Consider the following 57,671-nt stretch of genomic DNA (forward strand, 5'->3'; position numbering starts at 1 on the left):
TATGATAATTCATTGTTATATTGAGCAAATGAATTATTAACAAATGGATTAACATCTAAAATAATTCAATGACCTGTAAAAATGACTAGAAAGTATATTGATTACAATTTGAGCGATATAACTTTTAATAGAAATAAAAAAATGAATTACTGATCAAATAAAGATTTATTCTCAACACAATTTGTAAGTTATCAAGAAGATTCTAAACAAGAAGTTTTAAATTACAAGATAATGTATAAAGTTAAGAAAGATGTTTATTACACATATAATGTGTCAGTTTATAAAGAGAATACAAATTCAAAATATAAAATAAATTCATTTAACAGAATATAAAAAATGCGAGTTATTAATTCGCATTTTTATTTTTTATAAAAGGCTTCAATTTGGTATTTAACATTTATTTCTTCTTGATCACTACTTGGAAGTAATAGTTTAACAACGTATGTATTATTAACTATTCCATTTTTATAATTAATTTCATATGTTACGTGACTATCTTTTTTACTATCTCTGAAGTTTTCATAGCTAATCAATTTGGTTTTATAATGAATGTAATTTAAATCTTCTAAGTAAGATTGATTTTGTTTGTTATCAAAAATATCTGCTATAGTTTTTAAAATGTCATTTATTCCTGACATTATTCCAGTAATCAAATTACCAGTTTCATCGTTTCATAATGTCCCAATAGAATAAAGTATTGTTCCTGGTCTAAATTGATTATAGTCAATTACACCATTATCAAGTTCTACTCCAAGACCCATTATTCATTTAAGACCATCTTTATTTGTAAAAGTTCTTGTAGTTTTTAAACCAAACTTATTACCACCTGGTATTGTAATACTGATACCTGTATTATCTCTACTAGAAAGTGCTGTAGCTAATGCTAAGATGTAAGTATATTCCTTACCTTCTTCATTTTTAAAAATTAATTCTGGTGATATTTTGATTTCACCTAAAGTTTGAAGAGTGCTATTACTATTTACAATTTTAAATTCAGGATCTAAGAAAAGAGAAGTATCATTGAAAGCATCTGCAATGTTAACTATTTTCGGAGCAACACCTTTACCTAATAATGCAATTAAATAACTTGTCCCTTTTGCACCTAGTCTTAATAAATCGCTAAGTTTTAAAGTTTTTGTTAATTGAATATCTATTATTTGTTTTAATGAAATTTTTGGTAATTGAACAGGTAAACTATTTTCTAATCCGAAAATTTCCATTAATTTTCTTATGTCTGTATTAATTAAGTACCCTAAAAATTTATTTGTAAAAGGAGCTTCAGAATTTAACAAACTATCAATTATTGGTTTAACTTTAGTATTAACAGATGTTTGAATAGATGTTATTTGTTCTGCTAAAGGTTTATTTTTTATGAATGATCATTCTAACAAGTTTTTTAATGAGTCATCTATTTGTTTTATAAATGTTTCAAAGAAATGATCCATATCAATACCTGTTAAAATAGAACTAATTAAACCTGAAACTACTCCACCTATTTGTTCAGAACCCATCCCAATAGAATTTAAGAAATCCATTATTCCACCATCAGGATCAAAAGAAGCAGTATATCCTTTCACTAAACCATCTAGTGAAGAACTTAAAAATGTATTTAATGCTCCATTTTCTGTTTTACCATTTGAACCTCATTCACCAATTTTAAAATCTAATGTTTTACTTCCAAATTTAATTATTTTAGTATTGAAATCAAGTTTTTGATTTTTAACAGTTATATCATCATCAACTTGGAAAAGTATTTTAAAAGTTCTAAGTAGTTTAAAAGATTCTTTATCTTTTTCACCAGAAAATAAATCATAGATAAATTGCATTAAACCATCTACATTAGTTGAGTTAATAATTTCTTTGTCAATTTTTGAAGAGTTTACTTGATGAATTACTTCTAAGTTAGTTTTATCAGTAGAAAATATGTGATTATCATCCAGCATTTCATCAGAATGTAAATTGTATTCATCAGCTGTAAAATTTTGAATATATCAGTTTATTCCAAATAAGGCATTCATAAGTAGAGCTAAGCTTTGACTTGTAAAATTAATTTCAGGTTTCTCAGCATCCTTACTGTTCATTTTTTTAATTATTAATTTTCAAACACTAGAATTATGTGCATAATATTTTTCATTTATATTATCTTTATTTTCACTAATGACAAAAGGTTTTTCTATTTCAACGCTAAACAAGTTAGCAACAAAAGAAGTCAATTCATTTGAGAAATAAATTTTTAAGTCTAAATTAGTTTCAACACCTAATTTAATTAATTCATTGTAATTAGTAACTTTAACGTCTTTCATTATTTGTAAACTACTTGAAATTTTAGGCATAACTTTTTGAATTGAAGAAATATTATCAGCTTTTAATGAATCTAATAATAAAGGCAATGCAGTATTTCATAAAGTTGGATCGAAATTCACACCAATTAATTTATAAATCTCATTGTAAGCTTTTTGGATAGTGCTTATTAATTCACTAGCACCATTTCCAGTAGCTGGTCTATCGAACTCTTCTTTGCTATATACTTCATTTTTCATATATTCACTTGATTGTTTTGTATCTAAGAAAGTGTCAAATATTTTAGCCATAGATGTTGTATCTTTTGAATTACTTGTTAAATCCCCAACTTTTAACTTAGAAATATATTTATCAACTGATTGACCATTGTAATCTTCGGAATTGGCTAAAATAGCACCTTTAAAATAATTAGACGTTGAAGAAATTACTTCTGCTAATTTATTATCTATACTTTTTTGAATTGTATCTATATATTTACAAGATACTACCGCCATTGCTGGTGTTGTTGCTAATGAAGCTGCACCAATCAAAGAAATTAATTTTTTCATTCCTACCATAATAAAATAATTTTACACTTTTTGAAGCTTTTTTACACTAAACATAGATGATTAATATAAAATATATAATATGTGAAAACACTTATAGTTGGGGAAAAAGGTATGAAAATAACATGACTTTTATTTAAGCAAGGAATAAGAAGTATGTTCAAATTTAAGATTCAATTCATTGTGGTTGTACTGCTTTCTTTTTTTGCGTCTTTTTATTTGGCTTCAACAACAAGCTTAAATTCTAGAATGAATAAGTCATATGATGACATTGTAAGAAATTATGAAAAATTTGATTATTCATATTCTACTAAAGCTAGTGAATCAAATTTATCAACATCAAATAAAACATTATTACCAATCCTGGACTTGATGCCTACTTCAACAAATTATTTTGTTCAAGCTAATAAATCAATTCATGATTCTTTTAATGTTGTTTTAAATAACCACGGAATTAAAACAGAAGGTTATGAAGAAAATTTAATAACAAAAACATTTTTTGATCAAAACACTGGTAAACCAACACAAGCTATGCAAAATGTTTGAAACGGTATTCCATGATATAATTCTTGAAAATTTTTCTCTCTTCTAAAATCTGATCCTAATAAAGGTGAGTTTTTATACTACCCACAAAGTTTTAAAACAAACTTTGGTTCTAATTTAGAAAATTTTGGTGGTGGTGACTACTTTAATGCATACGCTTCAATGACCTATTTAATAGTTAAAGAAATTTCAGATACTCTTTATAATGAATTATTACTTGATGAACCTAATGAATCATTTGTTCAATCTTTAATTTATAAATATTGAAAAGCAAATGATTTAAAGGTAGAAAAAGATTTTAAAAAAATTGATGCTCCAATTGATCTTAATCAAACAAATAATTTTGATTGAATTTCAGAATATAAAAAACAAGTATCTAGTTTAGGAGAATTCCAACTTTATATTTATAATGCTCTAGAATCAATAGGTTATTTTATAACATATCAAATTAACCAATTTTTAAGTAATTCTTATGCAAGAACTGCTAAATCAATTAATTTTGATTGAAATATTGCTGGAAGCGATGAAGAAAAATCAAAACTTTATGTAACAAAATTTAATGAAATGGCAGAACAAACACAAGAAATGAAAATATTCATGGAATTACATACATCTTCTGGTACTAGCGAAATTACTGGTAAAGATGGTGAAACTGTTGAATCAATTTCAAATTATAATAATGAACTAACTTTTGAATATATTTTTGGAACAAACTTGGTTGATCAAACTTTAAATCCTAAGTTTACTGTTAAATATGGTAACGCAGAAAATACTTATCAAATAAAAGGTATGGATAATCAAATAATCGGGAGTAATTTAGACGCCAAAAAAGATGGGTTAAGAGGTTTAGCTAACCCCACAACAATTAAAAAAGATGAAGAATACAATGAATATTCTATTTCTACAATGAATTTACTAAATCCTTGAGAAAAAAATGATTTAAGTCAAAAATGAGAAAATCAAAATACAGGTAAAAAATATGACTATGAGTATGATGCATCAAAATACGCAACAATGTATGATTGATCAAATATTTATTCAAATAATATTTTTCATCAAAAAATGGCTGCTGAAATAAATGATTTGGACTTGTATTTAAGAGAAGAAGCATTTATGTATGACAGAAATACAAAAACTAATTTTAGATTTGTTGTAACAGACAATAATTACGATTATAACTTCAAAGTTACCGCTGGTTTACCGGTTATGCATTCAAGTGAAATTGTAATTTCACAGCAATATGCATTTAAAAATGGCTATTCTGTTGGAGACAAAATAAAAATAGGAAACTCAAACTTTATTATTTCTGGTTTTGGTAGTGATGCACTTACATACTATCCACTTGTTGATCCTGAAGTACCTTTAAGTGACGTTGCAAACTCAGTTATTGTTTATGCACCAAAATATGTAATTAACGAAATAATGAAGAATGGTAATGAAAAAGACGTAACATTTACAACTTATTATTTCATTAGAGATAATTTAAAAGATAAAGAAACAATTGGCAAAAGAATGTCTAATTTTGATTCATCTCTTTTATCAAATAAATCAAAATTATCTGAAAGTTTTATAGACTCAAAGAATGAAAATTTAAGTTTTGGAGATAAAAAATCAGCAAATGAAATTAAATTATTTGAAAAAACATATTTTAACTTAAATTGAACACTACAACCCAAAATGTTAGAAATTGTGACAATTATTTCAATTGTTACTTCTGTTCTTGTATTAATCATGTCATTTGTTTCAATTGTTTTTGGAATTAAAAAAACAATTGATCATAACTCAAGCCAAATTGGTTTCTTAAAAGCTAAAGGTGTAGATTCATACAGATTGTCATTATCATATATTGGTTATTCAATAATTTTATTATTTATAATAGTTCCGTTAGCATGATTGGCAGCAGGATTCTTTCAAGAAATAATTACGAAACTTTTTGCTACGTATTTTTCAACAACATTATATGAATTTGTGTTTGATTATAAAATTTTACTAATTCTATTAGTTGTTTTTGGAATTGGGTCATTAATATTGAGTTATTTCATTGCGTTCTTACTAGTTTCAAAAGATGTTATGCAAATTATCAATAAAGAAAGCCAACAAAGAAAAGTTAGAAATTGATTGCCAAGAAAATTAAATGTTATTAATATAATCGATTTCAAATTTAGATTCCCACTTAAAATATCATTAAGAGGTTCTAAACAAATAGCTATGATAAGTTTTACAGCTTTAATTACAACATTTGTTATAACTTTCTCAGTGCTTACTCCTTCTATGCTTAACGTGTATATAAGAGATGCTGGAAAATACTATCAATATAATAATCAATATGTGATGCAAGATCAGTTAACTGGATTACCAACAGCTAAAGCTTCATTAACAGCGTCAAGAGGTTTACCTACAACAGAAGAACTTTATCAAGAACCAAAAACTCTTTTAGGAACTTCAACAAGAGACCAAATATCTGATATTTACTTTGATAACAATAAGTATTACACAGATTCAAGTTGAGATAGTAGTATATTCCCTCCTATTTTATTAGGTGAAGGATGAACAAATGGACAATGAACAAAAGATGAGTTAAATTGAACTGAAAAATGAATATTTGATGAAAATTCTTCAACAAGAGATGACACATCAAAGTTACTAAAAATGGCAATGCCTGTAATTGGTCAATTAGGTAACTTAAACGGGATAACAATTTCAGCAGGAGAATTTGAAAAAATATCAAGTTATATCTGAAATGCTGAAATAAATCCAAATACAGGAAAATCATATTTTGACGGTCAACAAATAAACCCGAATACATTACAAAATATTTGAGAAATGAAGAAGAACTCTGCAAAAGGAAGTATTGAATTTATTCAAATGGCTTTACAAGTAGCTATGCAATCTCTAGCAAATTCAGAAGATAATGGCCTACCTACTATTGAAAGACCAACAGACACAACTTGAAAAGAAGATTTAATTTTATTAGCGCTAGCATTTTTACCAAATGTAGGACAACAATACTTAAAAGATTCACCTAATAGAGCTTCTCAATTTGGTATTTCTATTAATGCAGAAAATTATACTCCTGGAATTGAAACATTATCTACAGATGTATATACACAAATGAATAATAATTTTGTAAATGTAAATGGATTGAAAGATAACCAAACTGTTTATAATTTAGACTCAATTGATGATGATAAAGTGTTTATTAAAGATCAAGAAACAATTGATAAATTAAATGTATTATTTAATGACAAAGAAAATTATACAGGTGGAGATATTTATCTAAATGATGATTTCAAAATATATGATTCAAATACAAAAGTATTGAATATACCTGTTGTAACTAATCTAAAAAGTTATAAACAACAAAACTTAAATAAATCAGTTCCAATTCAAGGAATGAGTTACAAAACTCTTTCAATTGGAGGAAAAGAAGTTCCTAAAAATGCTTGAATATATGACAATAGAGAAATAACAAATAATAAAAACTTATTTAGTAGTGATTTAAATATGAAAAATGAAGAAGATTGAATTAATCCTTCAAAAATAGATCCAAATAAACTAACATATACTAAACAATTTAGATATGATGACAATGGAAATATAACATCACTAAATGACCAATCAAAATGATTTATTAATAGTATTGTTAATGATCAATATAATATTGATGGTCTTGATTTTGAAATAAGACCATACTATCACTACAATAACTTAAAATTATTTGTGCCTAGAAACTTAACTGATATAGATTCTCTTTTAAATGGAAAAAACGCTAACACAAGTAAAACATCAAAAAATAGTTCTAGTGATTGAAGATCTAATATTGATATATGACATGGTTCTGTGTTAAGTGTTGATGTTCCAGAAGAAGTAAAAAAAGCTTGAGGTTCTGAATATGCAAATCAAACTGAATGAGAATGAATTTCACCATTTAGTTTAAATTACAGTAGAAAAATTACTGATCCTAACAGAAAAGGTTGAATTCAAAATATTGATACTGATTTACAACAAATTTACACTTGAGCAAGTGACAAAATTGTCGCTAGTGGATCAAGTTCAGATGCAGTTGTTACTGTTTCAAACAAACTTCCATCATTTTTAAGTGATGTTAGAATGCAATCTGTTGATACTATTCAAACATACAACGGAAATATTGTTATTGCTGATCAAGATATTCTAAATTTATTAACAAATAAATCTACAGAGAAATACTTGCCAGTAGATTATGATTTTTATGGTGCTCCAATTAAACAAATACCAAATGGGCAAATCACAAGTGGTGATCATACAATAACAGTTAATTCAATGAGAAATCCAATAGAACAATTAAACATGATGAGAGAAAATAAAACTTTCTTCATGAAAGATGATTTAATGAATAAATATGAAATCACTGACCAAGAAGCGTATAGAAAAGTTCTACAGAATAGAGATTTCAACTCAAAATTCTCTTCATTTGATGAAGCTTATGGAATAACTGGTGGGGTTAAAGGGATTATGGTTGATTCTCCAGGTGTATTTGCTCTTCAAGGAAGCACAGATAGAATTGAAGAAACTTTAGGTATGACTTACAATAAAATTGATTTAGTAAGTACTCAATTGGGTATGATAATAAGCATTAGTGAATCTATCTTACTTGTTGCATTGTTCTTAATTACAGGAATTATAATAATTTCAGTGTTAATAATAACAATTATTTCTGATGTCTACATTATGAAATATCACCGATTCATGGTAACGATGAAAGCGTTAGGATATTCAAATAAAGAAACAATTATAAACACTATACTTATACCAGCTGTTATATCAACAATATTTGTATTGATTGGTTATCTTGTTGGTAAATGATTGTTAGGTTCAATGATGATTCAAGCTCAAAAATTCGGAATATTTATTCCATTGATAACTAATTGATGAGCAACACCATTAATCTTATTAGGTATTATAATTATGTTTGTACTAGCCTTTACTTTCTCTTTAAGAAAACCAATTAAAGATGAGTTAAAAACATTAACTTAATTAATAAAAAATTTTAAAACAGACTTTGTTCTGTTTTTTTTGTTGTTTAACTCTTGAAACCATAAAACAAAAACATATAAAAAAGTTTATAATTATATAGATATAAAGGAGCATCATGACTAAAGAACAAGCAAGCAAATTAATTAATGATTTACGATTAAAACTTAATGAATGAGCAAAAGAATATTATGTTTTAGATAACCCTAGTGTTGATGATGCTGAATATGACAAAACCATTCATCAACTTCTTGATCTTGAAAATCAATTCCCTGAATTAATAACATCTGATTCTATAACTCAAAAAGTTGGCGGAATTGTAAGTGATAAATTTGAAAAGCACACACATAAATATCCAATGTTAAGTCTTGGTGACATTTTTTCTTGAGATGAGTTCATTAACTTTAATAAACAAGTTGCAAAAGTTACAGGCACAGAAAACAATGAATATACTGCAGAACTAAAAATTGATGGATTATCAATATCTTTAATTTATAAAGATGGTGTATTACAAAAAGGTGTGACTCGTGGTGATGGTAAAGTCGGTGAGAATGTTACAACAAATGTAAAAACAATTAAATCAATACCATTATCAATACCTTCAAAAGATGAAATTGAAATTAGAGGAGAAGTTTTTTTAGGTAAAAAAGAATTTGCAAAAATTAATGAAGAAAGATTATTGAATGGAGACCAACTTTTTGCCAATCCAAGAAATGCAGCAGCTGGAACTTTAAGACAATTAGATTCTAAAATAGTTGCTGAAAGAAATCTTGATGCTTATCTTTACTATTATTTCAACGAAAATAACCCAATTAATACACAGTTTGATTCTATTAATCAAATAAAGAATTTAGGTTTAAAAATTAATAAGGAAACTAAAATTTGTAAGACATTAGAAGAAGTAAAATTATACATTGAATATTACACTGAAAAAAGAAACGAATTAGATTATGAAATAGATGGTATAGTATTTAAACTAAACGATAAAAAATTACAAGAAGAAGTTGGATACACAGCAAAAACACCAAAATGAGCAATTGCTTATAAATTTCCAGCTGAAGTTAAACAAACTAAATTATTAGACATATTTCCCACTGTTGGAAGAACTGGCAAAATTACATACAACGCTAAGCTAGAACCTGTGCAAATTGCTGGAACAACAGTTTCTGCAGCATCATTAAACAATGCTGAGTATATAATGGCAAAAGACCTTAGAATAAACTCAATTGTTAAAGTAAAAAAAGCAGGAGATATTATTCCTGAAGTTATTAGTGCTATTAAAGATGAAAAATTTGATTTATTACCAATTTGAGAAAAAGATGTTCAATGTCCTGCTTGTAATGAACTTTTAGAGAAAACTTCAACAGAGGTTGATCAATTTTGTGTTAACTTTAACTGTCCAGCACAAATATTAAGAAGTTTAGAACATTTTGCAAGTAGAGGTGCTGCAAATATAGTTGGTCTTGGTGGTCAAACAATTAAAAAATTATTTGAAGAAAAATTAATAACAAATATTGCAGATATTTTTAAAGTTGAAGAACATAAAGAAAATATAATTAATTTTGAAAAATTTGGAGAAAAAAGTTTTGAAAACTTAATTGCTTCAATTAAAGAATCTAAAAATAATTCATTTGAAAAAACTTTATTTGGTTTAGGTATTAGACACGTTGGTTCTAAGACTGCTCTAACTTTAGCTCAAATATATAAAAATATTGATAATCTAAAAAATGCAACGTATGAAGAATTAAGTTCAATAGACTCAGTTGGAGAAGTGTTGGCTATGTCAATTGTAGATTGATTTAAAATTGAGTCTAATTTACAATTAATTAATGAATTAAAATCATTTGATGTTAATTTTGAATATTTGGGTCAAGCTAAAAATACCGAATCAACAATTAGTGAAAAATCTTTTGTAATAACAGGTACACTATCTGAATCTAGAGATTATTTTAAAGATATAATTGAATTAAACAATGGTAAAGTTATAGGTTCTGTTTCAAAAAAAACTGATTATGTTTTAGCAGGGGAAAATGCTGGAAGTAAATTAACAAAAGCTGAAGAATTAAACGTTAAAGTTATTAATGAAGAAGAGTTCTTTGCAATTCTAAAAGGAGAATAAAATGAAAGATAAAAAGTATTATCAAGAGTTAGCTCAAGATTCAATGTTAAGATTTTCAGATGCGGAAATTGAAGAGATTGTAGCTAAACAAGAAGATTTAAAAAAAGAATTTGAAAAAGTATTAAAAATCGATACAAGAAATGTTAAACCACTATTTTATCCTTATGATGACATTCATTCATATTTAAGAGAAGATGAAGAAACAACAACTATAGATCAAACAATAATATTGTCAAATGCACCAACTTCAGAGGGTGATTTTGTCACAATCAAAAAGGTGGTTAAATAATGAATTACAAAAATTTATCAATTTTAGAATTACATAATAAAATTATTAATAAAGAAATAACTATTTTAGAATTAACTAATGCAGTAATATCTGAAGCTAATAAAGTTAAATCGTCTAATGCTATAAACAAAATGAATGAAGAAAATGCTATTGCTTTTTCTAAAGAAATGGAAAAAGTTTTAAACACAAATTCTTTATTGTATGGAATCCCTTATTTTGCAAAAGATAACTTTGCAACAAAAGGACTTGAAACAACTTCTTCATCTAATATTTTAAAAGGATATATTCCACCATTTAATGCAACTTCTATTTCAAAATTAGAAGATAAAGGAGCTGTTTTGATTGGTAAAGCTGCTCTTGATGAATTAGGAATGGGTGGGGTTGGACTTTATTCATGTAATGGAATAATAACAAATCCTGCAGATAGCAATAGAATTGTTGGTGGAAGTAGTAGTGGTAGTGCTTATTTAGTAGCAAAAGGTATCGTTCCATTTGCAACAGGTAGTGATACTGGGGATTCAATCAGAAAGCCGGCTTCTTTTAATAACATAGTTGGTTTTAAACCATCATATGGAGCAATTAGTAGATATGGTTTATTACCTTATTCTCCAAGTTTAGATACTGTTGGTTTCTTTACTAGAAATGTAGAAGATATGGCAATAGTTTGTGATGCTACTTTTGGTTATGATGTTAAAGATGCAACAAGTCATGAAAATAAATCTATAGATATGTTAAATAATATTTCTAATATTAATAAATCAGTTAAATTTGGATATATTAAAAAAGTTATTGATGATTTAAATGAAAAAGTAAAAAATTCATATTACCAGTTATTTGAAACTTTAAAATCAAAAGGGTATGAAGTAGTTGAGGTTCAGTTTAACCAAGAATTACTAGATTCATTATCAGCTATTTATAAAATGATTTCATTTAGTGAATCTGTTTCAACTAATGCAAACTTAGATGGTATTAAATTTGGACAAAGAGCAGCTGGTTCTGATTATGTTGAAATAATCACTAATTCAAGAACTGAAGGTTTTGGTAATGAAGTTAAACAAAGATTCCTTGTTGGAGCATTAAATTTAAACAAAGAAAATCAAACAATTTATTTAAACAAAGCTAAACAAGTAAGAAGATTAATTGTAGAAGAATTAAATAGAGTATTTAGTAAAACTGATATTTTAATTATTCCCCCAACTGATAATGTAGCTCCATTAATTGAGGAAAGAAAAATTAATGTAAGTCCTGAAAAAGAATACTTAAGTGATATATTAACTTTAGCAAACTTCAATGGTTCACCATCAATCACAATTCCTTTTGTAAAAGAAGGAAAACTTGGTATAGGAATTAATATAAATGCAAAACCAAAAGAAGATCTATTATGTTTACAAGCAGCTAAATTACTTGAAGATATAATTGGTATTAAAAACGAAATAGTGGAGGATTAAGATGAGAAATTTTGAAATAGTTATCGGTATTGAAAATCATGTTGAATTAAAAACTAAATCTAAGATGTTTTCATCTGCTCCAGTAAGTTATGGAGAAACTCCAAATACAAATGTTAATGAAACTGATATGGCTTACCCTGGAAGTTTACCTACAATTAACAAAAAGGGAATTGAATTAGCAATTAGAACTTGTAATGCTTTAAATATGGAAATAGATACTTTAGTTAAATTTGATCGTAAGAATTATTTTTACCCTGATTTAACAAAAGGATACCAAATCACACAACAATATAATCCAATTGGTAAAAACGGAAAGTTAAATATTAATGTTAATGGTCTAACAAAAGAAGTTGATATTGAAAGACTTCACATGGAAGAAGACACAGCAAAACAAATTCATAAAGATGACTTAACATATATTGACTATAATAGAGCTGGAACAGGTTTAGTTGAAATTGTTACAAGACCAGTTTTAAGAAGTGCTGATGAAGCTTGTGCTTATGTAGAGAAATTAAGAGAAGTTTTACTATTTTTAAAAGTAAGTGATGTAAAAATGAATGAAGGTAGTTTAAGAACTGATGTTAACATTTCTATTAGACCTTTTGGAACTCAAGAATTTTCTAATAAAGTAGAAGTTAAAAACCTAAATTCAATTTCAAATATTAAAAAAGCAATTGAATTCGAAGTTGAACGTCAAACAAAATTAATGTTAAATAATGAAATTATTATTCAAGAAACTCGTAGATTTGATGACACAACAAATTCAACAGTTTCAATGCGTAGCAAATCTGATGCTTTAGATTATAAATATTTTAGAGAACCAAATATTATGCCAATTCAATTAAAAAAAGAATGAGTTGAAGATTGTATTAAGAATTCACCTGAGTTAGCTGATATTAAAAGAATTAAATATGTTAATGATTATAAAATATCAATTAATGATGCAAACATCATTTTAACTAGTATTGAAATGACTGAATTTTTTGAAGAAACTATTAAATTTACAAACAACTATACAAAAGTTGCAAATATTTTAATTAGTGACATTCAAGCGCAATTAAATAATGAAAATACAACAATTGATAAATTAGCATTATTGCCATCTCATTTGGCTGAAATGATTAATTTAGTTGATCAATCAGTTATATCATCAAAACATACAAAAACAATTTTGCCAATCATTATGAAAGACTCATCAAAATCAGTTATAGAAATAGTTGAAGAGTTAAACATAAAAATGATTAGTGATGAAAATGAAATAGCTAATTTAGTTAATCCAATTATTGAAAGCAATTTAGAATTGCTTGAACAATATTCTGAAAGACCAGAAAGAGTTACAAAAACAATAATGGGTCAATTAATGAAAGTAACTGGTGGTAATGTAAATCCAGAAGCTGGTATGAATATCATTATTAAATTAGTTGAAAATAAAATAAAGTAAAAAAAATGAAGCGAGCGCTTCATTTTTCTTTTAAAATTATTTTCTAACGATTGGCCCAGTTAAAACTAAGAAACCTAAGATTATAACAACATAGAAACCTATGATTGATCCAACAGCAACTTTTACTCCGTCAGCATTTAATAATGTGATGTTACCAACAATTAATAAAATAACTGAAATAAGTGCAAGCCCAACTGAAGCTGAGTTAAATAATCTAGCAAAAGCATCAATTCCTAAGATTCCTAAGATTAATCTAATAACTACAGGAACTATTGCTATACATGCTAATGCTAAAGCTGCTGAAATCATACTGTTAACACTTTTGTGTAATTCTTCTAATCCAACAGCTCCATATTTAATAACTGATCCGCCTTGTTTAGCACCTAATCCAATCCCAAAGATTGTAATAATTACTAAAACAGCAAAAGCTACAGCTGCAATAACTGAAACTAAAGATCATAAATTCTTTTTAGCTCATTCTTTCATAAAACTTCCTCCTTGTTTAAAATTATAAAACTATTTAAGTAATTTTAATAAAAAAAGTAGTTAATTAATAACTACATCTATTTATTTTTTAAAGCCTTTTTATTTTTTTCTGCATTTGTAACATCAATTGTTTCATTAATATTGTCATCAAAAATAATTGAATCAAATAAATCATCAGCAGCTGTTGAATCAAATAAATCATCATCTTTATTTTTGTCATTAGATGTTTTATTATTTTTGTTATTGTCATTTTCAAGTTCTTCAAAGATTATAAGTTCTTCATTATTTTCTTTTTTATCTTTAGAACCACCTTGAATTTTTTCAGCCAGTTCATTAATTACTGTTGTTCTTGCAAAAACCACAACATCATCGTTTTCTTTTAATTCAGTGTAATCATCTGGTAATAATATTTTACCCTTACGTCTTATTTGAATAATATTAAAATCTTTTGAAGTTGAAAGCCCAGCTGCTAAAATTGTTTTATTAAAGATATTGTGATTTGCAACACTTAAAGTTGTTGATACAAAATCTTCATCAATAGATTGAACGTCAACATCTAAATCAATATTAAACATTGATCTAGCAGCAACTATATTTCCAGCTAAAGCATCAGGAAGAATAATTTGGTTTTCACTTAAACCTAAAGCCGTAAGTATTCTTTTGTGTTTTTCATCTCTGGCTCTTGCTATAACATTTTCACATTCTAAGTCAATTAAGTTTAAAACTGTCATTAGCCCTGCTTCAATATTAGTTCCAACCCCAACAATAACAACATCATAAGCCTTAATTCCATTTTTAGCTAATGCCATTTTATTGGTTGAATCTAAAACAATTACATCAACACCATATTCATATTCTGATAAATGCAAGTTAAGTTTATCCTCATCATAATCAAAAACTGTTACTTGCTGTTTTTTATCAACAAGTGTTTTAATTACTGATAAACTGAAGTTTGATACTCCAATAATTGCAATACTTTTTTTCTTTGCCATTTAATATACACCTTCTTTGATACTTTAATAATTATACATTTGTAATAATTAAATTGTATAATAATTACTATGAATGGGGGTAATCAAATGTCTACCAACACAAATAAGTCTAATAAATCTAAATGACTACACTTTAAAAAAAATAAAGAACAAAAAAATAAATTTGATCCCCATAAAGCTTTTTTAAAATTAAAAACTTGATGGCCATTGTCTAAAGTATCAGGAAGAATATTCTTAATTTATTTATTTATAGTTTTATTTGGTGGTTTCTTATTATGCATACCAGGAATTGTTGTCAATAATGATTTAAATGGCTATGATTTCAGATGAGATTATTTAACAGGTATTTTCACAGCATCAAGTGCTTTTAGTGATACTGGTATTAATATTATTGACCCATCACATGACTATACTTTTTGAGGACAATTAATTTTACTTATTCTAATTGAAATGGGTGGGATTGGTGTTTTAACTTTAAAAATTATTTTATTTATTTCTATTAATAAAAAAATATCACTTAGTGATACTGTTGTTGCTCAATCTGAGCGTGGAAATGATGTTAAATCTTCAACAATTGAATTAATCAAAGATGGATTTATATTTTTAACTTTTATTCAATTGATTGCAGCAGGAGTTTTATTCTTTTTATTTTTCTTTTCTGAACCAGCAACTCAATCATTAAATGGAACTGAATTAAATGTTGTATCACCATATCATAACTTTATAAAATCAATCTGATTTGCTATTTTTCACTCAACAAGTGCTATTAATAATGCTGGTTATGATTTACTTTCTACAAATTCATTGCAACCATATAATATTGAAGGGCATCAAGCTTATGCTATTCAAATAGTATTTTTACTTGAATGAGTTATTGGGGGATTAGGATATCCAACATTCCATGATATTAAGAGAAAAATGAGAGCGAGAAGAGTTGGACAAAAAGTAAAATTTAGTTTATTTACAAAATTAAATTTCTGAGTTTACTCAACACTATTTGTTGTTGGACCTTTATTAATTTTTCTTAGTGAATATTCAAATCAAACAAACTCATTAATTTTTAATTACTATACATATGATGTTGATCCGTTAACTCAAATGCCAATTAATGTAATTGTAACTGAAGCAAAACCAACCTTTGTTGTCGCTATGGATATAATATTTAATACAACAGCTTGTAGAAACGCAGGTTTCTCAACAGTACCAATAAATGATTTTAATGCATCATCTAAAACAATACTATCTTCATTAATGTTTATTGGTTCTGCCCCTTCTTCAACCGCAGGGGGTATTAGAACAACAACATTTGCTATCATTTTACTTTCAACATGAGCAATCATTAGAAATAAAAGTTATACAAGTGCTTTTAAAAAAGTAATTCCTGCAGAAACTGTAAGAAGAAGCTTTTCAGTATTCTTTATTTCAGTATTTATTTTAACTATTGTTATTATTTTAATTTATTTTGATTCAAATGGATTCTTAACACCAGGAATTGAAAATGGAGTTGCTGGAGAACTTGTGCAAAATCAAGGCGATGCAAGTATTGTTCAAATTTTAACTTTAATAACTAGTGCATATGGAACGGTAGGAATGAATCCATTTACACAACATCAGATGTATAATTTTGGTGTATTAACTAAATTGTTAATTATTTTATGTATGTTCTTAGGACAATTAGGAATATCAAATACATTATTAGCATTTATTAAACCATCAAGAAAAACAAACTTTAAATATTTAGAAGAAGACGTAACTATAGGGTAGGTGATATTATGATTATTTTAGACGGAAAAAAAGTAGCATCAAGAAGAAAAGAAGAGTTAACTGCTAAAATTTCAAAATATCACAATAAAGGGTTAAGAAAACCTAAATTAGTTGTTATTATGGTTGGTAATGATCCTGCTAGTGAAGTTTATGTTTCTCATAAAATTAAAGTAGCTAATGAAGTTGGGATTTATTCAGAGCTTTTAAGATTTGATAAAGATATTAAAAAAGAAGAGTTGTACAATAAAATAAATGAATTAAATAATGATCAAAATATAGATGGTATTTTACTTCAATTACCATTACCTATTGATTTTATTGAAGAAGATTATTTACAAGCAATCACTCCATCAAAAGATGTTGATGGGTTCCACTATATTAACCAAGGTAAAATGTTGCAAGGTTATGATACAGTTTATCCGTGTACACCTTTAGGAATAATTAACTTATTAGAAGAATACAATATAAGTGTTAAGAATAAAGACATAACTTTAATTGGAACAAGTAATATAGTTGGTAAACCTTTAGGCATGATGTTATTGAATAATCAAGCAACTATAACAATGTGTAATAAAAATACTAAAAATATTAAAAATCATACAATTAATGCAGATATTATTATTAGTGCTACAGGAAAACAATTTATTATTACTGAAGATATGATAAAAAAAGATGCAGTAATTATTGATGTTGGAATCATCAGAGATCCAGTTACAAATAAACTTGTTGGTGATGTTGATTTTGAAAAAGTTAAACTAAAATCTAGTTATATAACTCCTGTTCCAGGTGGTGTTGGTCCAATGACTGTTATTACATTAATGGAAAATACATTTGTGCTATATGAAAAACATATTAATAAATCAAAATAAAAACGCTTAATTGGCGTTTTTTTATACAAAAATTAAAAAATAATAAAAATTATTAAATTTTATTTACAACTTATTTTTTATATGATAAGATTTTTATTGTCCTTTGATGGATAACAAAATTAAATATATAACCAATAAATTTGTATTTGGCTTTTTAGCTCAGTTGGTAGAGCAACCGGCTGTTAACCGGTTTGTCACAGGTTCAAGTCCTGTAAAAGCCGCCATTACATTTGGCCTGTTGGTGAAGCGGTTAACACACACGGTTTTCATCCGTGGACACACGGGTTCGAACCCCGTACAGGCTACCATTTATTATTGGAGTGCTAGCTCAGTTGGGAGAGCTCCTGCCTTACAAGCAGGCGGTCAGCGGTTCGAGCCCGTTGCACTCCACCATTTTTTTATGCTGACTTAGCTCAGTTGGTAGAGCAACTGACTTGTAATCAGTAGGTCGGGGGTTCAAATCCTCTAGTCAGCACCATTATCAACATTTAAATGGCACCATTGGTGCTTTTATTTTTGATTAAATTATTATTTTATTTATTACATTGATTAATTAAAAAATAAATGATATTATTTTTATTGTCCAAAGTTAATGACTCGCTAGCTCAGTCGGTAGAGCAACTGGCTTTTAACCAGTGGGTCCGGAGTTCGAGCCTCCGGCGAGTCACCATCCTGCGGGATTGGCGGAATTGGCAGACGCACTAGACTTAGGATCTAGCGTCTTCGACGTAAGGGTTCGAGTCCCTTATCCCGCACCATAAGAAAACAAAACTAGTATACAAAAATTGCTAGTTTTTTTATTTGCAAATATCACTAAAACTTGTATAAAAAAATATTCTAAAAAAATGTAAAAAAAAGATTGCATTGGAAAACAAAATAGTGTATATTAATTATTGTGCCCTTAAAAAGGCAACAAATGATCTTTGAAAACTAAATAGAACAACAATTGTACAATCCTGTAACAATTTCAAATTGAGTACAGAATAATATACAAAAAAATATAATAGTCAGAATCAAAACAATAATTTAAAATGAGAGTTTGATCCTGGCTCAGGATAAACGCTGGCGGCATGCCTAATACATGCAAGTCGAACGGAGGTGCTTGCACCTCAGTGGCGAACGGGTGAGTAACACGTATCTAATCTACCTTCTAGCGGGGGATAACTTTTGGAAACGAAAGGTAATACCGCATGTGGATGTTATTATCGCATGAGAAAACATTCAAAGATCCGTTTGGATCACTAGAAGATGAGGATGCGGCGTATTAGCTAGTAGGCGGGGTAAAGGCCCACCTAGGCGATGATACGTAGCCGAACTGAGAGGTTGATCGGCCACATTGGGACTGAGATACGGCCCAGACTCCTACGGGAGGCAGCAGTAGGGAATTTTTCACAATGGACGAAAGTCTGATGAAGCAATGCCGCGTGAGTGATGACGGCCTTCGGGTTGTAAAGCTCTGTTGTAAGGGAAGAAAACATAGGAGAGGAAATGCTCTTATCTTGACGGTACCTTACCAGAAAGCCACGGCTAACTATGTGCCAGCAGCCGCGGTAATACATAGGTGGCAAGCGTTATCCGGATTTATTGGGCGTATAGGGTGCGTAGGCGGTTTCGCAAGTTTGAGGTTAAAGCCCGGAGCTCAACTCCGGTTCGCCTTGAAAACTGCGGGACTAGAATATCAGAGAGGTAAGCGGAATTCCATGTGTAGCGGTAAAATGCGTAGATATATGGAAGAACACCAGTGGCGAAAGCGGCTTACTGGCTGATTATTGACGCTGAGGCACGAAAGCGTGGGGAGCAAATAGGATTAGATACCCTAGTAGTCCACGCCGTAAACGTTGAGTACTAAGTATTGGGGATTACCTCAGTGCTGCAGCTAACGCATTAAGTACTCCGCCTGAGTAGTATGCTCGCAAGAGTGAAACTCAAAGGAATTGACGGGGACCCGCACAAGTGGTGGAGCATGTGGTTTAATTCGAAGCAACACGAAGAACCTTACCAGGGCTTGACATACAGTGCAAAGCTACAGAGATGTAGTGGAGGTTAACATTGATACAGGTGGTGCATGGTTGTCGTCAGTTCGTGCCGTGAGGTGTTGGGTTAAGTCCCGCAACGAACGCAACCCTTGTCGTTAGTTACTAACATTAAGTTGAGGACTCTAACGAGACTGCTAGTGTAAGCTAGAGGAAGGTGGGGATGACGTCAAATCATCATGCCCCTTATGTCCTGGGCTACACACGTGCTACAATGGCCGATACAAAGAGTCGCAATCTCGCGAGGGGGAGCTAATCTCAAAAAGTCGGTCTCAGTTCGGATTGAAGTCTGCAACTCGACTTCATGAAGCCGGAATCACTAGTAATCGCGAATCAGCTATGTCGCGGTGAATACGTTCTCGGGTCTTGTACACACCGCCCGTCAAACCACGAGAGTTGGTAATACCAGAAGTACGTTTCCTAACCGTAAGGAAGGCGCGTCCCAAGGTAGGACTAGCGATTGGGGTTAAGTCGTAACAAGGTATCCGTACGGGAACGTGCGGATGGATCACCTCCTTTCTATGGAGATAAAAACAAAACAGATTGACTATTATATGTTCTATTTAGTTTTCAGGGATTATTTAAATATAATCTCTGAAAGAGAATTGTTCTTTGAAAACTGAATATTAGATGAAAAGCATTGTAAAAGATTAAAATAAATCAACAATTTTTAACAAATAAAAATAATTTTACTGAATCAATTATCAATTGCTTTAAGATTTTTTCTAAAAAATAGTAAGGGCACATGGTGAATGCCTTGGAAAATGGAGCCGAAGAAGGACGTGATTACCTGCGAAAAGCATCGGGGAGCTGGAAGTGAGCTTTGATCCGGTGATATCCGAATGGGGAAACCCAATACGATTAATCTCGTATTATCCATAAGTGAATACATAGCTTATGAGAAGGGAACCTTGGGAACTGAAACATCTTAGTACCAAGAGGAAAAGAAAATAAATAATGATTCTGTTAGTAGCGGCGAGCGAAAGCGGAAGAGGCCAAACCAGTCTACGGGCTGGGGTTGTAGGACATCTTTTTAGAGTTACAAAATCAACATATAGTAGAAGTTACTGGGAAGTAACGGCATAGAGGGTGATACCCCCGTATACGAAATGTGTTGATCTCTTAGATGGATCCTGAGTACGGCGAAACACGTGAAATTTTGTCGGAATCCGCCGAGACCACTCGGCAAGCCTAAATACTCCCATTTTACCGATAGTGAACCAGTACCGTGAGGGAAAGGTGAAAAGTACCCCGAGAGGGGAGTGAAATAGTTCCTGAAACCATGTGCTTACAAGAAGATAGAGCCCGTTAATGGGTGATATCGTGCTTTTTGTAGAAAGAGCCGGCGAGTTAATGTATCGTGCGAGGTTAAGCAGAATATGCGGAGCCGTAGTGAAAGCGAGCCTTAATAGGGCGTTTAGTACGTTGCATTAGACACGAAACCGGGTGATCTAGCCATGAGCAGGTTGAAGTTTGGGTAAAACCAAATGGAGGACCGAACCGACGTTCGTTGAAATGACCGCGGATGACTTGTGGCTAGCGGTGAAATTCCAATCGAACCCGGAGATAGCTAGTTCTCCCCGAAATATATTTAAGTATAGCGTCGAGGTTTACCACAATGGAGGTAGAGCACTGAATCTATGATGGCCCCACCTAGGGGTACTGAATAGAATTAAACTCCGAATGCCATTGTCGGATACTCGGCAGTCAGAACATGGGTGATAAGGTCCATGCTCGAGAGGGAAACAGCCCAGATCGTCAGCTAAGGTCCCTAAATTTAGGTTAAGTGTGTAAGGATGTGGAATTGCACAGACAGCTAGGATGTTGGCTTAGAAGCAGCCACCATTTAAAGAGTGCGTAACAGCTCACTAGTCGAGTGATTCTGCGCCGAAAATGTACCGGGGCTAAACCTAATACCGAAGCTACGGATTGTATTTTTAAATACAGTGATAGGGGAGCGTTCTAATTGTGATGAAGTCAGACTGTGAGGACTGGTGGAACGATTAGAAGTGATTATGCCGGCATGAGTAACGATTGAATGTGAGAATCATTCATACCGTTTGACCAAGGTTTCCTGGGCAAGGTTCGTCCACCCAGGGTTAGTCAGGACCTAAGGCGAGGCCGAAAGGCGTAGTCGATGGACAACAGGTTGATATTCCTGTACCTGCTAGTTAGTGATGGAGTGACGGAGAAAGGTAGTGTATCCCAGGTGATGGATGTCCTGGGTTAAGCACAAAGGCGGCAACATAGGCAAATCCGTGTTGTATTAAACGCTGAAGTGTTATGAGGAGTGAACGGTTCGCCTAGTAACGAAGTACATGACCCTACGCTTCCAAGAAAAGCTTCTAACTTAATAACTAGTAGCCTGTACCTATAACGAACACACGTGGTCAAGGAGAAAATCCTAAGGTAAGCGAGATAACTGTAGCTAAGGAACTCTGCAAAATAACTCCGTAACTTCGGAAGAAGGAGTGCTCAACGCAAGTTGAGCCGCAGTGAAGAGGGAGGGGCAACTGTTTAGCAAAAACACAGCTCTCTGCTAAGTCGCAAGACGAAGTATAGGGGGTGACGCCTGCCCAGTGCCGGAAGGTTAAGAGGAGAAGTCAGCGCAAGCGAAGCTTCGAATTGAAGCCCCGGTGAACGGCGGCCGTAACTATAACGGTCCTAAGGTAGCGAAATTCCTTGTCAGGTAAGTTCTGACCCGCACGAAAGGCGTAATGATCCCTTCGCTGTCTCGGCTGCAGACTCGGTGAAATTTTAGTACCGGTGAAGATGCCGGTTACCCGCAACTAGACGGAAAGACCCCGTGGAGCTTTACTATAACTTGATATTGAAATTTGGTATAACGTGTAGAGGATAGGTGGGAGACTTTGAAGCTGGACCGCTAGGGCCAGTGGAGTCAACCTTGGAATACCACCCTCGTTATATTGGATTTCTAACTTCGACCCGTTATCCGGGTTAAGGACAGTGTCTGGTGGGTAGTTTGACTGGGGCGGTCGCCTCCTAAAATGTAACGGAGGCGCTCAAAGTTACACTCAGCATGGTTGGAAATCATGCATAGAGCGCAAAAGTATAAGTGTGATTGACTGTGAGACTTACAAGTCGAACAGGTACGAAAGTAGGATTTAGTGATCCGGCGGTCCCGTGTGGAAGGGCCGTCGCTCAACGGATAAAAGTTACCCCGGGGATAACAGGCTGATCTCCCCCAAGAGTTCACATCGACGGGGAGGTTTGGCACCTCGATGTCGGCTCATCGCATCCTGGAGCTGTAGTCGGTTCCAAGGGTTGGGCTGTTCGCCCATTAAAGCGGTACGCGAGCTGGGTTCAGAACGTCGTGAGACAGTTTGGTCCCTATCTGTTGTGGGCGTAGGAAAATTGAAGAGAGCTGTTCCTAGTACGAGAGGACCGGAATGGACACACCTCTGGTGCTCCTGTTGTCACGCCAGTGGCACAGCAGGGTAGCTATGTGTGGAACGGATAATCGCTGAAGGCATCTAAGCGAGAAGCCTCCTTTAAGATGAATTTTCCCATTTCTTTAGAATGTAAGATCCCTTATAGACTATGAGGTTGATAGGATGGATGTGTAAGTGTCGCGAGGCATTAAGCTAACCATTACTAATAGATCGAGAGAATTTTAGAAAAAAGAAGCAATTGAGTATGTAATCATCTAATATCCAGTTTTCAGAGAACAATTTAAAAAAAGATCTGGTGGTCATAGCGTAGAGGTCACACCTGTTCCCATACCGAACACAGAAGTTAAGCTCTACAGCGTCGACGATATTGCATTGTGAGAAAATAGAACGCTGCCAGTTTAAAAAAGAACCTGAAAAGGTTCTTTTTTATATTTAATTATTGATTTTATTGTTTTATAAGAGTAACATCTTTCCTAAATAGAAAAAAGGTGGAAAAATGGGAAAGGTTTATAAAACAAACAAAATAGGTATTTTATTTTTTACAATATTATCTTTTATATCGGCTTTGGGTTTAGTTTTCAGTGGTTATGTTATAAGTTTTATTGTAAACACTGCAGTTGATGTTATTAATGGAGAAGCTGAAAAAACAAGCAGATTATTTATTTTAATTATAATTTGTGCAATATCATTCTCAATATGTATAATTTTTGGTTATTTTCAAAAACAAGTCAAAAATAAAATAATTAAAGATTTTAATTTACTTTTAAGACAAAGAATTTCAAATAAAATAATTAATTTAGATTTAAACGATTTAAATAGCAAAAATAATGGAGATTTTATCAGTTGATATACAAATGATATAAATCAAATAGAAGCTAAAAATTTTGAAAACACATTTGATTTTATTGATACATTTTTAACAGCAATTTTGTCAATTATAGCAATTTTTATTTTAAATTGAATAGTTGGTTTAGCTACAATATTTGCATTGTTACTTTTAATGATAATTCCTAGTTTATTACAAAAATCAATGGTTAAAACTATTAATAAAGTTTCTACAAAACAAGAAGAATTCTCAGCTAAAGTTGAAAATACAATATCTGGATATAAAGAACTTCTTTATAACAATAAAACTGAACTTTTTAAAAAAATGATTGATGAAAAAAGTTTGGATTTAGAAAATTATAAGCAAAAAAATAAAACATTAGAAAATTTGCAAATGACAGGAATAAATTTTATAAGTATTTTTTGTCAAATTGGATTGTTGTTACTAACTGTTATTTTAGCAACTTATAAATTAGGAAGTATAGGTATGGTTTTTGCAGTCCCTCAATTAGCAGGTAACTTTTTAGTAAATGCAAGAACAGCATTAGGTTCATTATTTGGTACTTTAGGAAGTAGAGAATTATTTTCAAAGTTTGATTATGATCATAAAAATTTTAAAGATTTAAAATTGGAAAACTTCAAATCACTAATAGTTAAAGATTTAGAACTAAAAATAAATGATGTGACTTTATATAAAGGATTGAATATAGAAATCAATAAAGGTGATAAATATTTGATTCATGGTAGAAGTGGAGTTGGTAAAAGTACGCTTATAAAAATTCTTTTCGGAACTTTAAATGGCTATAGCGGTGAAATACTTTGAAATAATAAGATCAATTTTAACACTATAGAAAGTAATGCACTTTGAGATAAAATTTATTATGTTCAACAAGATACAACTATCTTTGATGCGTCTTTTAAAGAAAATATTACATTGTTTGATGATAAAATATCTGACAGTCAAATCCAAAAAGTTATAAGTCTTGTAAATCTAAATGAACTAGTTTTAAAAAATAATAATTCTTTAACGTTTAGTTGTAAAGAACTCTCAAAAGGTGAAATACAAAGAATTTCGGTTGCTAGAGCTTTATTATCAAATAAAAAAATTATTTTTTTAGATGAGCCAACAGCAAGCTTAGATAAACAAAATGCAGAGCTAATAGAAGAACTTATTTTAAAAAATCCCGATTTAACAGTTTTATTTATTTCTCATACGTCAAATATAAAAAATAAATTATTTAATGGGACAATTCATATAAAATAATTTATTTAAATTTTATTTAACATTCTTATTTAAATTATTTGATAAAATATCTTAAATACATAAGGAGTTAATATGAAAAAAATTATAGCATTTAGTGATTGTGATGGAACTTTATTATTTGATGACTACAAGTTTTCTGATTACACAATTAACACAGTAAAAAATATTTATGAGAACGGAAGTTATTTAATACCAGTTACAGCTAGAACTTTGAAAAATTTAAAAAACATAGCAAAACAATTAAAAATTGATGAGCTTGGGGGTATTATTGCTGGTAATAATGGAGCTCAAATTTTTGATTTTAAAACAGGAAAATATATACTAAATAAAACAGTAGACAAAAACATTATTAATGAAGTATTTGATTTATATTACACAGAAGCTGATGAAGAAAAAGAATGCAAAGTTAATTTTGCTTCTGAAGAAATTGTATATTCATTTGGTGAATCAGAAAACACCAAAAAATGAGCAGAAATTATGGAACAACAATTTAAAGTTATTTCAAAATCAAATGAAATTCTAGAAGATATTGTAAGTATTTCTATAATAACTAAAAAAGGAACAGATTTAGATACTTATTTACATCATTTTAATAAAATAAAATCAAAATATGGAAATGACTACAGAATTGATAATTACCATAACAGAGTAATAAGCATTGCTCCAAAAGATATTGATAAAGGATATGCTGTTGAAATAATTAATAAATATTTAAACAATACAGGTCAATATGAAACTTATGGTTTTGGAGATAGTTACAATGATTTTCCTTTAATAGCAGCAGTTGATTATGGGATAGCTATGAAAAATGCATTAGATGAATTAAAAGAAACAGCTTATGATATTACTGAATACCCAAATTATCAAGATGGTGTAGCAAGATACATTAATGACAAAATTTTTAAAAAATAAAAATTTAAACAGTATTTTAATCGTAGTAAAAAAGAAAAAGAATAGTGAATTTTAATGGCTGAAATTATAATACTTAGCTCTTTATTTTTTATCCCGTTTTTTAAATAGTGGGTAAATCATATATATTAGAAATACTTATTTTGTAAAAAATAGGTATTTTTATTTATAATAGAACTATAGAGAATTTAAGAGGAAAAAATATGTACGCTTTTGATTATGAAGATATTCAACTTATACCAAACATGTGTGTTGTAAATTCAAGGAGTGAATGTAACACTTCTGTAACACTAGGGAAACATACTTTTAAAATGCCTGTTGTTCCCGCAAATATGGCAACAGTTATAAATGAAGAATTGTCTATTATGTTAGCAGAAAAAAACTATTTTTATGTAATGCATAGATTTGATTTTGATGCTGTTTCATTTATAAAAAAAATGAAAGAAAAGAAATTAATATCATCAATTAGTGTTGGTGTTAAAGAACAAGATTTTAAAATGATTAATGAATTAACTGAATTAAACTTAATACCAGATTATATAACTATTGATATTGCTCATGGACATGCAAATAGTGTAAAAGAAATGATTGAACACATTAGAACTAAAATGGGAGATCAAACTTTTATTATTGCTGGTAATGTTGCAACTCCACAAGCAGTAAGAGATTTAGAACATTGAGGAGCAGATGCAACAAAAGTTGGTGTAGGTCCAGGTAAAGTTTGCATCACTAAATTAAAAACAGGTTTTGGAACAGGTGGATGACAACTTGGAGCAATTAAATGATGTAGTAAAGCTGCAACAAAGCCAATCATTGCAGACGGTGGTTTAAGAGTTAATGGTGATATTGCTAAATCAATTAGATTTGGAGCAACAATGTGCATGATAGGAAGTTTATTTGCGGCTCATGAAGAATCACCAGGAAAAAATGTAACAGTTGATAATGTTTTATTTAAAGAGTATTATGGAAGTGCAAGTGAATATAACAAAGGTGAAAAAAGATACGTAGAAGGGAAAAAGGAACTTATTAAAGTACGTGGAAAATTAATGGACACTTACAAAGAAATGGAAGAAGATTTACAATCATCTATTTCATATGCAGGTGGTAAAACATTAAAAGCTATTAAAAAAGTAGACTACGTAATTTTAAAAACAAGTAACTTTTAATTTTAAAAATGAATAATTTAACAAATAGTGAAAGATTAAATGAAAATATAAAAGTAATTACAAAACAAAAATTAAGTATTAAAGAAATAGCAACTATATTTGATGTTTCAGAACAAACAATTAGATTTTATGATTCTAAAGGTTTATTACCATTTTTTGAAAGAGAAGATAATAATTACAGATATACAACAGTTGAAAATTTGCAATGATTTAAAATGGTTTTCTTGCTAAGATCAGCTGGAATGGAAATCAAGAATATAAAAGAATATATAAATTTATGTATGGAAGGTGATTCAACCGTTCCTCAAAGACTAAAGATAATCCAAGATCAAAAGAAAGATTTAGTTTCAAAAATTAAAGGCTTACAATCTGAACTTGAATTGCTAACAAGTAAAGAAAAACACTACAAAAAAATTCTTGAAGAAAATATATTGGATGAATGAAATCCAGTTAATTTTGAAGAAATTATACAAAAAAAATTAAAATAACATTTTTTGCTTGCCTTATAGTTACTATAATGTTTTACAATCAATTTATAATCATATAAAGGAGATTTTAAAATGAAAAATAAAGTATGATTTGTAACAGGAGCTGGACAAGGAATTGGATTAGTAGTTACAAAAGAATTATTAAAAAAAGGACATCAAGTTATTGCGACAAGTCGTAATAAAGATAAGATCGAAGAAGCAATTGGAGCTAATGAAAATTTATTAGCATTATCAGTAGATATTAAAGATCTAAAAGCTGTTGAAAAAGCAGTTAAATCAGGAGTTGAAAAATTTGGAGGAATTGATGTATTGTTAAACAATGCAGGTTATTCACAAATGTGAACTTTTGAAGAAACTGATATGGAAGATGTAAAAGGTAACATTGAAACTAATTTAATTGGTACTTTAAATGTGACACATGCAGTTATACCAGTAATGCGTAAACAAAAACATGGACACATTTACATTACATCATCAGCTTGAGGATATGGTACTGTTCCTTACAACAGTGTTTATGCTGTAGTTAAATTTGGATTAGATGGATTCGCAGAATCAATTAGCCATGAATTAAAAACTGTAGGAATTAGTATTTCAAGTATTAAACCTGGTGGAGTAAGAACAAACTTCTTAACTTCAGATTCTTTACAAACAGGAAAATCTACAATTGAAGAATATGCAGCTGGTAGAGACGAATGAGTTAACACAGTTAAATCATGAAATGGTTACCAAGATGGAAACCCTCAAAAATATGCAGAATTTATTATCGGTTTAACAGAAAAAGATTCTGTTCCACCAATGCACATATTTGCAGGTAGAGATTCATATGAAATTGCTAAAAACAAAATTTCAGCAGTTCAAAAAGATATGGATACTTTAGAAGCACAAGCAACAAACTTACATTTTGAAAATTAATTAAGGATATATAAAAAATGAAAAACAAAGTATGATTTATTACTGGAGCAAGCCAAGGGTTTGGTTTAGGGATAACAAAAAAACTTTTAGAGCAAGGACATCAAGTTGCAGCTACAACTAGAAATCCCCAAAAACTAGTTGATGAATTAGGCGCAAATAAAAATTTACTTGCTTTAAAAGTAGATCTTTCAAATCAAAAAGAAATAGATGATGCAGTGGCAAAAACTGTATCAACATTCGGGTCAATTGACATTTTATTAAATAATGCCGGTTATGGTCAATTATGAACTTTTGAAGAATCAACAGATAAACAAATAAGAGAATGTTTCGAAGTAAATTTCTTTGGAACAATTAATGTAACTCGTTCAGTTTTACCAGTAATGCGTAAACAAAAATATGGACATATATTTACAACTTCATCAATTTGAGGATATGTAGGTGTTCCTTATAATAGTACTTATGCAGCTGTTAAGTTTGCAACTGATGGTTGAACTGAATCAATCAGTCACGAATTAAAACCATTTGGTATAACAGTTTCATGTATCAAACCAGGAGGATTTAGAACAAACTTCTTAAGTTCAGGATCTTTAATTACTGGTGAAGAAACAATTTCAGACTATAAATCAGGAAGAGATGAATGATTTACTAACTTAGCTTCTTTTGATAAGCAACAAGATGGAGATCCTGAAAGATATTGTGATTTTATAATCGATATTACTAAAGGTGATAAAGTACCTCCAGTTCACATTTTCACAGGAAGAGATTCTTATGAATATGCTGAAAATAAAATAAAACAAATCAAAGAAGATATGGAAATTCTTAAAACTGAAGCAACTGATTTACACGTAAGATAAAACTAACCAACTATGTTGGTTTTTTTATTATTTATTTCCACATTTATTGCAAAAAGATAAAGCAATAAAAAAGGATGTTTAGTATAATTAGTAGGTATTCTTATTTTATGAAAGAAGGGGTAATATGAAAAGAATTGGAGTTTTAACTTCAGGAGGAGATGCACCTGGAATGAATAATGCCATTGCTGGAGTTGTTAAAGCAGCTGAAGCACAAGGTATTGAAGTTTATGGTGTAAGAGATGGGTATAAAGGTTTAATTAATGGTTGATTTGAAAAATTAGATTCTAAATTTGCTTTAGAAATTATTTCAAAAGGTGGGACTGTTTTAGGTTCAGCTAGATTACCAGAATTCAAAGAAGAAAGTGTAAGACAAAAAGCTGTTGATCAATTAAAAGCACATGACATTGAAGCATTAGTTGTTATTGGTGGAGATGGAAGCTACATGGGAGCTCAAAGATTAACTGAAATGGGAATAAACTGTATTGGTTTACCAGGAACAATAGATAATGATATTGTTTCAAGTGATTATACAATTGGATTTGATACAGCATTAAATACAGTTATTGAATCAGTTGAAAAAGTGCGTGATACTATGCAATCACACAATCGTGCTGCCGTAATTGAAGTTATGGGAAATGGTTGTGGAGATTTAGTTACTTATGCAGCTATTGCAACTCAAGCAGAAATATTTTCACCAAGTGAAAGTAAATTAACTGTTGAACAAATATGTGAACAAGCTAAAAAATTTGCAGAAGCAAACCACAGAAGTTTAATAATATTAATTAGTGAAAAACAACTTGATGCTAATGAATTAGCAAAAAAAGTTGAAGAAGCAAGTGGTTATGTAACTAGAGCAACAATTTTAGGACATGTTCAAAGAGGTGGGCGCCCATCAGGTATGGATCGCTATTTAGCTTTTACAGCAGCAATTTATGCAGTTGAAAAATTAATTGAAGGTAAAGGTGGACTTTACATTGGTCTAAGTGAAAACAAACTTGTTGCAAGAGATATTGAGTCAACATTGAATATGCCAAAGCCAGATAAGACAGAATTTATCGAAAAAATAAGATTATTGAACGCAAAGATATCAAAATAGGAAAAAATAATTTAAAATATATATTGAAAAAGTACATAGGAGAAAATAAAATGAACAAGAAAGAATTACAAGCACGTGTAAAACGTACTAAAATTATTACTACAACTGGTCCATCAACAAATGAACCAGAACAAATAAGAGAATTATTTGAAAATGGAATGACAACAATACGTTTAAATTTTTCACATGGTGATTATGAAGAACAAGGTTACAGAATTGCTGGAGCTAAAAAAGTTAGAGAAGAATTAGGAAAACCTGTTTCTATTTTATTAGATACAAAAGGGCCTGAAATTCGTGTTGGTAAATTTGTAGATGGAAAACAAGAAGTTACTGCAAATCAATCAATTACAATTTACACAGATGCTGAATCATTCAAAAACAAAGAATGTTTATCAGGAGAAATGACTGTTGCTTATGACATGTCAGTTGATTTAAAAATTGGTGATACAATTTTAATCGATGATGGTAAATTAGAAATGACTGTTGAAGAAGTTAAACCAGGTGTTGTTAAAGCTATCGCTTTCAATAACCACTTAGTAAAAACTAACAAACGTGTTAACTTACCAGGTGTTGATTTCTCAATGCCATTCTTAGCTCAAAAAGATATCAATGATATTAAATATGGAGTTGAACAAGGTGTTGACTACATCGCTGCATCATTTGTTAACTCAGCTGAAAATGTAAAAGAAATTCGTGATATTTTAGCAGAAGCTAATGGATCAGATATTCAAATTATTTCAAAAATTGAATCACAAGTTGGAATTGACAACATTGATGCAATTATTGAAGCATCAGATGGAATTATGATTGCTCGTGGTGACTTAGGATTAGAAATTCCTTACTACGACGTACCATACTGAGAAAAAATAATGATCAGAAAATGTCGTGAAGCTGGTAAAGTTGTTATTGTTGCTACTCAAATGTTAGAAACAATGACAGAAAACCCAGCACCTACAAGAGCTGAAGTAACTGACGTTTACTTTGCTACTGAATTAGGAGCAGATGCAACAATGTTATCTGGAGAATCAGCAGCTGGAGATTACCCATTCATTACTGTTAACACAATGGCAACAATCAACAAACGTGCTGAAATAGAATTCTACAAAAAAGCATACTACCAAACTCAATTAGAAAACGCTAAAAACTCAACTAGTGGACCACGTGCAGATATTGCAATGGACTTAGCTGAAAGAACTCGTGATGGACAATATGAATTTGCTGTTGTTTTATCAAGAACTGGAGCTTTATTAAAAACTATTTCTAAATTTAGACCAAATGTAACAATTTTAGGTGTAAGTGAATCAGAAAGATTATGAACTGCATTTGGTGTATGACACTCAATCTTCATGAACAAAACTGCTAACTTATTAGAATTAGAAGAAAATGTTGCTCAAATCTCAGAAATTGCAAAATTATGAGGTGCAAAATCAGGATCAAAAATCTTAGTTGTAAGAAACAAAGATATTCGTGAAATTACAGTAGCTTAATTAAAATAATAAAAAACTACCGCAAGGTAGATTTTTTTTTATTTATTAAGAGATTTTCTCAATAGCAGCTTTAGATACTTTATTTTTAAATCACTTTTGATTACCAAAAATAAATCCAGGTCCACCTATTGATTGTTTTGCTCATTTTTTAAAGTTGAAAGAATCAGTATGTTTAATTATTTTACCGTCTTTAACTTCCATTCTTGAATCTACAACATTAATAACTTTTCTTCTTTTTTGTCCAAATAAATATGTAGCAGTTCATCTAACAAATAAATAGTCATTTTCATTTAAAAGTTCATATGAAACTTCAAATTTTGACTCTTTTTTATTTGATAATAATGACTTTCACATAGTGGTTACTTGCTTGTGATTTAAGTCCTTAAATATTGGATCATTAAATACAATTGACTTATCATATAAACTATTCATTTTCTTAAAATCACCTTTAGTAAATGCATCATAGAAATCTTTTAAGATTATTTCTTTTTCCATCATAATATCTCCTTTATTATTTTTGCATAAATAAAGTATATCACTTTATAAATATATAAGAAAATATTGTATAATTATTTTTGAAAAGTGAATATTAATTAACATTTTGGACACGATACTATTGATGCTTTTAAAGAGAGTTGTTGGTGCTGCAAAACAATAAAGCTAAATATGTTATTACTACCAAATAAAATAATGTTACGTTGGGTGCGATAAATCCTTAAATTAAGGTATTAAGTTTTTTAATACGAATTAGGATGGTACCGCGTTATAAACGCTCCTAAATATTAGGGGCGTTTTTGTTTTTTTAAGGAGGAAAATATGAAAATTAAATTATTAGATGGATCAATTAAGGAATTTGATCAAGCAACAAACGTTAGAACAATAGCTGAAACAATAGCTATAAGTTTAAAAAAAGCTACTGCGGCAGCAAAAGTAAATGGAAGATATGTGTCAGTAGATTATGTTATTGAAAAAGATTCAAATTTAGAATTGATAACAAATAGACATGAAGACTTTTACAAAACATTGAATTATACTGCAGCTTTTGTTACAGGTGTTGCTATTTCAGAATTATATAAAGATGTTAAGCTTGCAAAAGTTTTATATAAAGAAGATGAACTTGAATATGGAATTACTTTTGAAGTTGAACCAAGAATTGGTTTAGAAGAATTACAAAACATTCAAAATAAAGTTAATCAAATAATTAAAAATGAATCAATTTTATCTAAGGAAATGGATTTAAAAGAAGCTGAAGAAATTTTTAAAGGAAATCAGTATCAATTACATTTAGCAAAGGAAATGTTTGAAACCTATGGTGAAATAACTGTTTATACATTAAATGGTGTTTCAATAGTTTCTAAACACCCAATAACTTTAAATTTAAAAAATATAAAAGTTGTTGAGGTTCAACAATTAACTGGTGAATATTGATTAAATGATTCTAAAAATATCATGTTACAAAAAGTTCATGGTATGGCCGCAGAAAGTATTGAAACTTTGTCTTCTAAAAAAGAAATTCTAGAAGATAGAAGAAGTAGAGACCACAGAATTATAAACAAAACTTTAAAAATATTTGGTTTTGATCATTTAGTAGGTCCTGGATTGCCTTTATGAATGCCAAATGGAACAATCGTTAAAGAAGAAATCAAAAAGTATCTTAAAGAAAAAGAATGAGAATATGACTACATTAATGTAACTACTCCAGTTATAGGGACTGTTGAATTGTATAAAAAATCAGGACACTGAGACCACTATGGAGAAGATATGTTCCAACCATTTAATGGTGGAAGTGGTAGTGATGAACAATTCATTTTAAGACCAATGAACTGTCCACACCACGTTGCTGTTTATAAACAAGAACAAAGAAGTTACAGAGATTTACCTTTAAGAATTGCTGAACATGCTTTACAACATAGATATGAATCAAGTGGTAGTTTAACAGGATTAGAACGTGTTAGAGCGATGGAATTAACTGATAGCCATATTTTTGTTAGACCAGACCAAGTTGAAGCAGAATTTAAATCAATTTATAAATTAATTACTGAAGTATTAGAAACATTTAATATTCAAATTGATTACTTAAGCTTAAGTTTAAGAGATCCAGAAGATAAAGTTAAATACTATCAAGATGATAAAATGTGAGACGAAGCTGAGGCAGCTTTAGAAAAAGTTTTACAAGACTTAAATATTGATTATAAGAAATGTATTGGTGAAGCAGCATTCTATGGTCCTAAATTAGACATACAAATTAAAACAGCTCAAAATCATGAAATAACTGTTTCTACAATTCAATTAGACTTCTTACTACCAAAGAAATTTGATGTAACATATATTGACCAAAATCAAGAATTTAAAGCTCCAATCATGATTCATAGAGGTTTAATTGGAACTTATGAAAGATTTATTGCAACATTGTTAGAACAAACTAAAGGTGTATTACCATTATGATTGGCTCCTAATCAAATTGAAATTATTCCTGTTGGAAGTGAAGAAAATATTGAGTATGCAAATGAAGTAAAAAAACAATTAAAAAAAGATTTTATTAGAACTCATGTAGATTTAAGAGATGAAAGATTAAGTTACAAAATACGTGATGCTCAAACAAGTAAAATACCTTATCAATTAGTTCTTGGTGATCAAGAAAGAAAAGATAATTCTGTTACTTACCGTCAATATGGTAGCGAGCAACAAACAACAATTAAGTTAAATGAATTTAAAAATATGATTACAGATTTAATTTGTAATAAGAAGTAGTTTGATATAAACTATAAATACAAAGGAGAAAAAGATTATGGCAGAAATGATTAAAGTTTCAACAAAAGAAGAATTTGACAAAATTATTAGCGAAGGTAAAACATTTGTTGATTTTAACGCTACATGATGTGGACCTTGTAAAATGCAAATGCCTTTAGTACATATGCTTGCACAAAAAACTGAAGGTGTTAAATTTATCGACTTAGATGTAGATTTAGTTCCTGAAGTAGCTAAGGAATACCAAGTTATGTCAATTCCAACTTTAATGTTGTTTGAAAACGGAAAAGAATCTAAAAAAAATGTAGGATTTATGGATCCAACAAAATTAGATAACTTTGTAAAATAATTCAAAAAGACGCAAGTCTTTTTTTATTTGGAAAATTATCCATCATTTTAGATATAATTAATAAAAATAAAAAAAACAAATCAAAACTTTTGGTTTTTTTTTGGTTTTTTTTGGTAATATGAAATTAGAAAGGGAAATCTATGATTAAAAAACAAAGACAATCAATAATTTTAAATTTTTTAAAGGGTAAAAAAATTGTTGCTATTGAAACCCTTTCGAATGAATTAAAGATTCCACTTACAACGTTAAGAAGAGACTTAGCAGAACTTGAAGAACTAAAAAAGATAGTAAAGTTACATGGTGGAGTTGAGTACAAGGAACCCGCATTCATCTATGAAGATTTTTTTGAAAAGAAAATTAAAGATAATGTTAAGGAAAAAGAAACAATTGCCAAGGAAGCAATAAAAAAAATCAAAAAGAACGATTCAATTTTTATTGATTCAGGTTCAAATGGTTATTTTATTGCTAAAAATTTAAAAGCTGACCTAAATCTACAAATAGTAACAAACTCAATTTACAATATTTTGGAACTTGTAAAAAATGGTCACGACAATGTTTACTTACTTGGTGGTAAGTTTACTAATGTAACGGGAGCTATTTTAGGATTTGAAGCTTTAGAAGCTTTAAAAAATTATAATTTTGATATTGCATTTTTGGGTGTTAATGCTGTTGATGAAAATGGAAACATATATACAACAAGTCCAGAGCATGCACAAGTTAAAATCGAAGTTATTAAAAATTCAAGAGAAAGCTATGGTTTAGCTGACTCAAGCAAATTAGATAGAAAATCCTTCTATAAGTTCGCTGACAAAGAATCAATTAAATTAATATAAAAAAAGAGGAAATAAAATGATATATACAGTAACACTAAATCCTGCTCTAGATCATATTATTGAAACTGATGGATTTAATATTGGTGAAACTAATTATTACAAAAATGAATATGTTGTAATTGGTGGAAAAGGTATTAATGTTTCTATTATTTTGAATAATTTAGAAGCAAAAGTTTTATCTACTGGTATCTTGGGATCAAATAATAAAAATTCGTTTTTAGAAAAATTTGATGAAAACAATTTAAAAAACAAATTTTTTATAAATAAAGGTGTAACAAGAACAAATTTGAAAATAAAAAACTTATCTAAGTTTGAAGAAACTGAATTAAATGGTTTAGGTTCAACAGTAAGTTTAGAGATAATAAATGAATTAAAAACCTTTTTAAACGATAACTTAAAAAGCGGTGATATTTTAGTTGCTGCAGGAAGTATACCAGCTGGTGTTAAAAATAATATTTATGAAGAAATAGGAAATATTGCAAATGAAAAGAATGCTTTATTTATTTTAGACACATCAAAGGTAAACATGTTAAATGGTTTAAAAACAAAACCTTATTTAATAAAACCAAATATAGAAGAAATATGTGAAATTTTAAATTTACCATTTAAAGAATATACTTTTGAAGAAACATGTGAAATGGTAAAAAAATTAAAATCATTAGGAGCTAGAAATGTTTTATTAAGCAGAGGAAGCAAAGGTAGTTATTTCTTTTCAGAAAAAGGAGAAATTTTTGAAACAGGAATAGCAAAAGGTAAATTAGTTAATTCAGTTGGATCTGGAGATAGTATGATTGCTGGATTCACATATGGATTATATAAAAATTTATCAATAGAAGAATGCCTTCAATTTGGAGCTGCAGCAGGTGGGGCAACTGCCTTTACCGAATGATTAGGATTAAAAGAAGACATTTTAAAATTAAAACAAGAAATTAAAGTTAACAAAATAAAATAGGAGATAAATATGGAATTAAAAGATTTATTTAAATCTAAAGTTTCAGTCTTCAAAGCAGATTTAAAAACAAAAGAAGAAGTTATTAATTTTTTAGTTGATAAATTATCATCAGAAAAAATGATAGCTAATAAAAAAACTTTTAAAGATGCGATTTTAAAAAGAGAAAGCGAAGCATCAACAGGTATGGGTGATGGAATTGGTATTCCTCATGCAATTAACAACACAGTTAAAGAACCTTGTATTGCTTTTGTAAGTTTAAAATCACCAATAGACTGACAAAGTTTAGATAACAAACCAGTAGATTTAATCTTTATGATTGCTACAAATGATGAAAAAGGAGAAGCTCACTTAGGTGCTTTAGCTGATTTATCAAAATTCTTAATGAAACCTGAATTTCAAGAAGCATTAAGAAAAGCAAAAACTTTTAAAGATCTTTCAAAAGCTTTTGATAATAAAGTTGAAACAAAAAAAGTGGAAGCAAAAAATGGTAAATATGATGTGATTGGTATTACAGCATGTCCAACTGGTATTGCTCACACATACTTAGCAGAAGAAAAATTAATTGAATATGCTACAGAATTAGGATTAAGTGTAAAAATTGAAACTCAAGGACGTAGAGGAACTGAAAACAAATTAACTCAAGAAGATGTTGACAATGCAAAAGTAATTATTTTAGCACATGACAAAAACTTACAAGGAATGGGTAGATTTGGTGGTAAACAAGTAATTGATACAACTACTAAAGATGCAATTTTTAATGGAAAACAATTAATTCAAGAATTTGGTAAAACAGAAAAAACTACTACAGCAAAAGCTGTATCTTCAAAAGATGATGAAGTAAGTGATGATTTTTCATTGAAAAAATTTGCTCAAGTTAAAGGAAACTTACTTGCGGGTGTTTCAAGAATGTTACCATTTGTCGTTGCAGGAGGAATTATATTAGGAATTGGATTCTTGATTGATTTTGCTGCAGGAAACGGAAATGTTCCAGGAATGACTGGCGCAACATTTGATTATTGATTTAATAATATATATGACAAAACTAAAGTTGATGTATTAACAGAATGAACCAATTGATGAATGGGAAATTTTGGAACACATAGTGAAGTTGCTGGTTGATTCTCAGCAATAGGTAAAACAGGTATGATGATGATGGTTCCTGTTTTAGCAGCATATATTTCATATACAATCGTTGGACCTCAAGGATTAATGCCTGGGTTTATAGCAGGTATATTAGCTGATGGTACAGGTGGTTTTGCATATGCTGGAGACAAATTTGGGTGATCAGGTTTATGAACACGACTAATACCAGCTGATATCCCTATGCAATCAGGATTTATTGGTGGTATGGTTGGTGCATATGTAGCAGCCTTAATTGTATTTGGTTTAACAATAGGATTCAAAAAATTTAAAAAATCTTTCCATGGAGTAAGAGACATAGTATTAATTCCAGTGTTATCTCTTTTAGGTATTTCTTTAGCAATGTTCGCATTAAATATACCTTTAGGATATACAATGTATGGATTACAACAATTTTTAAAATTGTTAGCTGATCAAAACTTATTAATATTATTAGGAGCAATCCTTGGATTAATGATGTGTATTGATATGGGTGGACCAATTAATAAAATTGCTTATGTTACAGGAACACTTTCAGTTTCAGGTGGATTAGGTAATGATCCACTTATAACTGTTACTATGGCAGCAGCAATGGCTGGAGGAATGATTCCACCTTTAGGAATAGCATTATGTACAGTAACTTTTAGAAAAGCTTGAACAACAAAAGAAAAAGATTCAGCAAAAGCTAACTGATTAATGGGTGCATTCTTTATTTCAGAAGGAGCAATACCATTTATGGTTACAGATCCAAAAAGAATTTCAGTTTCAGCAATGGCTGGTGGTACAATCACCGGATTAATTGTTGGAGGATGTAAAATAACATTAGGTGCACCACACGGTGGTATAGCTGTATTCCCATTATTAAAATCAGGATTACTTGGAACAAGCCCTGAACAAATGAATTCAGGAGCAGCAATTGGTTTAGGTGTAGGATTATACATCTTAGCAATCGTTGTTGGTACTTTAGTTATGGCAACAATCTTAGGATTCTGAAAAACTTATGATATTAAAAAAGGTAAACTAGTTATTGCCAATTAATATTAAATAAAAACCTTATTTATTTAAGGTTTTTTTGTTTCCAAAAATATATAAATTTTTTTTCAAGGAGTAAAATAATTAATAAATGAGAGAAAAACAAATCAATAGAAAGAAAAAAAGGTTATATTTATGGATTTAAAAACACCTATAGTTGAGTTATCTAATGTTTCAAAAATTTATAATAAACAAATTTGAGCATTAAAGAAAATTGATTTAAAAATATATAGAGGTGAGTGTGTTTCACTTTTAGGCTCAAATGGTAGTGGTAAAACAACATTATTAAGAATTATAGGAAATAACTTAAAAAATACAACAGGAACTATTAATTATAATTTAGAAGAAGAAAACATTTTAAAAGGAATTGGATTACAAAAAAGAGAGCAAGCTTGACCAAATGGTTTTAAGGTTAAAGATATAAACGACTTATGAATAAGAATATATGATGTTAATGATCTAGAATGAATTAATAAATTAAAAGATGTTTTTGGTGTGAATGAAGTTGAAGAAAAATATTTAAACAAACTTTCAATAGTTAAATTACAGATTTATGCAATATTTTTATCTTTTATTTCAAAACCTGAATTAGTTTTAATTGATGAATTATCATCTGATATCGATTTTAAATATGAAGAAAAAATAACTAATTTCTTTAAAGAATACTTAGAAGAGGGAAATACCCTAATTTTAAATAGTCCAAGTTATTATTTTTTAGAAAACTTAACTGATAGAGTTGTTTATTTAAATGATGGTGAAATCTTTGAAGACCTATCTATTAAAGAAGTTAAAAAAGAATATAAATCTGTAATGGAGTATACTAAAGCAATTTTTAAAGAAGAATTAGTGGTTGAGAAAAAAATTAAAAATAAAAGTAAGTTTTTCTCAACAATGATTTCTAAAACTGAAGGTTACTCAAATGTATTACAAGCAATCATTGAGCAATTAGAAGCTCAAGAAAACTGCAATGAAAAGGTTTTAAGCAGATTAAAAGAAGTTTATTTTAGTATTTTAGATTTAAACACAAGTATAGATAATTTATCAGTTTCTTACATAAATGCTGATTCGATTAAAATAATATCTAAAAAGATAAAATTAACTATGAAGTTGATTAATAAATTGACTATAAATTACAGATATAAAAAATATCATAAAACATTAAGTGGCATTGAAAAGTTTTTAAGTAAGGAATTGAAAAGAACTTTTGCAAATGACAAGGTTATTGTAAATGGTGATGTTTTAAGTATAACTATGTCTCAATCAGAAAAAAAACAATTAGAAAAACTTAAAGAAAAATACATTAAAGAAGAACAAAAAATTATAAGAAGAAAAATTCTTAAACAACAATTTAAAAAACAAAAAGATATGAAATCAAAAAATAATCCGGTTCAAGAATCTTTAAAAGAGGTTACAACTGATGAAAACAAATAAAAATTTCAAAATCTTTTTAAGATTAATGAAAGCACAAACTTTTAATTATATAACTGATCCAATTAATATAATTTTAGGTTTTGTTTTAACAACAGTTACAATGTTATGTTGATTGGCTTTTAAACCGCATGATGCAGAATCTGGATTATTAGCAGATAGTTTCGTTTTAGCTTCAGCAATTGGTATTTCAGCAATTAGAAATTCTCAATATAATTTAAACTTAACATTAGCTGATTGACGTGAAACTAGATTTATAAGAAATCTTTTAACAACACCTGTTTCAAAAAAAGTTTTATATGCGTCAATATTATGTTTCAACTGAATAGTAAATATATTAGTAACTATTATTTTGATTTCTTTAGCTATGCTTTTTAGTTCACAAAGAAAAGTGATTTCAAATGTTCAATGAACACCATTTTTAATTGGTTTTATTCTAAATATTTTTCTTTCAAATGTTATTGCCTTGTTTTTATCAACAACCTTTAAAAATAAAGAATATGTTTTTATAATTTCTTTATTATCATATTTTGGACCTATGTACTTGTTGGGTTTAGGTATACCTTGGAATGTTGTTGGTCAAATACCAGCGATTAATATATTAACTTACATAGCACCTCATAGATATACATTGCATCTAATGCAGGCTGCGTGAGTAGGGAATGCGTCAAATATGTCATTCCCTGGAGTTGAATCAAGTTCTTGATTAGGAGTTCATGGTTTTGGATATGGTGGGAACGGTTGATGGCTACCAGCATTAATAGCTTGTATTTTTATATTTATATTTGCTTTTGCTTTTTACTACAGGTTAAAAAGCAATTATCAGTTTGGAACAAGAAAATATTCTAAATTTAAAGGTGTTAAAAAACACGCAAATAACATTGAATTAATTAAAAGAACAAATTCAATAGAAGAATTAAAAATACTTGTAGAAATAGCTGGCTTAGATTATAAAACAAAAAAAGTTAAAAAGAAAAAGCCAAGCAAGAAGCGAGGTGATAAATAATGAATTTGGAAAAATTAAAAAAGGAATATAAAGTTTTCAGTATGTTATTTATCATACAAACTAAGCATTGATTTAAAAACCCACTTAATATATTTTTAGGAGTATTTATTTCTTTATACACTATATTATGTTGACTTGCATTTAAGCACAATGATCCATTTTTATTAGTTTCTGGTATTTGTGTAGCTATGGTAAGGAATTCAATGTATATTTACCTTAGAACTATCAATGATTGAAGAGGTAAAAACTTCGTTGATAAAATGAGTATGAGCAATATTAGTAATAAAACAAAACACTTGTCATTACTGGTCTTTAATTTTATTTCAACATTTGTAATATGCTTAATAATATTTTTAATATCTATAATATTATTTCCATCACAATTAAGTTATATTGAAAAATTAAACCCTTTAATGATGATATTTGGGTTATTAATATGTTGAGTAACATGTTATGTAATTGCTTTATTTTTATACACATTTATTAGCAATACAAAATGAACAACAATGATTGGTTTATTAATTTATTTTTCAACTATGTATTTTTTAGGTTTAGGTTTTCCATTCCAAACAATTATTCAACAAGATTGATTAAATTATCTATTGTATTTACACCCAATGAGATATTCAATTAACATAGTACAAGCTGGATTTGTTAACGCACCTAATTTTCACTATATCAATCCCGATATTAATATTGATGTTGATTTTGGATATGGCGAAAATGCATGATTAGCTTACTTTTTAGCACTATTAACAATTGGTGGGTATATAATTTGTTTAGTATCAAAAAGATTAATTGATTCAAATTATAAATTTAGATCCAGAAATAAAGTAAAAAGATTGAAAGCTGAATCAAAACTTTATATTAAACAAATTAACGAATCAAACGATATAGAATTTTTGAAAAGATTAAGAGAAGATAGAAGACAAAGGGATTAGAATAATGAAATGTTATAGCACAAATTGTAAAAATGATGCAAGTGCATCATTCTCAGAAAAAGTTTTGGATGTTAATTCAACACAAAATAAATGATTAACAACAGAACCAGTTTATAAAAGAATAACTTTATACTACTGTCATGATTGTATGCAAACAGTATTAGGAAATTTAAGAGGACAAAAAAAATAATCGGCAACGATTATTTTTTTACTTTCATTTTTTTATTTTCAATTCTTTCAATTTCTTCTGCTAAGAATTTCATTCTAGCTTCTTTAACTAAAAGCGTATCAAACTCTTTATTAAATAACCCCATGAATGTACCAATAATTAAGGCACCAACGAAGTTTCCTAATATAGCTGGTATGATATTGAAAGTAATAAATGCTCAAGCCATATTTGCGTGTTGAGTTGTTGGATCAGAGATAGCTCTTAATATTAACATTCAAGCACCAAATCAATTGGCTACACAGTGTTGATATCCCCCAATTGCAAAGTAGAATAGAACTAAGAAATACATAATCATTGCTGCAACAGTGTTACCTTTTGCTGATTTAGAACCTTGAGTTGCTAAACAAATTAAGAAGTTACATAATACAGCACTTGCAAAAACATAACCTATTGTTTCAAAAATCATACCCGCTTTTAAGCTATGATTATTTGCAATGGCTTCACCAATCTCATAAAGCTTAGTTTTACCAAAAGCATTATATATATGATCAGCTAGAGCTGGACTGTGGTTTAAAGCCCCACTTAATTGAAAGATACAAGTAAATGTCATTATTCCAATTATGTTTCCAGCGTAAACTAGTCCACATGCTTTCAAGAAAATTGATCATCTTTCAACTTTTTTAAACATAGTTCTGTTATATCACATATGTGCTGTGACAAATCCTCCACCAAGAAATGATATTAATAGTATAACACTACCAAAAATCAATCCAGTTAATATTCTAACAAGTGATTCTAAACCAGCTTTATCTTTCCCAACAAATGAGTAAGTTGCATAAGCTACCGCAACATAAACTAAACCAATTCAAATACCAGCTAGCACTCCTGCCATAAACTGCTTCATATTTGCCAACCTTAAACCATCAGATATAACTCTAAAAGTATGAATGTATCCATAGTTATGATAAGCAACATCTTGACTATAAAGAGGAGAATAATCAACTTTTTCTAAAGTATTGATTTCTTCTTTATAAGCACTGATTTTTTGCTCATCGGTTAAATGGGCTCTTTTTTTCCACTTCATCATTTATTTTATTTTCCTTCTCTAAAAATTAATTTCTATTTTAATAATACATTAATGGAATTATATTTTTTGAAATTATTTTATTTTTTATATTTTTTGTTTATATAACTATTATTATGTAAAAATTTAAATGATATAATTTTATTAGCCTAATTAAGTTTAAAAAGAGGAGAAAAATAATGGGATTATTTAGTAAAAAAAATAAACTTGTTGAAATCTATGCACCAGTAGATGGTGAAGTTGTAGGATTAGATAAAGTTGAAGATGAAGTATTTAGTGGAAAAATGATGGGTGATGGTTTAGCTATCGTTCCAGCAAATGGTGATTTTGTTTCACCAATGGCTGGTGAACTAGCAAGTGTTTTCCCAACAAAACATGCATACGGATTTAGAGAAAAATCAGGAGTTGAAGTTTTAGTTCATATCGGATTAGACACTGTTAACCTTGATGGTGAAGGATTCGAATCATTTGTTAAACAAGGAGACAAAGTAAGCCAAGGTGACCCAATGGTTAAAGTTGACTTAAAATTTGTTAAACCAAAAGTTCCTTCAATTACAACACCTATTATCGTAACTAACCCAAATGGTAAAGAAATTACTATTGTTAAAATGGGAAAAGTTAAAAAAGGTGAATTAATCGCAACTGTTGGTTAATAATATTTACAAATCATTAATTTATTTGTTATAATTTAAATGTTAAAGAAAAAGAAGCACAAGCTCACCACCAACTAAAGTGAAGTGGTAGAATGAAATAATATAAAAATATTATAATGTGTGCTATCTAATTTTTTGACGGCACACATTTTATTTATCCAAAGGAGTATTAGATGGATCAAAGAAGAAACAATTCAAAACCTATTAAAAACCAAGACCCTATTAACGCTTTTATTAGAGCTAGAGAAGTTTTAATCATTGGAGACAATGGAGAAAAACTTGGACCTTTAAAAAGAAATGAAGCTATTCAATTAGCTGAAGAAAAAGGTTTAGATTTAATGCAAGTTGGTCAACAACCTGATGGTTTAGCAATTTGTAAAATTTTAGATTATGGTAAATTCAGATACCAACAACAAAAGAAAAACAAAGAAGCTAAGAAAAATCAAGTTAAGGTTGAAAATAAGGAAATTAGATTAACTGTTAATATAGGTCAACATGACTTAGTTACAAAAGCTAAAAAAGCTAGAGAGTTTTTAGAAGCTGGGGATAGAGTTAAAATTTCTTTAAAATTCAAAGGTAGAGAAATCGCATACATGGATTTAGGAAAAGAAACACTGGACAGATTCTACAAAGAAATTGAAGATATAGCTAAAATTGAAAAAGAAGCTAAGTTAACTTCAAGATTCTTAGATATGTACGTTGTGCCAAAGAAATAATTAGAAAAGTATTGAAAGGAAATTAAGTATTATGCCAAAAATGAAATCAAAAAAATCATTAGCAAAAAGAGTTATTGCTAAGAAAAACGGTACTTTAAAAAGAGGTAAAGCTTACAGATCTCACCGTGCTACAGGTAAAACTACAAAACAAAAACGTCACTTAGAAAAAGCTACAATCGTTCATGTAACAGACATGAAACGTATTAAAGGTTTATTACAAAAATAAGAAAGGTAAAAGGAAAATAAGTTATGGCAAGAGTTAAATTTGGAAAAGTAACTAGAGCAAGAAGAAAACGTTGAATCAAACGTGCAAAAGGTTACTATGGAACTAAACATTCTTCATATAAAAAAGCACACGAACAAGTAGTTCGTTCAATGGCTTATGCTTTTATCGGGCGTAAACAAAAGAAACGTGACTTTAGAAAATTATGAATTGTTCGTATTAATGCAGCAGTTAGACCATATGGTTTATCATACTCAAAATTTATGAACGGATTAAAATTAGCTAACATTGATGTTAACCGTAAAATGTTATCAGAATTAGCTATTTCAAACCCAGAACAATTTAAATTATTAGTTGATGCATCAAATAAAGCATTAACTTCAAAATAATAAATTTTTATGGCTAAAATAGATCAAAAATCAAATAAAGTAATCTTTACTAATGCTGAGTATACTAAAGCTTGAGAAAACTGCCCAATTATACAAAATAGGGATAGAAAAGACTTTAGACTTTGCTATATTTGTAAATATCCAATGGAATTTAAAATAAATGAAAATATGAGTAATGATGAAACTGCTTGAGTAATTGATTTAATAAATATTAAAAAACCAGTTCTTGAAATTGACAACTATATTGGCGTTCATGCTAATTGTGTTCAAAACAGAACTAAAAAGAATGCAACTAAACTAATCAAAAGAATTAAAATGGTTGGTTGAATGGCACCTGAATAATATAATTAGATGCTTAGGCATCTTTTTTTATATTTTTATATAAAAAAAAATAAACCGTGAAGTTTATTTTCTATATCAATTAATACCTAATTTATTTTGTACTTTATTTACTTTTTTAATAGCAACTTTTTTAGCTTTTAATGAACCTAGTTCAAGCACTTCTTTTATATAATCACCTTTTATTATTTCATTGTATTTTTCCTGAATTGGAGTTATTACTTCTAACAATGCTTCTGTAACATCGTCTTTTAAGTCTTTATAATTTTTACCATCTCATTTTTTTTGGCATTCTTCTATTGAAACGTTTTTGATTATTGAATAAATATTCATTAAATTTGAAACACCTGGTTTATTAATTGGGTCATATTTTATTAAATTTTCACTATCAGTAACTGCTGATTTAATTTTATTAGCAATTTCAGCTGGTGAATCAAGCATTTTAATAACAGCTTTAGGATTTTCACTAGACTTACTCATTTTTTTGGTTGGGTCTTGCAAGTCCATAATTTTAATATTACCTTTTGTTAAAATAGGTTCTGGTACAACGTGCATTTCACCGTACTTATTGTTCATTCTTGTTGCTATATCTCTAGCTAACTCTAAGTGTTGTTTTTGATCAACACCAACAGGAACAAATTTTGGATCATAAAGTAATATATCAGCAGCCATTAAACAAGGATAAGTAAATAAACCTGCTGGAATAGAAACATTGTCACCATTACTTTCTTTAGCTGATTTATCTTTGAATTGTGTCATTCTTGATAATTCACCCATTGTTGATTGAGTTGTAAGAATTCAACCTAATTGAGAATGTTCAACAACATCAGATTGTAAGAAAAGAGTCATCTTTTCAGGGTCTAATCCACAAGCAATGTACAATGCTGTCATTTCCTTTGTTTTAATTTTTAACTGATTTGGATCTTTTGGTATTGTTATTGCATGTAAATTTGCAACAAAAACAAATAAATCATATTCATTTTGATACTCAATTAAATTTTTAACAACACCTAAATAGTTTCCTAAACTCATTGAATCACTTGGTGTTATCCCAGTTATCATTCTTTCTTTTTGCATTCTTATCTTCCTCACTTTTACATATAATATTATATCAAACATATATAACCTAATAATTGATATAATTATTTTACATTAACTTGAGGTGCAAAATGAAATATAGTATTGTAAAAAATGATTATAATGAATCAAAAAAAATGTCTGATGAGCTTTCTGATTTATTAGTAAGTAAAAAATGAATTGAAGATAACAAAAACCCTAACTGTATTTTTGTTATTGGTGGAGATGGAACATTTTTAAAAGCAGCAGAAATATTTAACAATATTTTGGATGATGTTATTTTCGTTCCAATTAAATCTGGTGGAATTGGTTTTTATACAAATCACAATAGAATTTCTGACATTCAAGAAATATTAAATAATATTGAAAAACAAAAACCAATTGAAATTTCAGTTTTAGAAGCAAATGATTATAAAGTTATAAATGAAATTAAAATAATAAATAATCTCAGACCATTGGAAGCCGACGTAATGATTGATGGAGAATTATTAGAAACATTTAAAGGAACAGGATTAGTATTTTCTACTTCAGGAGGAAGTACAGGTTTTGCAAAATCTCATAATGGAGCTGTAATAATTGATGAAAATAATATATTCCAAATGTTAGAAATTGCACCAGTATCAAACAATAACTTTAGAACATTAAGCGCACCAGTTATATTTTCAAGAAAACATAAAGTAGAAGTAATTATTAAAAAGCCAAATGATGTTGAAATAATTGTAGATAGTAAGAAATGCAAACTACCAGAAAACAATTTAATCAAAATTCAAATGGGTGAAAAAAATATCAAATTAATCTCAAAAAATAGTGAAAAATTAACTAAGACTAAAATATTGAATTCTATTTTCACTACAAACAAGTCTTATAACTAGTTCTTTAATGTTTTTACAATATTATTACTATATAATATTAAATTAACAAGGAGTTAAATGAACGTAATATCAGGTAAGTATAAAGGGTTAAAATTAAATACATTAGAAGGTATGAATACAAGACCTACTCTAACAAGAATTAAAGAAGATGCATTCAACATTATTGATAACTATTTTATCTTTGAAGGTAAAAAAAGTTTAGATATTTTTGGTGGAAGTGGTGCTTTAACTATAGAGGGTTTAAGTAGAGGTATATCTTTTGGAATTGTTAATGATTATTCAAGAGATGCGATAAAAGTTATTAAATCTAATTTAGCTAAAACTAAATCAACAAACTGAGAAATACATAATAAAGATTATTTAGAACTTCTTGATTTTTTATGTTTTAAACACGAAAAATTTGACTTGGTATATATGGATCCTCCATTTGCCAAAATTGAATCATATGCACAAGTGTTTACAAAATTACTTGAATTAAATTTATTAAATAACTGAGCAGTTATTATGATAGAGTCAGAAATGCCTTTAAATGAAGAAGTTATTTCGCAATTTAAACTATTAAAATACAAAGATTACAATAAAAAACATCTATACATTATAAGATTGGAGAACAAAGATGAAGAATAAAGGAAAAGTAATTATTATATCAGGACCAAGTGGTGTAGGAAAAGGGAGTGTTAATGGTGAACTACTTACTAACAAAGATTTAAAATTAGAATATTCAGTTTCTATGACAACAAGAGCACCTCGTGAAGGTGAAGTTAATGGTGTTAATTACTTTTTTGTTTCAAAAGAAGAATTTGCTAATGCAATAGTAAACAATGAGTTAATTGAATATGCAAATTTTGTAGGTAACTCATATGGAACACCTAGAAAATATGTAGAAGAAAAACTTAATGAAGGTAAAAACGTTATTTTAGAAATTGAAGTGGATGGTGCCACTCAAGTTTTAAGAAATGAAGAAAATGTTTTATCTATATTTTTAATGCCACCAACATTAAATGAATTAGAATCACGAATTAAAGGAAGAGCAACAGAGTCTGATGACAAAATTAAAGCTCGTTTAGATAAAGCTTTATTAGAAATACCTTTAAAACATAATTATGATTATGTTGTTGAAAATGATTCTGTTGAAAATGCAGTTTCTAAAATTACTGATATTTTAATTAGAGAAAAATGTACTGAATCTAATGAAGAATCTAAATTTAAAGAATTAGTTAAAATCGTTGAAAACATTGTTGATCAAAAATATACTTATTTTATAAATAATTGAGAAGCAAACGTTAAATTGTTAGCACATAACAAAGAAGCTAAAAAAGAAGCAAACGATTTTGATGCTAGAGGAGAATTGATTAAAATTTTATCTTCTGAAGTTTATAGAAAAACTCTAGCACATGGAGATTTTTCAAAAATTAATGATGTAGAGTATGTAGATTTTAAAATTCAAAAATTAATGTTCAAAATTAACTTTTTCAGTATAAAACAAAGAAGTGATTTTAGTGGAGACTAATAATTCAAGAAAAATAGCATTTGAAATTTTGAAAAAAGTATTTAAAAATAAATCTTTTTCAAACATTCTTTTGAATGATGTTTCAAAAATGCCAATTTCTGACAAGTTTAAGAACTTAATTTTTGCAATAGTTCATGGAACTATAACAAATCAAATTTTACTTGACCATGTTTCAAGAAAATTGATTGATGTTAAAAAAACTAATATTGATATTCAAATACTTTTATGAATGAGTATTTATCAATTACGTTTTTTAAAAACTATCCCTCAATATGCAGTTGTTAATGAATCGGTTATGATTGCAAAGTCTGTTAATCATAAATTTTCCGGTTTATTGAATGCTTGTTTGAAAAAAGTTATTAAAAATGAGGAAGAACTTTTTGATTTTTCTTTTAAAAGTGAAAATCAAAAAATATGTATTGAAAATTCTTTTCCAAAAAATTTATTTAATTTAATAGAAAAAGGATATGGAAAAGATATTGCTAAAAAAGTAGCTATTGATTCAAACCAAAAACCTGTTATAAGTTTTAGAGTAAACACTTTAAAGATTTCAGAAAATGATTTTTTTGAAAAATATAAAGATGAATATGAATTAGAAAAAACAGAAATAAAAAATTGCTTGATCTCAAAAAAAGCAATTGTAAAAAGTGACGCTTATACAAGTGGTCAAATAACCATTCAAGACCCAGCATCAATTTTAGTAGGAAATGTCTTAAATCCAACTAAAGGTTCAAAAGTTTTAGACATGTGTAGCGCACCGGGTGGTAAACTTACTCATTTAAGTATGATAATGGAAAACACAGGACAAGTAACAGGATTTGAAATAAGTGAAAACAAGATAAAATTAATTGAAGAAAATATTAAAAGATTAGATTGTAAAAATATTTCATTAAAGTGTGGAGATGCAACTTTAATTAATGAAAAAGAAAATTTTGATTTTATCTTATTAGATGCACCTTGTTCTGGATTTGGTGTTTTAAAAAGAAAACCTGAAATTAAAATTAATAATATTGAAATAAATAATATAAATAACATTGTAAATATTCAAGAAAAGTTATTAGATACAGCATATTATAATTTAAAACAACAAGGTGTTATGGTTTATTCTACTTGTACTATAAATCCTGCTGAAAATCAAAATCAAATTAAAAAGTTTATTGAAAAATATAAAGATATAAAAATTATTAGCGAAAACCAATTGTTTGGTTATGAAATGAATACTGATGGTTTTTACATCTGTAAAATGATTAAAGAATAGAAGGATTGCCCTTTTATTTTTTTGTTGTTTAAGATTAAAATAAGTATTTGTTATAAAATATATATAAAAGGAGGAAGTAACATGGACAAACAATTATCAAGAAGCGAACTTCATAAAGATCAAGTTAAAGAAATAAATAATAAGTTTGCTGAAAATAGAGATTTTCTGACCATAAATTCTTTTGTTACTTCTTCATTAGAAACTTTAAAAAAAATGGATTCAGAATTTTTTTCAAGAGTTGAAAAAGTTTTGAATCAAGAAAATGATAATGTCAAATTTCACTTGGAACATGACCCAGAAATTAAACATTTTAATTATGAAATAATTAGTCAACTAAATGATACTCTTGAAGAATTGAAAAAAATTCAAAATTATGAATCAAGTAGTAATAACAATGAAAAAAGTGAAATATTATTTGAGGAAAAAGAATTTTACAAAAAGGAATTAGAAGATTTATTACATTCTTTAAATGAAAAGAATAGAAAATATTTAGATAGAATGAATAATAGTGAGGCTTACAAAACAAATTACGCTGGTGAAAAAAATGAAACACTAGCAAGAAGTTTTTTAAGTTATAATGAAAAAATTGCAATTAATAAAGAAATTAAAAGATTACCATTTGATCAGTTAACACTCGAAATAAAAGCAAAGCAAAGAGAAAAAATGCATAACTTAAGTCAAAGTAAAAAAAGATTTAAAATTAATACAAAAATATTTACAATTTTCTTTGCTAGTTTTGTAGTTATTGGATTAATTGGAATAGTTATTATTTTTATAATTTAGAAGGGGTTAATATGAAAAGAAAAATTGTTATAGCCGTTGATGGAACTGCTGGTAGTGGAAAAACAGCTACGTTTAATACAGTTGCTAAAAAAATCGGTTATGAATTTATTGATACAGGCTTAATGTATAGAGCGTTTACTTTATTATGTATAGAATCAGAAATTGATTTTAATAATAAAGAAGAGATTATTGAGTCATTGAAAAAATTTGATTTTTCAGTTAAAAATAACAAACCCCATTTAAATGGAAAAGAAGTTGAAAAAAGAATTCAAGAAAATGACATTGTTAAGTTTATTAACTATGTAACTCCAATCCCTGAAGTTAGAAAATTCATGGTAGAGGCTCAAAGAGCAATGGTAAAAGGTGGAGGTTATATCGAAATTGGAAGAGATATAACAACTGTTGTTTTACCTAATGCTGACTTAAAAATATTTTTAGATTCAAGTGTAGAAGCAAGAGCTGAAAGAAGATTTAAGCAAAATGAAAGATTAGGAATTAAAAATAATAATCTTAATGAAATAAAAAATTCTATAATTAACAGAGATGAACAGGACTTTAAAAATGGATTAAGAAAAGCAGAAGATGCTTGATTAATTGATAATTCAAATATTCCAATCCAAGATGTTGTTAATATGGTTATTGATAAAATAAAAGAATTGGAAGGTAATTAATTATGAAAAAAGGTATAGTCGCTATAGTAGGTAGACCTAATGTTGGTAAATCATCTTTATTTAATAGAATAATTAGAGAAAAAAAATCTATTGTTGAAGATACACCTGGTGTAACAAGAGATAGAATTTATGGAACAGCAGAATGATTAACAAGAGAATTCATAGTTATTGATACTGGTGGTATAACTCTTGAGGATCAACCGTTTGCAAAAGAAATTAAAGTGCAGGCAGAAATAGCAATGGAAGAAGCTGATGTTATTGTATTTTTATTAAATCATCAAGAAGGTTTATCTGATGAAGATAAAATGATAGCTAAAATTCTTTATAAGACAAAAAAACCAATTGTTCTAGCAGTAAACAAATATGATAAAAAAACTTCTGACTTTGATCAATATGAATATATGAGTTTAGGATTTGGAGAACCTATTTTAATTAGTGCAACTCACGGTATTGGAACTGGGGATTTATTAGATGACATAATTCATCAAATGCCTTCTCATGAAGAAATTAATAAAGACAATAGAACTAGAGTATCAATTATTGGTAGACCTAATGTTGGTAAATCGTCTCTTGTTAATTCACTAATTGGTGAGGAAAGAATGATTGTAAGTGATATCCCAGGAACAACACTTGATGCTGTAGATTCAGTTGTTAAAGTTAACAACATTGAATATACATTAATAGATACAGCAGGAATACGGAAGAAATCAAAGATTTTTCAAAATGTTGAAAAATATAGTTATTTAAGATCTTTGACAACAATTAATGGTAGTGATGTAGTTTTACTTATGTTAGATGCATCTGTACCAATAAGCGATTTAGATACAAATATTGGTGGTTTAGCTTTTGAAGAAAAAAAACCTATCATAATAATTGCTAATAAATGAGATTTAGTAGAAAACAAAGAAAAAGAAATATTAAAAAAAGAAGATGAAATAAGAGCTTACTTTAAATATTTAGCTTATGCTAAAATTCTGTTTGTTTCTGCACATGATAAAACAAGAATTACTAAAATATTTACAGCAGTTGAAGATATTAGAACTGCACTTGATAAAAAAATTAAAACTTCTGTTTTCAATGAAGTTTTAAATAAAGCGCAATTAATAAATCCAGCACCAAATTTCAATGGTGGAAGACTTAAAATTTATTACGGAGCACAAGTTGAAGCTTATCTTCCAACATTTGTTCTTTTTGTGAACAATCCAGATTATGTTCACTTTTCATATAAAAGGTTTTTAGAGAATCAAATAAGACTTCAATTTGGTTTTGAAGGTGTACCAATGTCAATTATTTTCAGGGAAAGGAAATAAGCACTATGAGTAAAAAAAATATAACAATTATAGGAACTGGAGCTTACGGAACAGCATTAGCGAATGTATTAGCAGATAATGATAACAATGTTATTATGTATGGAATTGTTGAACAACAAGTTGATGATATTAATATTTATCACCAAAACTCAGTTTTCTTTGACAATAAAAAAATAAACAAAACAATTAGAGCAACTAATTCTATGGCAGCGGCTTTAGAAAATACAGATATATTAATTTTAGGAGTTCCTACAGCAGCTATTAAGCACGTGGTTAATGACATTATTAAATATGCTAAAAAACCAATGGATATAATCAATACTGCAAAAGGTTTAGATGAAGAAAATCTAGGATTACTTTCTGATAAAATAAAAAAATATTTTGAAGGTTCAAATGTAATATCAACTTATTCAGCTTTATATGGTCCTTCAATTGCAATTGAAGTAGTTGATCGTCAACCTACAGCTATTATGATAGCTTCAGAAACAATTGAAAAAGCTAAAGAATTATGTAATGTATTTTCTAATGAATATTTCTACATGTATCCAACAACAGATATTGCAGGATGTGAGATTTCAGCTGCATTAAAAAATGCCATTGCTATTGGTGGTGGAATTCTTAAGGCATATAATGCTGGAGATAATGCTCATGCAACATTATTAACACTAGGTTTAAATGAAATGTATGAATTTGGAAAACACTTTGGTGCTAAACTTGAAACATTCTTAAACTTTGCTGGATTAGGTGATTTAATACTTACTGCATCAAGTAAAAAATCAAGAAATTTCAGATTAGGTGAAAGAATTGTAGAACTAAATGATGCTAAAAAAGCTTTAGAATCATTCAATTTAACTGTTGAAGGTGTGGAAACAGCCAGAATAGCCCATGAAATAGGGGTTAAATACCAAATTAGCATGAATTTTTTTGAAATAATATATAATATTTTATATAATAATGTTAAGCCTATTTCACTTTTAAATAATGTCTTTAGAGACGTGAAATTAGTTTAAAAAATTAAAGGAGAAATTATATGACAAAAAAAGACTTAATTAACGAAATTATTGCTAATGAAAACATCTCAAAAGTTGAATGTGAAGCAGTAGTTAATTCATTATTCGATTTAATTATTGAAGAATTATCATCAGGAAACGAAGTTTCAATCGCAGGTTTTGGTAAATTTGCAATTAGTGAAAGAGCAGCAAGAGAAGGAATCAACCCATCAACAGGTGATAAAATTTCAATCGCAGCTTCTAAATCAGCTAAATTCAAAGCAGCTAAACAATTAAAAGAAAAATTAAACTAAAAGTAAGCATATGCTTACTTTTTTTTATTTTTAAATTAAAATAAATAACATATGACAAAAAAAGGAGCGTAGCCATGCTTATTGAATTATTAGCAAAAGGTTTAATTTCAAAACACAAATTATTATTAGAAAACTATAAGAAAATTTCAATGAATGAAAATCAAGTTATGATAGTTTTACTAACAATGCAATTTAGTGATGAAAATAAAAAAATGATTACACCCTTAAAATTATCTAAGTTTATGAACATATCAATTGATACAATTGAAGTTGAGTTACAAGATTTGGTTGACAAAAGACTGGTTAAAATTAAACCAAAAGAAATAGATTTTAGTCAATTATTTTTAAAAATAGTTTTATTAATAGAAAATGAATCTTTGAAAAAAGGAGAAACATATTTCATTCAAACAATTGAAAAAGAAATTGGTTGAAAATTTACTATACCTCAAATTGAAGAAATAAAAGATCTTTTACAAAACTCTATATCAAGACAACAAGTATTAGACATACTATATAAACATCAAATAAGCGATTATGATACATTCCTTAAGTTAATTGGTAAATATTCAAACAAAATAGAAAAATCATTAAAGTTTAACTGATTAGAAAATTAAGTTTAGGTAGATAATTTAATTTAAATTCATTATCTAAATAAACTTGATAAGCATTATCTAAAAATCATTCATAAGGAATGGTTTTTTTATTTTTGTTGACTCAATTAATTAAAGTTAAATAGTTAACTAAGAAAAATTCTTCATAATTCCCAAAGTAAACTATAATAAAGGCTATTCCTTTATTATTTAGAACTAACTTTAACTTTTCATTTTGATTTTTTCTGATTAAATGAAAATCAAAATAATCTTTATAAGTTTCTTTTGCTTCAAACTCAAAGTAAGTTCCTTTATATGCTCCAATGTAATCACAATTTAAACTATCTTTAAATTTAGCACTTGTGATTTGATTATTTTTTGTAGTTATGGGAATTATATTAGTTGGTATCTTTGATACAACACAATCATTATTATCAATATATTTTTGATGCGTTATATTAAGCAAAGTCTCAAGAAACATTCCTTGATTTTTAATAGGATTCATACATTCACCTCATATTAGTATTAAGGGATTTTTTTATTTTTAATTACATGATAAAATAAATAATATTGAACGGAGGTATTTTATGAAAAAACCTAATATATTAGCTGAAGAAATTTTATATGAAAAAATTCCCAAAGAGTTTCCAGGATATAAAATTGAAAGTGTAGATAGTTTACTAGATAAAATAATCGTTCAGATGAAATACTATGAAGAAGAACTGGAACAATTAAATAAAGTTTTAGAAGAAAAAAATAAAACAATAGCTGAGCTAGAACAAAAAGCATCTACTTATCAAGGGATGGCTATTTCAAAAAGTGCTGAGCTTGATAAACTAACAAAAGTTCATTTATCAAATTCTGATTTTGTAAAACAAGCTAAACAAATTGATACATTAGAAAAAACAATGAAGTTAATTTTAGAAAAATTGGAAAATAAATAAAAATTTTGTAAGTTAATAAATATAAGATAAAATAATATATGAGATTTTATGGTCAATCGCTGCATTTTTATTAATGTAGAGGAAACTCCACGCTTGCACAATCTGAGATGGTTGTAGTGATTATGCTAGACGAAAAAATAAGTCTAGGCAATACGCAAGTATTGACGGCATAACTAACCTAAGGCTTTTGGCTATGGAGATGTTATGAAGTGCCACAGAGACGAGTATAGGGAAACCTTGAAATGGAACGCGGTAAACCCCATAAGTAAGAAACTTAAATTTTGGTAAAGGAACTTGGCGAACAGAAATGAATGTAAACCAGGAGGATTATATCCTAGATAGATGATTGACACCGAAAGGTACAAAACGTGGGTTATAGTAAAATCTCATATTTTTTAATAGTTTGTGGTGAATTATGGAAGCAATGATAAAACTTGTAAATTATTTAAACAAAACAAATCAAACAATATCTACTTGTGAATCTTTTACTGGTGGAATGTTTGCAAATGAAATAACAAATATTTCAGGAGCAAGTAATGTTTATTTAGGATCTTTTGTTAGTTATCAAAATTCATTTAAACAATCAATAGTAGGCGTAGGCGAACGAACTATTAAAAAATATGGTGTCGTATCAGAGGAATGTGCAATTGAAATGGCACAAAATACATTGAAGTTAACTAAATCTGATTTTTCAATTAGCTTTACAGGGAATGCAGGACCATTGGCTATGGAAAACAAAGAAATAGGTTTAGCATATATTTGTATTTGCTCAAAATCAAAATATAAAGTTGTAGAAATTAATGAAAAAAATATGAATAGAATAGAATTTAAAGAAAATGGTTTAACTGTAGCATTAAATCTTTTTTTAGATTTCATTAAATAAAATAATTATTTACCTTAATAATTCATTGGAGGTAAGTAAATTATGAGTAATAGTAAAATAGTAGAGGGGGCTTTAAAAACAATGAGTAGTAAAAATGAAATTTGAAAAAATGAAGCCCTTATTTCGGCTTTAAAAACAATAGAAAAAAACTATGGTAAAGAAGCTTTAGTTGTTTATAATGAAGGCGATGATATTGACCATGATGTTATTTCATCGGGTTCTTTTTTAATTG

At 28.5% G+C, this 57,671-nt stretch carries 50 protein-coding genes, 6 tRNA genes, 3 rRNA genes and 1 other RNA gene (2 of these 60 only partly in view); 53 read left to right on the forward strand and 7 right to left on the reverse strand.

What is annotated here, in order from left to right:
• Positions 1-333: the 3' end of a hypothetical protein gene (locus MFL_RS00795; RefSeq protein WP_011183054.1), read on the forward strand. It extends 2,208 nt beyond the left edge of the window; 333 of the gene's 2,541 nt are visible here — the last part of the coding sequence; its start codon lies off the left edge, out of view; its stop codon occupies positions 331-333.
• Between the two features lie 26 nt (positions 334-359).
• Here the strand turns inward: MFL_RS00795 and MFL_RS00800 are convergent, their stop codons facing one another.
• Complete coding sequence (locus MFL_RS00800; protein ID WP_011183055.1) at positions 360-2,849, reverse strand: lipoprotein; 2,490 nt, start codon at positions 2,847-2,849, stop codon at positions 360-362.
• A gap of 111 nt (positions 2,850-2,960) precedes the next feature.
• Between MFL_RS00800 and MFL_RS00805 the strand changes: the two genes are divergently transcribed.
• The 5 genes from MFL_RS00805 to gatB all read left to right on the forward strand — a co-directional run bounded on the left by MFL_RS00805 (position 2,961) and on the right by gatB (position 13,699).
• Entirely contained in the window at positions 2,961-8,405 is a 5,445-nt protein-coding gene (locus tag MFL_RS00805) for an ABC transporter permease (protein WP_011183056.1), read from the forward strand.
• A gap of 115 nt (positions 8,406-8,520) precedes the next feature.
• The gene (ligA, locus tag MFL_RS00810; protein ID WP_011183057.1) at positions 8,521-10,521 is read left to right on the forward strand and encodes an NAD-dependent DNA ligase LigA; all 2,001 of its coding nucleotides are present in this window, start codon (positions 8,521-8,523) and stop codon (positions 10,519-10,521) included.
• 1 nt (position 10,522) lies between these two features.
• Positions 10,523-10,810 carry an Asp-tRNA(Asn)/Glu-tRNA(Gln) amidotransferase subunit GatC gene (locus MFL_RS00815; RefSeq protein WP_011183058.1) on the forward strand — a complete coding sequence of 96 codons (288 nt, stop codon included), beginning with the start codon at positions 10,523-10,525 and terminating at the stop codon, positions 10,808-10,810.
• Positions 10,810-12,258 (forward strand): amidase family protein, encoded by a 1,449-nt coding sequence (locus tag MFL_RS00820; RefSeq protein WP_011183059.1) that lies wholly within the window; start codon positions 10,810-10,812, stop codon positions 12,256-12,258. Before MFL_RS00815 ends, MFL_RS00820 begins: the two co-directional genes overlap by 1 nt.
• 1 nt (position 12,259) lies before the next feature.
• Complete coding sequence (gene gatB, locus MFL_RS00825) at positions 12,260-13,699, forward strand: Asp-tRNA(Asn)/Glu-tRNA(Gln) amidotransferase subunit GatB (protein WP_011183060.1); 1,440 nt, start codon at positions 12,260-12,262, stop codon at positions 13,697-13,699.
• A gap of 36 nt (positions 13,700-13,735) precedes the next feature.
• Here the strand turns inward: gatB and MFL_RS00830 are convergent, their stop codons facing one another.
• Positions 13,736-14,185 carry a transporter gene (locus MFL_RS00830; protein ID WP_011183061.1) on the reverse strand — a complete coding sequence of 150 codons (450 nt, stop codon included), beginning with the start codon at positions 14,183-14,185 and terminating at the stop codon, positions 13,736-13,738.
• Positions 14,186-14,262: 77 nt separating this feature from the next.
• Complete coding sequence (locus tag MFL_RS00835; RefSeq protein WP_011183062.1) at positions 14,263-15,177, reverse strand: potassium channel family protein; 915 nt, start codon at positions 15,175-15,177, stop codon at positions 14,263-14,265.
• Between the two features lie 87 nt (positions 15,178-15,264).
• Here MFL_RS00835 and MFL_RS00840 point away from each other — a divergent pair, with 87 nt between their 5' ends.
• The 19 genes from MFL_RS00840 to pyk all read left to right on the forward strand — a co-directional run bounded on the left by MFL_RS00840 (position 15,265) and on the right by pyk (position 32,257).
• Positions 15,265-16,941 (forward strand): TrkH family potassium uptake protein, encoded by a 1,677-nt coding sequence (locus MFL_RS00840; RefSeq protein ID WP_164919774.1) that lies wholly within the window; start codon positions 15,265-15,267, stop codon positions 16,939-16,941.
• An 8-nt stretch (positions 16,942-16,949) separates the two neighbouring features.
• Positions 16,950-17,810: a bifunctional 5,10-methylenetetrahydrofolate dehydrogenase/5,10-methenyltetrahydrofolate cyclohydrolase gene (locus tag MFL_RS00845; protein WP_011183064.1), complete on the forward strand. Its 861-nt coding sequence runs from the start codon at positions 16,950-16,952 to the stop codon at positions 17,808-17,810.
• A 148-nt stretch (positions 17,811-17,958) separates the two neighbouring features.
• A tRNA-Asn gene (locus MFL_RS00850) sits at positions 17,959-18,034 on the forward strand.
• An 8-nt stretch (positions 18,035-18,042) separates the two neighbouring features.
• Positions 18,043-18,118 (forward strand) — tRNA-Glu (locus MFL_RS00855).
• Between the two features lie 9 nt (positions 18,119-18,127).
• A tRNA-Val gene (locus MFL_RS00860) sits at positions 18,128-18,203 on the forward strand.
• Between the two features lie 9 nt (positions 18,204-18,212).
• A tRNA-Thr gene (locus tag MFL_RS00865) sits at positions 18,213-18,288 on the forward strand.
• Between the two features lie 116 nt (positions 18,289-18,404).
• A tRNA-Lys gene (locus tag MFL_RS00870) sits at positions 18,405-18,480 on the forward strand.
• A 4-nt stretch (positions 18,481-18,484) separates the two neighbouring features.
• Positions 18,485-18,568: transfer RNA gene (locus MFL_RS00875), tRNA-Leu, on the forward strand.
• 269 nt (positions 18,569-18,837) lie between these two features.
• Positions 18,838-20,362: ribosomal RNA gene (locus MFL_RS00880) — 16S ribosomal RNA — on the forward strand.
• A 206-nt stretch (positions 20,363-20,568) separates the two neighbouring features.
• Positions 20,569-23,483: ribosomal RNA gene (locus MFL_RS00885) — 23S ribosomal RNA — on the forward strand.
• A 64-nt stretch (positions 23,484-23,547) separates the two neighbouring features.
• Positions 23,548-23,655: ribosomal RNA gene (gene rrf, locus MFL_RS00890) — 5S ribosomal RNA — on the forward strand.
• Together the 16S, 23S and 5S rRNA genes with 6 tRNA genes alongside form the textbook arrangement of a ribosomal RNA operon.
• Positions 23,656-23,752: 97 nt before the next feature.
• The gene (locus MFL_RS00895; RefSeq protein WP_011183065.1) at positions 23,753-25,345 is read left to right on the forward strand and encodes an ATP-binding cassette domain-containing protein; all 1,593 of its coding nucleotides are present in this window, start codon (positions 23,753-23,755) and stop codon (positions 25,343-25,345) included.
• A gap of 72 nt (positions 25,346-25,417) precedes the next feature.
• On the forward strand, positions 25,418-26,257 hold the full coding sequence (locus MFL_RS00900) for an HAD-IIB family hydrolase (protein WP_011183066.1): 840 nt from the start codon (positions 25,418-25,420) through the stop codon (positions 26,255-26,257).
• A 200-nt stretch (positions 26,258-26,457) separates the two neighbouring features.
• A complete protein-coding gene (locus tag MFL_RS00905; protein WP_011183067.1) occupies positions 26,458-27,420 on the forward strand; it encodes a GMP reductase in 963 nt (320 codons plus the stop codon).
• 8 nt (positions 27,421-27,428) lie between these two features.
• The gene (locus MFL_RS00910) at positions 27,429-27,908 is read left to right on the forward strand and encodes a MerR family transcriptional regulator (RefSeq protein ID WP_011183068.1); all 480 of its coding nucleotides are present in this window, start codon (positions 27,429-27,431) and stop codon (positions 27,906-27,908) included.
• Positions 27,909-27,980: 72 nt separating this feature from the next.
• Positions 27,981-28,820 carry an SDR family oxidoreductase gene (locus tag MFL_RS00915; RefSeq protein ID WP_011183069.1) on the forward strand — a complete coding sequence of 280 codons (840 nt, stop codon included), beginning with the start codon at positions 27,981-27,983 and terminating at the stop codon, positions 28,818-28,820.
• Positions 28,821-28,837: 17 nt separating this feature from the next.
• Complete coding sequence (locus MFL_RS00920) at positions 28,838-29,674, forward strand: SDR family oxidoreductase (protein WP_011183070.1); 837 nt, start codon at positions 28,838-28,840, stop codon at positions 29,672-29,674.
• 124 nt (positions 29,675-29,798) lie between these two features.
• Positions 29,799-30,770, forward strand: a complete 972-nt coding sequence (gene pfkA / locus MFL_RS00925; protein WP_011183071.1) for a 6-phosphofructokinase — start codon at positions 29,799-29,801, stop codon at positions 30,768-30,770.
• Positions 30,771-30,820: 50 nt separating this feature from the next.
• Positions 30,821-32,257, forward strand: coding sequence for a pyruvate kinase (gene pyk, locus MFL_RS00930; RefSeq protein ID WP_011183072.1), 1,437 nt, complete (start codon positions 30,821-30,823; stop codon positions 32,255-32,257).
• Positions 32,258-32,302: 45 nt separating this feature from the next.
• On the opposite strand, the gene MFL_RS00935 is transcribed toward pyk, so the two are convergent.
• A complete protein-coding gene (locus MFL_RS00935; RefSeq protein ID WP_011183073.1) occupies positions 32,303-32,755 on the reverse strand; it encodes a nuclear transport factor 2 family protein in 453 nt (150 codons plus the stop codon).
• 318 nt (positions 32,756-33,073) lie between these two features.
• On the opposite strand from MFL_RS00935, the gene thrS reads away from it, so the two are divergent.
• The 9 genes from thrS (at position 33,074) to MFL_RS00980 (ending at position 42,855) form a co-directional block, all read left to right on the forward strand.
• Positions 33,074-35,008 carry a threonine--tRNA ligase gene (gene thrS / locus MFL_RS00940; protein WP_011183074.1) on the forward strand — a complete coding sequence of 645 codons (1,935 nt, stop codon included), beginning with the start codon at positions 33,074-33,076 and terminating at the stop codon, positions 35,006-35,008.
• Positions 35,009-35,045: 37 nt separating this feature from the next.
• Positions 35,046-35,354 carry a thioredoxin gene (gene trxA, locus MFL_RS00945; protein ID WP_011183075.1) on the forward strand — a complete coding sequence of 103 codons (309 nt, stop codon included), beginning with the start codon at positions 35,046-35,048 and terminating at the stop codon, positions 35,352-35,354.
• A 140-nt stretch (positions 35,355-35,494) separates the two neighbouring features.
• On the forward strand, positions 35,495-36,187 hold the full coding sequence (locus MFL_RS00950; protein ID WP_011183076.1) for a DeoR/GlpR family DNA-binding transcription regulator: 693 nt from the start codon (positions 35,495-35,497) through the stop codon (positions 36,185-36,187).
• 16 nt (positions 36,188-36,203) lie between these two features.
• The gene (pfkB, locus tag MFL_RS00955) at positions 36,204-37,139 is read left to right on the forward strand and encodes a 1-phosphofructokinase (protein WP_011183077.1); all 936 of its coding nucleotides are present in this window, start codon (positions 36,204-36,206) and stop codon (positions 37,137-37,139) included.
• Between the two features lie 9 nt (positions 37,140-37,148).
• Complete coding sequence (locus MFL_RS00960) at positions 37,149-39,296, forward strand: PTS fructose transporter subunit IIABC (RefSeq protein ID WP_011183078.1); 2,148 nt, start codon at positions 37,149-37,151, stop codon at positions 39,294-39,296.
• 129 nt (positions 39,297-39,425) lie between these two features.
• Positions 39,426-40,721, forward strand: coding sequence for an ATP-binding cassette domain-containing protein (locus tag MFL_RS00965; protein ID WP_011183079.1), 1,296 nt, complete (start codon positions 39,426-39,428; stop codon positions 40,719-40,721).
• Positions 40,708-41,724: an ABC transporter permease gene (locus MFL_RS00970; RefSeq protein WP_011183080.1), complete on the forward strand. Its 1,017-nt coding sequence runs from the start codon at positions 40,708-40,710 to the stop codon at positions 41,722-41,724. Before MFL_RS00965 ends, MFL_RS00970 begins: the two co-directional genes overlap by 14 nt.
• Complete coding sequence (locus MFL_RS00975) at positions 41,724-42,665, forward strand: ABC transporter permease (RefSeq protein WP_011183081.1); 942 nt, start codon at positions 41,724-41,726, stop codon at positions 42,663-42,665. Before MFL_RS00970 ends, MFL_RS00975 begins: the two co-directional genes overlap by 1 nt.
• A 4-nt stretch (positions 42,666-42,669) precedes the next feature.
• Entirely contained in the window at positions 42,670-42,855 is a 186-nt protein-coding gene (locus MFL_RS00980) for a hypothetical protein (protein WP_011183082.1), read from the forward strand.
• Positions 42,856-42,865: 10 nt separating this feature from the next.
• On the opposite strand, the gene MFL_RS00985 is transcribed toward MFL_RS00980, so the two are convergent.
• Positions 42,866-43,921: a formate/nitrite transporter family protein gene (locus MFL_RS00985; RefSeq protein WP_011183083.1), complete on the reverse strand. Its 1,056-nt coding sequence runs from the start codon at positions 43,919-43,921 to the stop codon at positions 42,866-42,868.
• A gap of 176 nt (positions 43,922-44,097) precedes the next feature.
• Here MFL_RS00985 and MFL_RS00990 point away from each other — a divergent pair, with 176 nt between their 5' ends.
• From MFL_RS00990 to MFL_RS01010, 5 genes are all read left to right on the forward strand, one after another.
• Positions 44,098-44,571 carry a PTS sugar transporter subunit IIA gene (locus MFL_RS00990; protein ID WP_011183084.1) on the forward strand — a complete coding sequence of 158 codons (474 nt, stop codon included), beginning with the start codon at positions 44,098-44,100 and terminating at the stop codon, positions 44,569-44,571.
• A gap of 173 nt (positions 44,572-44,744) precedes the next feature.
• The gene (infC, locus tag MFL_RS00995) at positions 44,745-45,287 is read left to right on the forward strand and encodes a translation initiation factor IF-3 (protein ID WP_011183085.1); all 543 of its coding nucleotides are present in this window, start codon (positions 44,745-44,747) and stop codon (positions 45,285-45,287) included.
• Between the two features lie 31 nt (positions 45,288-45,318).
• The gene (gene rpmI, locus MFL_RS01000; protein ID WP_011183086.1) at positions 45,319-45,513 is read left to right on the forward strand and encodes a 50S ribosomal protein L35; all 195 of its coding nucleotides are present in this window, start codon (positions 45,319-45,321) and stop codon (positions 45,511-45,513) included.
• 23 nt (positions 45,514-45,536) lie between these two features.
• Positions 45,537-45,899, forward strand: a complete 363-nt coding sequence (rplT, locus tag MFL_RS01005) for a 50S ribosomal protein L20 (protein WP_011183087.1) — start codon at positions 45,537-45,539, stop codon at positions 45,897-45,899.
• A 9-nt stretch (positions 45,900-45,908) separates the two neighbouring features.
• Positions 45,909-46,241, forward strand: coding sequence for a hypothetical protein (locus tag MFL_RS01010; protein ID WP_011183088.1), 333 nt, complete (start codon positions 45,909-45,911; stop codon positions 46,239-46,241).
• A 63-nt stretch (positions 46,242-46,304) separates the two neighbouring features.
• On the opposite strand, the gene trpS is transcribed toward MFL_RS01010, so the two are convergent.
• Positions 46,305-47,315 carry a tryptophan--tRNA ligase gene (gene trpS / locus MFL_RS01015; RefSeq protein WP_164919775.1) on the reverse strand — a complete coding sequence of 337 codons (1,011 nt, stop codon included), beginning with the start codon at positions 47,313-47,315 and terminating at the stop codon, positions 46,305-46,307.
• Positions 47,316-47,407: 92 nt separating this feature from the next.
• On the opposite strand from trpS, the gene MFL_RS01020 reads away from it, so the two are divergent.
• From MFL_RS01020 to MFL_RS01065, 10 genes are all read left to right on the forward strand, one after another.
• Positions 47,408-48,187: an NAD(+)/NADH kinase gene (locus MFL_RS01020; RefSeq protein ID WP_011183090.1), complete on the forward strand. Its 780-nt coding sequence runs from the start codon at positions 47,408-47,410 to the stop codon at positions 48,185-48,187.
• 57 nt (positions 48,188-48,244) lie between these two features.
• Positions 48,245-48,814, forward strand: coding sequence for a 16S rRNA (guanine(966)-N(2))-methyltransferase RsmD (rsmD, locus tag MFL_RS01025; RefSeq protein WP_011183091.1), 570 nt, complete (start codon positions 48,245-48,247; stop codon positions 48,812-48,814).
• On the forward strand, positions 48,804-49,697 hold the full coding sequence (gene gmk / locus MFL_RS01030; RefSeq protein ID WP_011183092.1) for a guanylate kinase: 894 nt from the start codon (positions 48,804-48,806) through the stop codon (positions 49,695-49,697). Before rsmD ends, gmk begins: the two co-directional genes overlap by 11 nt.
• Positions 49,678-50,955, forward strand: coding sequence for a 16S rRNA (cytosine(967)-C(5))-methyltransferase RsmB (gene rsmB, locus MFL_RS01035; protein WP_011183093.1), 1,278 nt, complete (start codon positions 49,678-49,680; stop codon positions 50,953-50,955). Before gmk ends, rsmB begins: the two co-directional genes overlap by 20 nt.
• Positions 50,956-51,036: 81 nt before the next feature.
• On the forward strand, positions 51,037-51,738 hold the full coding sequence (locus MFL_RS01040) for a hypothetical protein (RefSeq protein ID WP_011183094.1): 702 nt from the start codon (positions 51,037-51,039) through the stop codon (positions 51,736-51,738).
• Between the two features lie 11 nt (positions 51,739-51,749).
• Positions 51,750-52,409, forward strand: coding sequence for a (d)CMP kinase (gene cmk / locus MFL_RS01045; protein WP_011183095.1), 660 nt, complete (start codon positions 51,750-51,752; stop codon positions 52,407-52,409).
• 2 nt (positions 52,410-52,411) lie between these two features.
• Positions 52,412-53,719, forward strand: coding sequence for a ribosome biogenesis GTPase Der (gene der, locus MFL_RS01050; RefSeq protein ID WP_011183096.1), 1,308 nt, complete (start codon positions 52,412-52,414; stop codon positions 53,717-53,719).
• Between the two features lie 5 nt (positions 53,720-53,724).
• Positions 53,725-54,729, forward strand: a complete 1,005-nt coding sequence (locus MFL_RS01055) for an NAD(P)H-dependent glycerol-3-phosphate dehydrogenase (RefSeq protein WP_011183097.1) — start codon at positions 53,725-53,727, stop codon at positions 54,727-54,729.
• Between the two features lie 20 nt (positions 54,730-54,749).
• A complete protein-coding gene (locus MFL_RS01060) occupies positions 54,750-55,022 on the forward strand; it encodes an HU family DNA-binding protein (RefSeq protein WP_011183098.1) in 273 nt (90 codons plus the stop codon).
• Positions 55,023-55,096: 74 nt separating this feature from the next.
• Positions 55,097-55,636: a DnaD family protein gene (locus tag MFL_RS01065; RefSeq protein ID WP_011183099.1), complete on the forward strand. Its 540-nt coding sequence runs from the start codon at positions 55,097-55,099 to the stop codon at positions 55,634-55,636.
• Here the strand turns inward: MFL_RS01065 and MFL_RS01070 are convergent.
• A complete protein-coding gene (locus MFL_RS01070) occupies positions 55,617-56,117 on the reverse strand; it encodes a Holliday junction resolvase RecU (RefSeq protein WP_011183100.1) in 501 nt (166 codons plus the stop codon). The two genes, MFL_RS01065 and MFL_RS01070, sit on opposite strands and share 20 nt — an antisense overlap.
• A gap of 82 nt (positions 56,118-56,199) precedes the next feature.
• Between MFL_RS01070 and MFL_RS01075 the strand changes: the two genes are divergently transcribed.
• The 4 genes from MFL_RS01075 to recA form a co-directional block, all read left to right on the forward strand.
• Positions 56,200-56,556 (forward strand): DivIVA domain-containing protein, encoded by a 357-nt coding sequence (locus tag MFL_RS01075; protein WP_011183101.1) that lies wholly within the window; start codon positions 56,200-56,202, stop codon positions 56,554-56,556.
• Positions 56,557-56,600: 44 nt separating this feature from the next.
• Positions 56,601-56,937, forward strand: an RNA gene (rnpB, locus tag MFL_RS01080) — RNase P RNA component class B.
• A 34-nt stretch (positions 56,938-56,971) separates the two neighbouring features.
• Positions 56,972-57,439: a CinA family protein gene (locus MFL_RS01085; protein ID WP_164919776.1), complete on the forward strand. Its 468-nt coding sequence runs from the start codon at positions 56,972-56,974 to the stop codon at positions 57,437-57,439.
• A 42-nt stretch (positions 57,440-57,481) separates the two neighbouring features.
• Positions 57,482-57,671: the 5' portion of a recombinase RecA gene (gene recA / locus MFL_RS01090; protein WP_011183103.1), read on the forward strand. 851 nt of this gene lie beyond the right edge of the window; 190 of the gene's 1,041 nt are visible here — the first part of the coding sequence; its start codon is at positions 57,482-57,484; its stop codon lies off the right edge, out of view.

The sequence above is a fragment of the Mesoplasma florum L1 genome (assembly GCF_000008305.1).
In the GTDB taxonomy this organism is placed as follows: domain Bacteria; phylum Bacillota_I; class Bacilli_A; order Mycoplasmatales; family Mycoplasmataceae; genus Mesoplasma; species Mesoplasma florum.